Origin of the sequence: Flavobacterium sp. (assembly GCF_017744675.1) — a bacterium.
Classification (GTDB): domain Bacteria; phylum Bacteroidota; class Bacteroidia; order Flavobacteriales; family Flavobacteriaceae; genus Flavobacterium.
This window is the reverse complement of the sequence record NZ_JAGIAV010000004.1, coordinates 115,344-172,553: the sequence shown is the minus strand read 5'-3', so window position 1 is coordinate 172,553 and position 57,210 is coordinate 115,344. Positions and strand designations below refer to the sequence as shown.

61 protein-coding genes (1 of these 61 cut by a window edge) are annotated in these 57,210 nt (G+C 33.0%); 43 read left to right on the top strand and 18 right to left on the bottom strand.

Translation table 11 applies throughout. The features are described 5' to 3' along the window. Positions 1-25 precede the first annotated feature (25 nt). Positions 26-679, bottom strand: coding sequence for a carbohydrate-binding family 9-like protein (locus J7574_RS11085; protein ID WP_290968115.1), 654 nt, complete (start codon positions 677-679; stop codon positions 26-28). Positions 680-880: 201 nt separating this feature from the next. Between J7574_RS11085 and J7574_RS11080 the strand changes: the two genes are divergently transcribed. Next, positions 881-2,536, top strand: a complete 1,656-nt coding sequence (locus tag J7574_RS11080; RefSeq protein WP_290968114.1) for a M1 family metallopeptidase — start codon at positions 881-883, stop codon at positions 2,534-2,536. Positions 2,537-2,557: 21 nt separating this feature from the next. Continuing rightward, the gene (locus tag J7574_RS11075; RefSeq protein WP_290968113.1) at positions 2,558-3,415 is read left to right on the top strand and encodes a penicillin-binding transpeptidase domain-containing protein; all 858 of its coding nucleotides are present in this window, start codon (positions 2,558-2,560) and stop codon (positions 3,413-3,415) included. A gap of 161 nt (positions 3,416-3,576) precedes the next feature. Here J7574_RS11075 and J7574_RS11070 read toward each other — a convergent pair whose 3' ends face one another. Further along, entirely contained in the window at positions 3,577-5,121 is a 1,545-nt protein-coding gene (locus J7574_RS11070) for a hypothetical protein (RefSeq protein ID WP_290968112.1), read from the bottom strand. Between the two features lie 155 nt (positions 5,122-5,276). Between J7574_RS11070 and J7574_RS11065 the strand changes: the two genes are divergently transcribed. The 7 genes from J7574_RS11065 (at position 5,277) to acs (ending at position 15,963) form a co-directional block, all read left to right on the top strand. After that, positions 5,277-6,452: a 2-isopropylmalate synthase gene (locus J7574_RS11065; RefSeq protein WP_290968111.1), complete on the top strand. Its 1,176-nt coding sequence runs from the start codon at positions 5,277-5,279 to the stop codon at positions 6,450-6,452. Between the two features lie 59 nt (positions 6,453-6,511). Continuing rightward, positions 6,512-7,630, top strand: coding sequence for a 3-isopropylmalate dehydrogenase (gene leuB, locus J7574_RS11060; RefSeq protein WP_290968110.1), 1,119 nt, complete (start codon positions 6,512-6,514; stop codon positions 7,628-7,630). 272 nt (positions 7,631-7,902) lie between these two features. Next, on the top strand, positions 7,903-9,576 hold the full coding sequence (gene ilvD / locus J7574_RS11055) for a dihydroxy-acid dehydratase (protein WP_290968109.1): 1,674 nt from the start codon (positions 7,903-7,905) through the stop codon (positions 9,574-9,576). A 158-nt stretch (positions 9,577-9,734) separates the two neighbouring features. Then, positions 9,735-11,423 carry a biosynthetic-type acetolactate synthase large subunit gene (gene ilvB / locus J7574_RS11050; RefSeq protein ID WP_290968108.1) on the top strand — a complete coding sequence of 563 codons (1,689 nt, stop codon included), beginning with the start codon at positions 9,735-9,737 and terminating at the stop codon, positions 11,421-11,423. A gap of 84 nt (positions 11,424-11,507) precedes the next feature. Further along, positions 11,508-12,029, top strand: coding sequence for an acetolactate synthase small subunit (ilvN, locus tag J7574_RS11045; RefSeq protein WP_111291077.1), 522 nt, complete (start codon positions 11,508-11,510; stop codon positions 12,027-12,029). Positions 12,030-12,089: 60 nt separating this feature from the next. After that, a complete protein-coding gene (ilvC, locus tag J7574_RS11040; protein WP_111369156.1) occupies positions 12,090-13,559 on the top strand; it encodes a ketol-acid reductoisomerase in 1,470 nt (489 codons plus the stop codon). 493 nt (positions 13,560-14,052) lie between these two features. Then, entirely contained in the window at positions 14,053-15,963 is a 1,911-nt protein-coding gene (gene acs / locus J7574_RS11035) for an acetate--CoA ligase (RefSeq protein WP_290968107.1), read from the top strand. A gap of 46 nt (positions 15,964-16,009) precedes the next feature. On the opposite strand, the gene J7574_RS11030 is transcribed toward acs, so the two are convergent. The 3 genes from J7574_RS11030 to J7574_RS11020 all read right to left on the bottom strand — a co-directional run bounded on the left by J7574_RS11030 (position 16,010) and on the right by J7574_RS11020 (position 19,145). Continuing rightward, on the bottom strand, positions 16,010-16,411 hold the full coding sequence (locus J7574_RS11030; protein WP_290968106.1) for a hypothetical protein: 402 nt from the start codon (positions 16,409-16,411) through the stop codon (positions 16,010-16,012). 217 nt (positions 16,412-16,628) lie between these two features. Beyond that, positions 16,629-17,225, bottom strand: a complete 597-nt coding sequence (locus J7574_RS11025) for a 3'-5' exonuclease (protein ID WP_290968105.1) — start codon at positions 17,223-17,225, stop codon at positions 16,629-16,631. Between the two features lie 3 nt (positions 17,226-17,228). Continuing rightward, positions 17,229-19,145 (bottom strand): DUF294 nucleotidyltransferase-like domain-containing protein, encoded by a 1,917-nt coding sequence (locus tag J7574_RS11020; RefSeq protein ID WP_290968104.1) that lies wholly within the window; start codon positions 19,143-19,145, stop codon positions 17,229-17,231. 1,116 nt (positions 19,146-20,261) lie between these two features. Here J7574_RS11020 and J7574_RS11015 point away from each other — a divergent pair. The 9 genes from J7574_RS11015 (at position 20,262) to J7574_RS10975 (ending at position 26,381) form a co-directional block, all read left to right on the top strand. Further along, positions 20,262-20,588, top strand: a complete 327-nt coding sequence (locus J7574_RS11015; protein ID WP_290968103.1) for a hypothetical protein — start codon at positions 20,262-20,264, stop codon at positions 20,586-20,588. A 291-nt stretch (positions 20,589-20,879) separates the two neighbouring features. After that, positions 20,880-22,073, top strand: a complete 1,194-nt coding sequence (locus tag J7574_RS11010; protein WP_290968102.1) for a hypothetical protein — start codon at positions 20,880-20,882, stop codon at positions 22,071-22,073. Between the two features lie 276 nt (positions 22,074-22,349). Beyond that, the gene (locus J7574_RS11005; RefSeq protein ID WP_166924141.1) at positions 22,350-23,069 is read left to right on the top strand and encodes a hypothetical protein; all 720 of its coding nucleotides are present in this window, start codon (positions 22,350-22,352) and stop codon (positions 23,067-23,069) included. Positions 23,070-23,072: 3 nt separating this feature from the next. After that, positions 23,073-23,552: a hypothetical protein gene (locus tag J7574_RS11000; RefSeq protein ID WP_290968099.1), complete on the top strand. Its 480-nt coding sequence runs from the start codon at positions 23,073-23,075 to the stop codon at positions 23,550-23,552. 112 nt (positions 23,553-23,664) lie between these two features. Then, entirely contained in the window at positions 23,665-24,060 is a 396-nt protein-coding gene (locus J7574_RS10995; RefSeq protein WP_290968097.1) for a hypothetical protein, read from the top strand. A gap of 103 nt (positions 24,061-24,163) precedes the next feature. Continuing rightward, a complete protein-coding gene (locus tag J7574_RS10990) occupies positions 24,164-24,340 on the top strand; it encodes a hypothetical protein (protein ID WP_290968095.1) in 177 nt (58 codons plus the stop codon). After that, the gene (locus J7574_RS10985; RefSeq protein WP_290968094.1) at positions 24,333-24,878 is read left to right on the top strand and encodes a hypothetical protein; all 546 of its coding nucleotides are present in this window, start codon (positions 24,333-24,335) and stop codon (positions 24,876-24,878) included. Before J7574_RS10990 ends, J7574_RS10985 begins: the two co-directional genes overlap by 8 nt. 157 nt (positions 24,879-25,035) lie before the next feature. Beyond that, positions 25,036-25,557, top strand: coding sequence for a hypothetical protein (locus tag J7574_RS10980; RefSeq protein ID WP_135222595.1), 522 nt, complete (start codon positions 25,036-25,038; stop codon positions 25,555-25,557). Between the two features lie 2 nt (positions 25,558-25,559). Then, positions 25,560-26,381, top strand: a complete 822-nt coding sequence (locus tag J7574_RS10975; RefSeq protein ID WP_290968092.1) for a hypothetical protein — start codon at positions 25,560-25,562, stop codon at positions 26,379-26,381. Between the two features lie 225 nt (positions 26,382-26,606). Here J7574_RS10975 and J7574_RS10970 read toward each other — a convergent pair whose 3' ends face one another. Beyond that, complete coding sequence (locus J7574_RS10970) at positions 26,607-26,909, bottom strand: hypothetical protein (RefSeq protein ID WP_290968091.1); 303 nt, start codon at positions 26,907-26,909, stop codon at positions 26,607-26,609. Between the two features lie 160 nt (positions 26,910-27,069). On the opposite strand from J7574_RS10970, the gene J7574_RS10965 reads away from it, so the two are divergent. Beyond that, positions 27,070-27,513, top strand: a complete 444-nt coding sequence (locus J7574_RS10965; protein WP_290968090.1) for a hypothetical protein — start codon at positions 27,070-27,072, stop codon at positions 27,511-27,513. Positions 27,514-27,591: 78 nt separating this feature from the next. Next, positions 27,592-27,849, top strand: a complete 258-nt coding sequence (locus tag J7574_RS10960; protein ID WP_290968089.1) for a hypothetical protein — start codon at positions 27,592-27,594, stop codon at positions 27,847-27,849. Between the two features lie 195 nt (positions 27,850-28,044). Here the strand turns inward: J7574_RS10960 and J7574_RS10955 are convergent, their stop codons facing one another. Next, positions 28,045-28,428 carry a hypothetical protein gene (locus tag J7574_RS10955; RefSeq protein ID WP_290968088.1) on the bottom strand — a complete coding sequence of 128 codons (384 nt, stop codon included), beginning with the start codon at positions 28,426-28,428 and terminating at the stop codon, positions 28,045-28,047. An 87-nt stretch (positions 28,429-28,515) separates the two neighbouring features. Continuing rightward, positions 28,516-28,932 (bottom strand): hypothetical protein, encoded by a 417-nt coding sequence (locus J7574_RS10950; protein ID WP_290968086.1) that lies wholly within the window; start codon positions 28,930-28,932, stop codon positions 28,516-28,518. A 148-nt stretch (positions 28,933-29,080) separates the two neighbouring features. Between J7574_RS10950 and J7574_RS10945 the strand changes: the two genes are divergently transcribed. Together J7574_RS10945 and J7574_RS10940 are read left to right on the top strand one after the other, a co-directional pair. Then, positions 29,081-30,310, top strand: a complete 1,230-nt coding sequence (locus J7574_RS10945) for a multidrug effflux MFS transporter (RefSeq protein ID WP_290968085.1) — start codon at positions 29,081-29,083, stop codon at positions 30,308-30,310. Between the two features lie 160 nt (positions 30,311-30,470). Continuing rightward, on the top strand, positions 30,471-30,743 hold the full coding sequence (locus J7574_RS10940) for a DUF4242 domain-containing protein (RefSeq protein ID WP_111369734.1): 273 nt from the start codon (positions 30,471-30,473) through the stop codon (positions 30,741-30,743). Between the two features lie 134 nt (positions 30,744-30,877). Here J7574_RS10940 and J7574_RS10935 read toward each other — a convergent pair whose 3' ends face one another. The 4 genes from J7574_RS10935 to J7574_RS10920 all read right to left on the bottom strand — a co-directional run bounded on the left by J7574_RS10935 (position 30,878) and on the right by J7574_RS10920 (position 35,934). Further along, a complete protein-coding gene (locus J7574_RS10935) occupies positions 30,878-32,143 on the bottom strand; it encodes an NAD(P)/FAD-dependent oxidoreductase (protein ID WP_290968080.1) in 1,266 nt (421 codons plus the stop codon). A gap of 80 nt (positions 32,144-32,223) precedes the next feature. Beyond that, the gene (locus J7574_RS10930) at positions 32,224-33,558 is read right to left on the bottom strand and encodes a DEAD/DEAH box helicase (RefSeq protein ID WP_290968077.1); all 1,335 of its coding nucleotides are present in this window, start codon (positions 33,556-33,558) and stop codon (positions 32,224-32,226) included. A 194-nt stretch (positions 33,559-33,752) separates the two neighbouring features. Beyond that, complete coding sequence (locus J7574_RS10925) at positions 33,753-35,291, bottom strand: DEAD/DEAH box helicase (RefSeq protein WP_290968074.1); 1,539 nt, start codon at positions 35,289-35,291, stop codon at positions 33,753-33,755. A 109-nt stretch (positions 35,292-35,400) separates the two neighbouring features. Further along, positions 35,401-35,934, bottom strand: coding sequence for a DUF6155 family protein (locus J7574_RS10920; protein ID WP_290968073.1), 534 nt, complete (start codon positions 35,932-35,934; stop codon positions 35,401-35,403). Positions 35,935-36,042: 108 nt separating this feature from the next. Between J7574_RS10920 and J7574_RS10915 the strand changes: the two genes are divergently transcribed. Together J7574_RS10915 and J7574_RS10910 are read left to right on the top strand one after the other, a co-directional pair. Next, positions 36,043-36,336: a DUF3817 domain-containing protein gene (locus tag J7574_RS10915; protein ID WP_290968070.1), complete on the top strand. Its 294-nt coding sequence runs from the start codon at positions 36,043-36,045 to the stop codon at positions 36,334-36,336. Further along, positions 36,329-37,576 carry a mechanosensitive ion channel domain-containing protein gene (locus J7574_RS10910; RefSeq protein ID WP_290968068.1) on the top strand — a complete coding sequence of 416 codons (1,248 nt, stop codon included), beginning with the start codon at positions 36,329-36,331 and terminating at the stop codon, positions 37,574-37,576. Before J7574_RS10915 ends, J7574_RS10910 begins: the two co-directional genes overlap by 8 nt. A gap of 344 nt (positions 37,577-37,920) precedes the next feature. Here the strand turns inward: J7574_RS10910 and J7574_RS10905 are convergent, their stop codons facing one another. Beyond that, positions 37,921-38,340: a hypothetical protein gene (locus J7574_RS10905; protein ID WP_290968066.1), complete on the bottom strand. Its 420-nt coding sequence runs from the start codon at positions 38,338-38,340 to the stop codon at positions 37,921-37,923. Positions 38,341-38,420: 80 nt separating this feature from the next. On the opposite strand from J7574_RS10905, the gene J7574_RS10900 reads away from it, so the two are divergent. From J7574_RS10900 to J7574_RS10890, 3 genes are all read left to right on the top strand, one after another. Continuing rightward, positions 38,421-38,822, top strand: coding sequence for a glyoxalase (locus J7574_RS10900; protein ID WP_290968063.1), 402 nt, complete (start codon positions 38,421-38,423; stop codon positions 38,820-38,822). 8 nt (positions 38,823-38,830) lie between these two features. Then, a complete protein-coding gene (locus tag J7574_RS10895) occupies positions 38,831-39,406 on the top strand; it encodes a Crp/Fnr family transcriptional regulator (protein ID WP_290968061.1) in 576 nt (191 codons plus the stop codon). Positions 39,407-39,528: 122 nt separating this feature from the next. Further along, complete coding sequence (locus tag J7574_RS10890) at positions 39,529-40,500, top strand: zinc-binding alcohol dehydrogenase family protein (RefSeq protein ID WP_290968059.1); 972 nt, start codon at positions 39,529-39,531, stop codon at positions 40,498-40,500. Between the two features lie 73 nt (positions 40,501-40,573). On the opposite strand, the gene J7574_RS10885 is transcribed toward J7574_RS10890, so the two are convergent. Beyond that, positions 40,574-42,550, bottom strand: a complete 1,977-nt coding sequence (locus J7574_RS10885) for a dehydrogenase E1 component subunit alpha/beta (protein WP_290968056.1) — start codon at positions 42,548-42,550, stop codon at positions 40,574-40,576. A gap of 190 nt (positions 42,551-42,740) precedes the next feature. Between J7574_RS10885 and J7574_RS10880 the strand changes: the two genes are divergently transcribed. From J7574_RS10880 to J7574_RS10810, 15 genes are all read left to right on the top strand, one after another. Further along, positions 42,741-43,691 (top strand): 2-oxoglutarate and iron-dependent oxygenase domain-containing protein, encoded by a 951-nt coding sequence (locus J7574_RS10880; RefSeq protein ID WP_290968052.1) that lies wholly within the window; start codon positions 42,741-42,743, stop codon positions 43,689-43,691. 106 nt (positions 43,692-43,797) lie between these two features. Further along, entirely contained in the window at positions 43,798-44,130 is a 333-nt protein-coding gene (locus tag J7574_RS10875) for a translation initiation factor (RefSeq protein ID WP_290968049.1), read from the top strand. 135 nt (positions 44,131-44,265) lie between these two features. Next, on the top strand, positions 44,266-45,135 hold the full coding sequence (locus J7574_RS10870) for a nucleoside phosphorylase (protein ID WP_290968047.1): 870 nt from the start codon (positions 44,266-44,268) through the stop codon (positions 45,133-45,135). 15 nt (positions 45,136-45,150) lie between these two features. Continuing rightward, positions 45,151-45,591 carry a DinB family protein gene (locus J7574_RS10865; protein WP_290968045.1) on the top strand — a complete coding sequence of 147 codons (441 nt, stop codon included), beginning with the start codon at positions 45,151-45,153 and terminating at the stop codon, positions 45,589-45,591. Between the two features lie 4 nt (positions 45,592-45,595). Continuing rightward, positions 45,596-45,988 carry a VOC family protein gene (locus J7574_RS10860; protein ID WP_290968043.1) on the top strand — a complete coding sequence of 131 codons (393 nt, stop codon included), beginning with the start codon at positions 45,596-45,598 and terminating at the stop codon, positions 45,986-45,988. After that, positions 45,988-46,464, top strand: coding sequence for a DUF4265 domain-containing protein (locus J7574_RS10855; protein WP_290968040.1), 477 nt, complete (start codon positions 45,988-45,990; stop codon positions 46,462-46,464). The genes J7574_RS10860 and J7574_RS10855 overlap by 1 nt, the downstream gene beginning before the upstream one ends. Before the next feature lie 94 nt (positions 46,465-46,558). Beyond that, the gene (locus J7574_RS10850; protein ID WP_290968037.1) at positions 46,559-47,410 is read left to right on the top strand and encodes a substrate-binding domain-containing protein; all 852 of its coding nucleotides are present in this window, start codon (positions 46,559-46,561) and stop codon (positions 47,408-47,410) included. Between the two features lie 19 nt (positions 47,411-47,429). After that, positions 47,430-48,362: a transglutaminase gene (locus J7574_RS10845; protein WP_290968034.1), complete on the top strand. Its 933-nt coding sequence runs from the start codon at positions 47,430-47,432 to the stop codon at positions 48,360-48,362. A gap of 217 nt (positions 48,363-48,579) precedes the next feature. Beyond that, positions 48,580-48,945 (top strand): hypothetical protein, encoded by a 366-nt coding sequence (locus J7574_RS10840; RefSeq protein ID WP_290968033.1) that lies wholly within the window; start codon positions 48,580-48,582, stop codon positions 48,943-48,945. Between the two features lie 206 nt (positions 48,946-49,151). Beyond that, positions 49,152-50,738: a ribosomal protection-like ABC-F family protein gene (abc-f, locus tag J7574_RS10835; protein ID WP_290968030.1), complete on the top strand. Its 1,587-nt coding sequence runs from the start codon at positions 49,152-49,154 to the stop codon at positions 50,736-50,738. Positions 50,739-50,882: 144 nt separating this feature from the next. After that, entirely contained in the window at positions 50,883-51,935 is a 1,053-nt protein-coding gene (locus J7574_RS10830) for a linear amide C-N hydrolase (RefSeq protein WP_290968027.1), read from the top strand. A gap of 318 nt (positions 51,936-52,253) precedes the next feature. Next, positions 52,254-52,571, top strand: a complete 318-nt coding sequence (locus J7574_RS10825; RefSeq protein ID WP_008464153.1) for a helix-turn-helix transcriptional regulator — start codon at positions 52,254-52,256, stop codon at positions 52,569-52,571. A 3-nt stretch (positions 52,572-52,574) separates the two neighbouring features. After that, positions 52,575-53,042 (top strand): SRPBCC domain-containing protein, encoded by a 468-nt coding sequence (locus J7574_RS10820; protein ID WP_290968019.1) that lies wholly within the window; start codon positions 52,575-52,577, stop codon positions 53,040-53,042. Between the two features lie 7 nt (positions 53,043-53,049). After that, a complete protein-coding gene (locus tag J7574_RS10815) occupies positions 53,050-53,427 on the top strand; it encodes a DoxX family protein (RefSeq protein ID WP_290968017.1) in 378 nt (125 codons plus the stop codon). A gap of 11 nt (positions 53,428-53,438) precedes the next feature. After that, positions 53,439-53,996: a DUF4256 domain-containing protein gene (locus J7574_RS10810; protein ID WP_290968015.1), complete on the top strand. Its 558-nt coding sequence runs from the start codon at positions 53,439-53,441 to the stop codon at positions 53,994-53,996. Between the two features lie 34 nt (positions 53,997-54,030). Here J7574_RS10810 and J7574_RS10805 read toward each other — a convergent pair whose 3' ends face one another. Both J7574_RS10805 and J7574_RS10800 read right to left on the bottom strand, forming a co-directional pair. Beyond that, positions 54,031-54,381, bottom strand: a complete 351-nt coding sequence (locus J7574_RS10805; RefSeq protein ID WP_290968013.1) for a DUF2200 domain-containing protein — start codon at positions 54,379-54,381, stop codon at positions 54,031-54,033. 34 nt (positions 54,382-54,415) lie between these two features. Further along, positions 54,416-55,159 (bottom strand): hypothetical protein, encoded by a 744-nt coding sequence (locus tag J7574_RS10800; protein WP_290968010.1) that lies wholly within the window; start codon positions 55,157-55,159, stop codon positions 54,416-54,418. Positions 55,160-55,256: 97 nt separating this feature from the next. Here J7574_RS10800 and J7574_RS10795 point away from each other — a divergent pair, with 97 nt between their 5' ends. After that, a complete protein-coding gene (locus tag J7574_RS10795; protein ID WP_290968008.1) occupies positions 55,257-55,673 on the top strand; it encodes a VOC family protein in 417 nt (138 codons plus the stop codon). 90 nt (positions 55,674-55,763) lie between these two features. On the opposite strand, the gene map is transcribed toward J7574_RS10795, so the two are convergent. Then, on the bottom strand, positions 55,764-56,528 hold the full coding sequence (map, locus tag J7574_RS10790; protein ID WP_290968005.1) for a type I methionyl aminopeptidase: 765 nt from the start codon (positions 56,526-56,528) through the stop codon (positions 55,764-55,766). A 114-nt stretch (positions 56,529-56,642) separates the two neighbouring features. Beyond that, positions 56,643-57,210: the 3' portion of an SDR family oxidoreductase gene (locus tag J7574_RS10785; RefSeq protein WP_290968001.1), read on the bottom strand. Its footprint extends 170 nt past the window's final position; only the last 568 of its 738 coding nucleotides appear in the window; the start codon falls outside the window, past its right edge — the gene reads right to left on this strand; its stop codon occupies positions 56,643-56,645.

Here is a 57,210-nt window from a genome sequence, read left to right as displayed (position 1 = left end):
AAACTTGAAACCTGAAACAAAATTATTACTTCACAAACTCAAAAACAGCAAATTCTTTGGGCTGATGAAAACCAAAGTTTAAACTCTTATAAGGTTGTAAGGCAAGATATTCTGTTGTGTTACCGTAATCAATTCTAAAGGCGTTTCCTTTCCATTTTGTTCCTATTTTAGGCTTAGTAAAACCACCATTTTTAACTTTTTCAAGACTCGAAAAAGGAATTTTAATTTCTACAATATAGCCGTCTTTGTTAATTTTGCTTACAGATTCTAAACCTGTAAAATCAAAATCCATTGATGTTTTCCAGCCTCCGCATTCTTCCGAAATGCATTTTAAAAGCAAATCGTAATTTGTAGAAAATGCATTTACTCCAATTTCAATATAATTCTGACTATCTCCGTCAGGATCAAGGAAAATTTCAGCTAAATCATCGGTATTAAAAATCTGCGAATCTTTTATCTGCGCCGTCCCAATTATTTTAGTATCAGAGCATTTATAAGCTAAGTATAAGTTTTTATTATCCCAAGCAAGCGAAACAAACGTATTTTGTGTGGCCTTTTCTCCTGTGTTATGAACTACAAACGGACCAAGAAAAGGTGTTTTCCAATCGGTTAGATCGCCATCAATTTTTATTTTTTCATTTGTTTTATGAATAAGAAATGGTTGCGAATAAATTGACATTTGACAGATTAAAAACGAAACAATGAGAATGTAATGCGATTTCATAAAACAGTAAATAGAATTAAAAGCTAAAATAGAGAAGAATATATTTGGGTATTCTTTTTGGTTGTTAAAAGTATAAAAAAATGAAAAACTTGATTCGAATGTTTACATTTGTTGCAGATTAAGTTCGAATACTTTATTATTTTATAATTCTAACCAATGAAAAATTACTTTGGAAGCATTTTTACTGCTTTTCTAATTGGTTTTACTGCCAATGCTCAAGGACTTTTAAATAAGTCAGAAACAGTTTTTACACATCAAGACACTTTGCGCGGAAGCATTACAAAAGAAAGAGCTTGGTGGGATCTAAAATATTATCACCTTGATGTAAAGGTTAAACCTGCCGAAAAATTTATTTCTGGTTCAAATACCGTGCGTTATACTGTTTTAACAGAAAACAATCGTATGCAGATCGATTTGCAGGAACCGATGAAAATTACCAAAGTGACTCAGAATGGAAAAGAGTTAAAGTTTGAAAGAGACGGAAATGCTTTTTTTATCACTTTAAAAGAAAAACAGAAAGTTGGTGATACTAAAGAAATTGTAGTTTTCTTTGAAGGAAAGCCAAAAGAAGCTGTGAGAGCTCCGTGGGACGGTGGGTTTTCTTGGAAAAAAGATAAAAACGGAAAAGATTTTATTGCTACGTCTTGCCAAGGCCTAGGTGCAAGCGTTTGGTGGCCGTGCAAAGATCATATGTATGATGAAGTAGAAAATATGCTGATCAGTGTGAATGTTCCTGGAGACTTAACTGAGGTTTCAAATGGAAGGCTGAAAAGCGTTAAAAAAGAAAAAGACGGAACAAAAACTTTTAATTGGTATGTTTCAAATCCAATTAATAATTATGGTGTAAACATCAATATTGGAGATTATGTTAATTTTTCTGAGGTTTTTAAAGGCGAAAAAGGGGATTTAGATTGTAATTATTATGTTTTACGAGATAATTTAGCTTTGGCGAAAGAGCAGTTTAAAGATGCGCCAAAAATGTTGAAAGCTTTTGAAAACTGGTTCGGACCCTATCCTTTCTACGAAGACAGCTATAAATTGGTTGAAGTTCCGTATTTAGGAATGGAGCACCAAAGTTCTGTAACTTACGGAAACCAATATAAAAACGGTTACTTAGGACGTGATTTAAGCGGTACTGGCTGGGGATTAAAATTTGATTTCATTATTATTCACGAATCTGGCCACGAGTGGTATGCAAACAACATTACCTACAAGGATATTGCTGATATGTGGGTTCACGAGAGTTTTACTAACTATTCTGAAAGTCTTTTTGTTGAATATTATTACGGTAAAGAAGCTGGTGCAGAATACGTAATTGGATGCAGAAAGGGCATTCAAAATGATAAGCCAATTATTGGCCATTATGATGTAAACAACGAAGGGTCTGGAGATATGTACCCAAAAGGCGCTTCAATGCTACATATGATTCGTCAGGTTATTAATGATGATGCAAAATGGAAATCGATTTTAAGAGGTATGAATAAGACTTTCTATCATCAGACCGTTACAGGAAAACAGATTCAAGATTATATAAATGAGCAATCTGGAATAAATTTCAACAGAGTTTTTGCTCAATATCTAACTACAACTCAGATTCCAGTTTTTGAATATATGTTTAAAAATGGAACTTTCGGATATCATTGGACAAACTGCGTATCTAAATTTGATATGCCAGTAAGAGTGAAATTAAACGGAGTGGAGACTTGGTTGAAACCAACTACAGAATGGCAGTCGGTTAAAACAACAAACGAAGATAGAAAACTGGAAGTAGATAAAGATTTTTATGTAACGATTTCTAACGTTGTGGAATAAATTCAATAATCTATTTTAAGAATGACATATAAAGTATTTTTAATTGTAACAGGTGTAATTCTAACTTCTTGTCTACCTAATGGTAAGAAAGAAAAAAGTACTTTGTTGGAGACTAAAGATACTGTTATAGTGCGTCAGGATTTAAAAAAATATTTTAATTCTTGCAATGTCACGGGGTCTATTGTTATTTATGATAATGCTAAGCATAGATGGATTTTGTCTGATACTTCAGATGTGAATGTTCAGACATTACCCGCATCTACATTCAAAATAGCTAACCTTCTTATTGCACTTGAAACAAAAACAATTAGCAGTGAGAATGATATTGTTAAATGGATTGGGACAACAGATACACTTAAGTACGGTTACAGGCCTGAAATTTACCATGACATGAGCATAAAAGAAGCCTTTGAAGTTTCTGCAGGTTGGGTATTTGTAGAATTGGCAAAGAAAATTGGCAAGAAGAATTACGAAAAATATCTGCAGTTGTGCAATTATGGGAATGTTAATCTGTCTCAAAAAGATAGCGATTTTTGGAATTTTGGCGATTTTGGAATTTCTCCGATTAATCAAGTTGAATTTCTGAAAAAGTTGTATGATGAGAAATTGCCTTTTTCCAAAAGAAACATGCAGATTGTGAAAAAAGTAATGCTAAGCGAAAAAAATCAAGAATACGAGATTCACTCAAAAACAGGATGGACTCGAGAAAATGGTTTAAATATCGGTTGGTGGGTAGGTTACATTGAAAAAGAAGACGGAACGTATTTTTTTGCTACCAGACTTTTGCAAAATAGAAACAATAATACATCTAATTTTGGAAGTTGCCGAAAAGACATCACTAAAGCAGTATTAAAGGATTTACAGATTTCTAATTTTTAGAATTTAGTTGTAATAGTAAATAGCAAACCCGAAAGATTTTTAGAACCTGTCGGGTTTGTTTTTTTTAATATAATTTGTCATTTCTGACAAAAAAGGCGTTAAGAATAAAATCTTAACGCCTTTTTTATTGGAATTTGGATTTTCAAAATTGGAATTTAAATCTAACGATTATTAAGCTTTGCTTTCTCCTTAATAATATCAGCAATTTTTCTGTTTTCGATTTTGCTTTCCAACCACGAAATAATGTCTAAATAAAGGAAAGCTCTTTTTTCGTAGGTGTTTTTTTCAAGTTCTACGAAACGAGTGTGCATTTTTTTGAATTCCTTTTTAATATCGGCAGGGTAGAAGTTATTTAAGTTTCTTAAGAATTTGATAATCTCTTTTTGAACTTCATGCAGATCGTTCATTTTCAATAAAAACTTATACGTGCTCTTTAAGTGATTTTCTAAATAATAATCTTTTCCAAGCTCATAATGTGCAATGAGAGACAATAATCTCGCAAAACACATTAAATCTTCACGCATCGTCAAGTTTTTGTTGTTGATGATTTTATCTAAATAATTAATGCATTCATTGTATTTTTCGTTACCAAAATAAATAGAAGCAATTTTATAGAAAAACAACATTTCGTGATGTTCATCAAGATGTTCGCTGTGTAATTTCAGTTTATCTAAAATCTCAGGAATCAAATATTCGCTTTCCGCAAAAGTTCCTTCTAAAATATGTAAGTTTAATTTATTGTTGTAAACATATAAGAAAGACAGGGAAGCAAGATTGTCATTTACAGGAAATTTTGGATCTGCAATCGTTTCTTCCAGAAGATTCAAGTACTTCTTGAAATTCGATTTATACTTTAACATATATAAAGATTCCAAGAAATAATGATTTCCTTTTAAGAAAAACACAGGATTTAGATAAATCATATTCGGATTATCGTAGAAAAGCTGCACCCATTTATACGCAAATTTATAACTGGCTAAGAAATCTTGAACCAGAAAGCTTCGCCATAAATTGGCATTGTAAAACCAGTACTTTTCGCGAAAGCCAAATTTGCTTTCGTCAAGTTTAGAAATATGTCGGTTGAAATAATCGTCTATATATTTGTATTCGGCATCGCTTTTTACATATCCTGTTTTAAGCATGATTCCGTACAACTGAAGCGATAAGTTCGAAAGTTTGCTAGAAATGGTGTTTCTATAGTTTAATTCTTTCGCTTGAACCACCAATTCGTCGGCTCGGCCTTGAATACTACGAGTAATATATTGCGATTCGATTAGTTTTTCGAACTCCACAATTTCGTACGCCATATATTTTTCGTCATTTTCAAGAGCCTGCTGTTTGGTTTTATCCAAAATTTTTAAACTCTGCTTATATAAACCTTTATTATAAAGAATAACAGCAAAATCCATTTGCTCTCGAAGCTGATAGCGAATGTTTTGGCTAGGAATGTTTAATCGTATACTTACCAATATCTGCTTGTATAAGTATGATTTTAAGTTAGATAACTGTACTTTTTGGATAACACCACTTTTCAAAATGAGTTTTTCATCATAAACTTCAGATTTATCTAAAATGTTGAATAATTCGATAAATTTTGTATTTGAACTGGTTTCTAATCGGCTTGCAAAAATTTTAAACTGCCTTTTTTCGGATTTCGAAAGTGATTTGATTAGAACAAATAAGAAATCTTTTTGATGGTTAGCCATTGTAAAAAATAATAATGTAACTTATTGATAATAAATTAGTTAATAGGTTATAAATCGTTTTATGAACAGTATAATTTCATTAAAATGAATTTCGTACTGCGATAGTACAATATATATTTGTTATCAAGATGTGAAATTACATTAAATAAATGAATATGAATAGAGAGAAAGTTCAAATTTTTGACACCACATTGCGAGATGGTGAACAAGTTCCAGGATGTAAGTTAGATACTAAGCAAAAATTAGTTATCGCAGAACGACTAGACAAAATGGGAGTTGACATTATCGAAGCAGGCTTCCCAGTGTCAAGTCCAGGCGATTTTTTATCGGTCTCTGAGATTTGTAAAATTGTAGAAAATGCAACCGTCTGCGGATTGACAAGAGCCGTAAAAAATGACATTGATGTTGCGGCAGCTGCTTTAAAGCACGCTAAGAAACCTAGAATCCATACTGGAATCGGAACCTCAGAATCTCATATACTCCACAAATTAAATACTACGCCTGAAGATATTATTGCAAGAGCAAAATATGCTGTAGCACATGCAAAATCGTATGTAGAAGATGTTGAATTCTACGCAGAAGATGCAGGTAGAACAGATAATGCGTTCTTGGCAAAAGTTTGTGAAGAGGTTATCAAATCTGGAGCAACTGTATTGAATATTCCTGATACTACTGGATATTGTCTTCCAGAAGAGTATGGAGCAAAAATTAAATACTTAAAGGAAAACGTAAAAGGAATCGAAAACGTAATCCTTTCATGCCACTGTCATAATGATTTAGGAATGGCAACTGCAAACTCAATCGCAGGAGCTATTAATGGAGCAAGACAAATCGAATGTACTATTAATGGTATTGGAGAAAGAGCAGGAAACACTGCACTTGAAGAAGTGGTAATGATTTTCAAACAACACCCTTACTTAAATTTAGATACAAACATCAATACAAGAGAATTAAACGAAATGAGCCGTTTGGTTTCTGAAAGTATGGGAATGATTGTACAGCCAAACAAAGCGATTGTTGGAGCAAATGCTTTTGCACATAGTTCCGGAATTCACCAAGATGGTGTTATTAAAAACAGAGCAACTTATGAGATCATGGATCCGTTAGATGTGGGTGTAAATGAATCTTCAATCATTTTGACAGCAAGAAGCGGAAGAGCAGCTTTGGCTTACCGTGCTAAAAAAGTAGGTTACGAATTAACAAAAACACAATTGGATATCGTTTACATCGAATTCTTGAAATTCGCTGATATTAAAAAGGAAGTTGTAGACGCAGATATTCACCAAATTATAGAGGCTTCTAAAATAGAAGGAGATTTAATTAGAAATTAAGATTTCAAAATAACAATTTAAGGAACATAAGGATTTAAAGACATAAAGAGCGAGAGATTATGAATTTAAAAATTGCAGTTTTACCAGGAGATGGAATTGGACCTGAAGTAATTTTACAAGCTAAGAAAGCTTTGTACGCCATTGGCGAAGTGTATAATCATGAATTTGTTTTTGAAGAAGCGCTGATGGGAGCGGTTGCTATCGATAAAACGGGAAATCCTTTACCGGAGCAAACTCTGAATCTGTGTTTAAATACAGATGCTGTTTTGCTTGGTGCAATTGGAGATCCTAAATACGATAACAATCCAAATGCAAAAGTTCGTCCAGAACAAGGACTATTAAAACTGCGAAAAGAATTAGGATTGTTTGCTAATATTCGTCCAATAAAACCTTATAAAGCCTTAATTGAAGCTTCTCCTTTAAAAAGAGAAATTATCGAAGGAGCAGATTTTACCATTTTTAGAGAACTAACAGGTGGCGCTTATTTTGGAACAAAAACACTTAATGAAGAAGGAACACATGCTTCAGATTTATGTGAATATTCAGAAGAAGAAATTACAAGAATTGCACATTTAGCTTTTAAAGCGGCACAAAAACGACGCAAAAAGCTAACGATGGTGGACAAAGCCAATGTTTTGGAAACTTCAAGATTATGGAGAAAAGTAGTTCAGAAAGTGAGCGAAGATTATCCAGATGTTAAACTTGATTTCTTATTTGTGGATAATGCAGCAATGCAGCTGATTTTAAATCCGAAACAATTTGATGTGATTTTAACAGAAAACTTGTTTGGAGATATTTTATCTGATGAAGCTAGCGTAATTACAGGTTCTATCGGTTTATTGCCTTCAGTATCGTTAGGAGAAAAAAATGCTTTGTTTGAACCAATTCATGGATCGTATCCGCAAGCAAAAGGTAAAAACATTGCCAATCCGATTGCTTCAATTTTAGCAGCGGCACTTTTGCTAGAGCATTTTGGATTAACTAAAGAAGCGAATGTAATTTATAAAGCGGTAGAAAAAGCAATTGAATACAAAGTAGTTACAGTTGATTTAAAACCAGATTCAAAATTTGGAACAAACGAAGTAGGAGAGTTCGTTTCTAATTTTATTTTCAGTAAAGACGATTTGCTGTATTTTAATAATGATAATGTTAGTATTGGACAATCTACAATTGTTTAATATTTTTTGTTAAAATGTGAATATAATAACAAGAAGTATTGTAAATGTTGAGATTTTATTTTTTTAGTTCCTGAAGTTTCTTTACTTTTGTCACACTAAAAAAATAAATGATGCAAATCTCAATTATTATTACTTCTGTCGTTGTTGTCAATGTGATTCACACATCTGCATCGGGAATGTTATAAATATAATTGAAAAACTATATTACAAACCTTCCAAATACTGGAAGGTTTTTTTTTTGAATAAAAATTAAAAATAAATAAAAAATAATAATGGAATTAAATAAGTACAGCAAGACCATCACACAAGATCAAACACAGCCTGCAGCGCAAGCGATGTTGTACGGAATTGGTTTAACTGAAGAAGATTTAAAGAAAGCACAAGTTGGTATTGTGAGCATGGGTTACGATGGTAACACTTGTAACATGCACCTGAATGATTTAGCACAAGATGTTAAAAAAGGTGTCTGGGATGCAGATCTTGTCGGACTTATTTTTAATACCATTGGTGTCAGTGACGGTATTTCTAACGGAACTGAAGGGATGCGTTACTCACTGGTTTCTCGTGATGTAATTGCAGATTCTATCGAAACTGTTGCCGGAGCGCAGTGGTACGACAGTATCATCGCAATTCCTGGTTGCGATAAAAATATGCCTGGTGCATTAATCGCAATGGGAAGATTAAACCGTCCGTCAATGATGATTTATGGAGGTTCTATCCACTCTGGAAAATGGAAAGGAGCATCTCTTAACATTGTTTCTGCTTTTGAAGCATTAGGAAAAAAGGTGAAAGGAGAAATCACTCCAGAAGATTTTAAAGGTGTTATTCAAAATGCTTGCCCAGGTGCTGGTGCTTGCGGTGGTATGTATACTGCAAATACAATGTCTTCTGCTATTGAAGCATTAGGAATGAGCTTACCTTATAGTTCTTCTAATCCAGCTTTAAGCCAAGAAAAAAGAGACGAATGTCTTGAGGCAGGAAAAGCAATCAAAATTTTATTAGAAAAAGATATTAAGCCAAGAGACATTATGACTCGTAAGGCTTTTGAAAATGCTATTACTATTGTAGCGGTTTTAGGTGGTTCTACAAATGCTGTTATGCACTTAATTGCAATGGCACATTCAGTTGGAATTACTATTACTTTGGATGATTTCCAAGCTATTAATGATAGAACGCCAGTATTGGCAGACATGAAGCCAAGTGGGAAGTACATGATGGAAGATATTCATGAAGTAGGAGGTATTCCTGCAGTTATGAAATACTTGCTGAAAGTTGGACTTATTCACGGAGATTGTTTGACTGTGACAGGAAAAACAGTTGCAGAAAACTTAGCTTCGACTCCAGATTTACAAGATGGACAAGAAGTTATTCACGAAATTCAAAAAGCGTTAAAACCAACCGGAAATATTCAGGTTTTATACGGAAATCTTGCTTCTGAAGGTGCTGTAGCAAAAATCAGCGGAAAAGAAGGGGAATATTTCGAAGGACCAGCTGTTGTGTTTGAAGGTGAGTTTGAAGTAATTCCAGGTCTTCAAGCTGGAAAAATTAAACCAGGTAATGTAGTCGTCATTAGAGGTTGTGGACCAAAAGGTGGTCCGGGAATGCCTGAAATGCTAAAGCCTACATCTGCCATTATCGGTGCTGGATTAGGAAGCAGCTGTGCACTAATTACAGACGGTAGATTCTCGGGCGGTTCGCACGGTTTCGTGGTAGGACACGTTACACCAGAAGCATATGACGGTGGAGGTATTGCACTAGTGAAAGATGGAGATTTAATTGCCATCGACGCGGTGAAAAATACAATTGACCTGAAGATATCTGACGAAGAATTTGCAGCTAGAAAAGCGGCTTGGGTTCAGCCGAAATTAAAAGTTGACAGAGGGGTTTTACTTAAATACGCTAAATCGGTTTCGAGTGCATCAACAGGATGTGTAACCGATAATTAATTTAAAAAATAACAATATCAAAAATCAATATCATTGACAATATCAAAAATCAAATAGCAATAAATAAAAAATCAATTTAAAATTTATAATTGAAATTGAGTTTTGCTATTGCCATTGAATTTTGAAATTGAATTTTGACATTGAAAAAACAATATACTATGAAAATATCAGGGGCAGAAGCCGTTATAAGATGTTTATTAGCAGAAGGAGTAGATTTAATTTATGGTTATCCAGGTGGAGCTATAATGCCTGTTTACGACGAATTATATAAATTTCAAGATCAGTTGCATCACGTTTTAGTACGTCACGAACAAGGTGCAACACATGCAGCTCAAGGTTATGCTAGAGCTACAGGAAAAGTAGGGGTGGCTATAGCTACTTCTGGTCCAGGAGCTACAAATTTAGTAACTGGTATCGCAGATGCTCAAATCGATTCAACTCCTTTAGTTTGTATTACAGGACAGGTAGGAAGACATTTGTTAGGATCTGATGCATTTCAGGAAACAGATATTATCGGAATTTCGACTCCGGTTACAAAATGGAATTTTCAGGTAACTGAAGCTTCTCAAATTCCAGAGATCATCGCAAAAGCGTTTTACATTGCTCGTTCTGGTCGTCCAGGGCCTGTTTTGGTAGATATTACTAAAAATGCTCAATTTGACGAGTTTGAATTTAGTTATGAGAAATGTACAGGAATTAGAAGTTATGTTCCAGTTCCAAAATTGAATCTAGATAAAGTGGCAGAAGCTGCGGCCTTAATTAATAGTGCAAAAAAACCGCTTATTGTTTTCGGGCAAGGAATTATCTTGGGTCAAGCCGAAGAGGAATTTAAAGCTGTAATTGAAAAATCTGGAATTCCAGCAGCTTGGACAATTTTAGGTTTGTCAGCTCTACCAACAGATCATCCTTTGAATGTTGGAATGCTTGGGATGCACGGGAATTATGCGCCAAACTTGTTAACAAACGAATGTGATGTTTTAATTGCTTTCGGAATGCGTTTTGACGACCGTGTTACAGGTAAATTAAGCACCTATGCAAAACAAGCAAAAGTAGTTCACTTCGAAATTGATCCTGCTGAAATAGATAAAAACGTAAAAACAGATATTGCTGTTTTAGGTGATGTAAAAGAATCTTTAGCTGCCTTATTGCCGTTATTGGATGCAAAATCTCACGATGCATGGCGTAATCAATTTACAGAATTAAGCAATATCGAATTTGAATCGGTTATAAAAGAAGAGTTGAATCCTACGAATGGTAAAGGGATTTCGATGGGAGAAACTATCGAAATGATCAATAAACATTCTAAAGGAGATGCTATTATCGTTTCAGATGTGGGTCAGCACCAAATGTTTGCTTGTCGTTATGCTAAATTCAATTCGACAAAAAGTAACATTACTTCAGGAGGTTTAGGAACTATGGGATTTGCATTGCCAGCTGCAATTGGAGCAAAAATGGGAAAACCAGAGCGTGAAGTAGTAGCGATTATTGGTGATGGAGGTTTTCAGATGACTATTCAAGAACTTGGAACCATCTTTCAAACAGAAGTTCCAGTAAAAATTGTGGTTTTAAACAACGAATTCTTAGGAATGGTTCGCCAATGGCAAGAATTATTCTTTGATAACAGATATGCTTCAACAAAAATGATAAATCCAAATTTCATTGCAATTGCAGAAGGATATTATATCAAATCTAAAAAAGTTACACAAAGAGAAGATCTAGATGCAGCGGTCGCAGAAATGCTGGCTTCAAAAGATTCTTATTTCTTAGAAGTTGTGGTCGAAAAAGAAAACAATGTTTTCCCAATGATTCCAACAGGAGCTTGTGTGTCAGAAATTAGATTAAGTTAAGAAGAAGTTTCATGTTTCAAGTTTCAGGTTCCAAGTTTAAAACTTGAAACGTGAAACTTGAAACAAAACAAACTAAAAAACAACATGGAAGATAAAACATTTACCATATCGGTATACTCAGAAAATAACGTGGGTTTATTAAATAGAATATCAGGAATATTCTTAAAGCGTCACATTAATATATTAAGTCTAAATGTTTCAGAATCAGAAATAGAGAACGTTTCAAGATTTATCATCGTAGTAAATACGACAGAGAAATGGGTTCAGAATATTGTTGGGCAAATTGAGAAACAAATTGAAGTTATAAAAGCATTTTATCACACAGATGAAGAAACAATTTTCTTAGAAAATGCTTTGTTCAAAATCGCTTCAAGTTTGTTATTCGACGAAAAGCAAATTCAGAATATCATCAAAGAAAGCCAGTCTACAATAGTAACGGTTTCTAGAGATTTCTTTGTGATTTCAAAATCAGGAAGACGTTCTGAAATTGAAGAATTATACCAAAAGTTCAAACCATACGGAATTATGCAGTTTGTACGTTCGGGAAGAATATCAGTTTCGAAACAAAAAATGGAAATTTCAGCTTTGTTAGAGACTTTCAAATAATAAAATCTTAGTTATATATAATCATTATTAAATTTCATTTCATTAAATATTAAAACAAAAATGGCAAATTATTTCAATACATTACCACTTAGATTACAATTAGAACAATTAGGAGTTTGCGAATTTATGGAGCAATCAGAATTTGCAGACGGAATTGCAGCATTGGCTGGGAAAAAAGTTGTAATTGTTGGTTGTGGAGCACAAGGTTTGAATCAAGGTTTAAACATGAGAGATTCTGGTTTAGACATTTCTTACGCATTGCGTGCAGATGCAATTGCAGAAAAAAGAGCTTCTTATAAAAATGCAACTGAAAATGGTTTCAAAGTAGGAACTTACGAAGAATTGATTCCAACTGCAGATTTAGTTTGTAACCTTACACCAGACAAACAACACACAGCGGTGGTAACTGCTATTATGCCATTAATGAAACAAGGTTCTACTTTGTCTTATTCTCACGGATTCAATATCGTTGAAGAAGGAATGCAGATTCGTAAAGACATCACTGTTATTATGTGTGCTCCTAAATGTCCAGGTTCTGAAGTGCGTGAAGAGTACAAAAGAGGATTTGGAGTTCCAACTCTTATCGCTGTTCACCCAGAAAACGATCCAAACGGATTTGGTTTAGATCAAGCAAAAGCTTACGCTGTTGCAACTGGAGGTCACAGAGCAGGAGTTTTAAGATCATCTTTCGTAGCTGAAGTAAAATCAGATTTAATGGGTGAGCAAACTATTCTTTGTGGTTTATTGCAAACAGGATCTATTTTATGTTTCGATAAAATGGTTGAAAAAGGAATTGATGCAGCTTACGCTTCTAAATTAATCCAATACGGATGGGAAACTATCACTGAGGCTTTGAAACACGGTGGTATTACAAATATGATGGATCGTTTAAACAATCCTTCAAAAATTGAAGCTTACGAATTGGCTGAAGAATTGAAAGATATCATGCGTCCGTTATTCCAAAAACACCAAGACGATATCATTTCTGGAGAATTCTCTAGAACTATGATGATTGACTGGGCTAATGACGATGTGAACTTATTGAAATGGAGAGCTGCTACAGGAGAAACTAACTTCGAAAAAACAGCTCCACAAGAAGCTCCAATCTCAGAGCAAGAGTATTTTGACAATGGAGTTTTAATGATTGCAATGGTAAAAGCTGGTGTTGAGTTGGCTTTTGAAACTATGACAGAGGCTGGAATCATTGAAGAATCTGCTTACTATGAGTCATTACACGAATTGCCGTTAATTGCAAATACAATTGCAAGAAAGAAATTGTTCGAAATGAACCGTGTAATTTCTGATACAGCGGAGTACGGATGTTATTTATTTGATCATGCATGTAAGCCATTATTGACTGAATTCATGAAAAAAGTGGAAACTAATATTATCGGAAAACCATTCTCAACTTCAAACGGAGTAGATAATGCAGTACTTATTGCTGTAAACAGAGAAATTCGCCAGCACCCTATTGAAGAAGTAGGAGCTTGGTTGAGAGAGTCTATGACAGCAATGAAGAAAATTGGATAATTAAAAAAATGGGAATTCCCGCAGAATTCGATTTTGCGGGATTTGCACTGTATCAATGATTTGTAATATTTTGAATTAGTAAGCACTTATTAAGATAATAGATATAGATGCATATTGCATTCACTTAACTTCAACAAGCGAGTTAAGTGAAGCGGATCCCTAAAATGGGGTATATTTTGTAAAAAATATACTTGTTGAAATTTCTGTTTTAATTAATAATGATGCTGCTATTTTCAAAATAGAGAAAAGTCTCAAATGCAGTTCGCAAAGAATTAATTGTTATTGAAATTTGTTAAATTAAAAAAGGCATAATATTTATTTATTATGCCTTTTTTGCCCTTTCTAAATTGTTTTAAAAATTAAAATTTTAAAACAAACGCAAATAATTATCATATTTTATTAAAGAAATGTTTTTTTTTGATAGAATTTATGGATTAAATTATTTCACGGATACGTTCAGATTTAATACATTTATAAAAAAATTCAACAAACGATGAGCTATTATAAAATTGAAAATTTAGAACAATATTTTAAACATTACAATAAGTCAATAAGAGAGCCAAGAAAATTTTGGGGAAAAATAGCTGAAGAAAATTTTACATGGTACCAGCAATGGGAAAAAGTTGTTGATTTTAATATGGCTGAGGCAGAAGTAAAATGGTTTACAGATGCTAAAGTTAACATTACCAAAAACTGTATTGATAGACATTTAAGTAAAAGAGGAGATAAAACTGCAATTATTTTTGAACCAAACGATCCTTCTGAAGAAGCTTTACATATAACATATAACGAATTATACGAAAGAGTTTCAAAAATGGCAAACGTTCTTCGCGAGCAAGGTGTTCGTAAAGGAGATAGAGTTTGCATTTATTTGCCAATGATTCCAGAATTGGCTGTTTCTGTTTTGGCTTGTGCTAGAATCGGAGCAATTCACTCTGTAGTTTTTGCTGGTTTTTCTGCTTCTGCAGTGGCTGCAAGAATCAACGATTGCGAATGTAAAATGGTAATAACATCAGACGGAGGTTATAGAGGAAATAAAACAATTGACCTTAAAGGAATTGTTGATGAAGCTCTAGAAACTTGCCCTTCTGTAACAAAAGTTTTAGTAGCAAAAAGAACTAATACTAATGTGAAAATGAAAGAAGGCCGTGATATTTGGTTACAGCCATTATTGGATGCGGCTCTAGATAATAGTGTTGCCGAAATTATGGATGCCGAAGATCCTTTGTTTATTTTATATACTTCAGGATCAACAGGAAAGCCAAAAGGAATGGTCCATACAACGGCAGGTTATATGGTTTATACTGCCTATACATTTAAAAATGTTTTTAATTACGAAGACAATGATATTTTCTGGTGTACGGCAGACATCGGATGGATTACAGGCCACTCGTACATTTTGTACGGACCATTGTTAAATGGAGCTACAACCGTAATTTTTGAAGGAGTTCCTTCTTATCCAGATTTTAGCCGTTTTTGGGATATTATCGAAAAACATAAAATCACACAATTCTATACTGCACCAACTGCAATTCGTTCATTAGCAAAAGAAAGTTTAGATTATATTCAAAAATATCCTCTTAAATCGCTTAAAGTTATTGGATCTGTTGGAGAGCCAATCAACGAAGAAGCATGGCACTGGTTTAATGACCACGTGGGAGATAAGAGATGTCCAGTTGTAGATACTTGGTGGCAGACTGAAACTGGTGGAATCATGATTTCGCCAATTGCCTTTGTTACGCCAACAAAACCAACTTATGCAACTTTGCCATTGCCTGGAATTCAGCCTGTTTTAATGGATGAAAAACGTAATGAAATTGAAGGAAATCAAGTAGTTGGAAGTTTATGTATTAAATTCCCTTGGCCTGGTATTGCTAGAACAATTTGGGGTGATCACGATCGTTACAAAGAAACTTATTTCTCTGCTTTCCCTGGTAAATATTTTACAGGAGACGGAGCTCTAAGAGACGAAGTAGGATATTACAGAATCACGGGTAGAGTAGATGATGTTGTGATTGTTTCTGGTCATAACTTAGGAACTGCACCAATTGAAGATGCAATCAACGAACATCCAGCTGTTGCAGAATCTGCTATTGTTGGATTCCCACATGATATTAAAGGAAACGCACTGTATGGATTTGTTATTCTTAAAGAAACAGGAGAAGTTAGAAATAAAGAAAACCTGGCTAAAGAGATTAATCAATACATTGCAGATCACATTGGACCAATCGCAAAATTAGATAAAATCCAGTTCGTTTCTGGTTTGCCAAAAACACGCTCAGGAAAAATTATGCGTAGAATTTTACGTAAAATTGCCGAAGGTGATTATTCTAATTTTGGTGATACTTCAACTTTGCTAAATCCAGAAGTGGTAGAGCAAATTATGAAAGAAAGAATTTCTTAAGTAAAAATGTAAAACTAAAAAGCCTCTTAATTTTAAGAGGTTTTTTTTATTGTATTGATTGTGTGTTTTTTAGACTTGCATCATTTACAAAAACAAGAGGCTGCATATTGCTTAAGTTGGTAAGTGACAAAATACCATTTTTGTTTTCGTTTATTCCGTTTATTTTAAAACAGAATTGATTGCCATCTTTGTCCATTAATGTTATAAATTCGGCTGTATAATCTGTGTAATTTTGACAAGTATGCGAAATGGTGTATTTATACATTACCGCCATTCTATCTTGGTTGTAATTGTAAACTCTTCCATCCATCGTAAAAGTCCATTTGATATTTGGATTTGTTTTAGAATACCAATTTCCTAGAATGCGTTTTGATGAAGGATCTTGATTTTGGGCAAAAATTGCTGAAACAAAAAACAGCAATGGCAACATAAATAAAAGCTTTTTCATAGATTTTTTTAATTAAAAAATGGACCGTGTTTTTGTTTGTTTTTTGGAAATATAATTTGATATAAAATTACAGTTTTACTTAATTTGAAAAATAAACGAGTTTATAATTTTCTGTTAAAAGCATCAGTAATAAAAAATGCCTCTTAAAATTATTTAAGAGGCATTTTTTATATCCACGGATTGGAATTTGGAATTTTAAAAATTGATTATTTAAAATTTATTTAATTCCCAACCTAGATTTTAGTTTCAAGAATAAAAGTCCGATTCTGTATGCATCTTCAGAAGAAGAATTTCGATCACTTTTTGGAATTTTATAAATTTCGCATAAATCGTCAAGTGAAAATTGTTTGTCGTTTATATCTGTAAGTTTTCTGTACATGACATCTACATCTAAAGCTTCATTTTTTAATCGGCCACAATCTAGGCGTTCTAGAGCTGCATTCAGCATCTCTATGTCAAAATTAATATGATGTCCGACTAAAATAGAATTTCCAATAAAATTTACAAAAGCTTCAAGCGCATCAGGTTCAGGCATTTTCATCATTTTGCTTTCAATGATAAATTCATTTGAAAGTCCGTTATCTTGAAGATACTTGTATTGCAATAAAACCGTTTCAAAGTTTTCTTTAATAACAATACTATCGTCGATAACCGAAAAGGCTCCAAGGGATAATATAACATCCTTATCCGGATTTAAGCCAGAAGTTTCAGTCGATAATACAACAAACTTATTAGGTTTGGTTTCGAATTTAGTTAAATAACCTTTCCAGAAATCTGGATAGTCTTTATTGATGTTTTTTAGCCAGTCTAGCATGTTTTATGAGAATTGTGTCAATTGAAATTTACTCTTAATAAGTTCCTCCAGATCTTTCATTGGGGACAGCGCATTTTTTAATTTCTCTTTGTCAGATTTTGACATTTCTCTTAAATTAATATATTGGCCAGAGTCGTCATTTTTTAATCCTTCAACAGTTCTAAACTTAGAAAGCGTTAAGAAAGCTTCTGCACAGCTTAAATAAATTTCAGCATTTTTAGAATCTGTAATTGCTAATTGTTTGAACCTTAAATAAGTGTTTTGAATTCCTTTAATATTGGCATTTAAAATTAATAAACGTGCTCCATCGATTAATGGCATTAAAGCACGAGTTTTAATATCAAATTTGTCTTTGTTCGGACCGTCTTCTTCAACAATGAATTTTTTGAAAAAGCTTAGAGGCGAATTTTTCTTTAAAGCATCGTTTCCTAAGAAGTCAAAGAATAAAGTATTGTTAACAGCATTCTTAAAAATTACATTTTCGATCGCTTCTTCTATTTTTGGTTCTCCGAAAACAATTTCATAATCAAAGAAAATACTACTCAAATCATTACTGTTTTCACCTGGAGTATTCATCCAGCTGTTGTATTGTTTTGTCCAATCACTCAATGATTTACACCAAAGCATATTGCTTCCCATATGACCATTCGGACAATAATCGTAACCCACTTTTTCTAAAATAGAAGTCGTGCGTTTGGCCAATCTTAAGAAGTAATCTTTAACTTCTCTGTATTTCTCAGGCGTAACATCTTCAAAAATTAAAATGCTATCTTGATCTGTAAGTAATAATTGCTCCTTACGCCCTTGACTACCAATGCTTAACCAAGCAAAACGTGCAGGAGGGGAGCCTAAATCTAAAATTGATAATTCGACAGCTCTTTTTATAATGGCTAGATTAATCTCACTTGCTATATTGCTAACATGTGAAATTGGAATATTTTTTTGGATCGAATTCTGAATCAAATCAGATAGACGATCGCGTATTTGTTTTAAATCTTTCGGAAGCTGAGAACGCTTAATCTCTTTAATTAATACACCTGGGTTACTGGCTTGAGCAACAATAAGATCGTGTTCAGAAATAATTCCTTTAACGACAGATTTACTCGTGCCATCTTTAGTAACGCATAAGTGAGTTACATTATGTTTAAGCATTAATAATTGCGCTTCCGCTAAAGATACATTTTCTAAAACTGTAACAACCGGAGACGACATAATTTTGTCTATTGTTTCAGTAATAGGATAACGTCCTGTAGCAATTTTTGATGACAGATCGGCGTTGGTTACAATTCCGATTGGATGATTTTTTTCGCCACAGATTATGATGTTATCCAGCATAGAATCTGTCATTAAATTCGCAACATCTTTAATTATAGAATCGGCCTTTGTTGTTAGAGGCGAATTATTATAATTAAGAGACTGAATATATTGCATTTCTGTCTGCTGATCTAAATAATCAGAATCTGAGACTAGTTTACCATTAGAATTCATGCTGTCTTTGGTATGGCGTGAATTTACGGCAAAACTTTCTAGCAAAAAGTTCAATACATCAGAATTATTAGCCACAAAAGGTCTAAAAACAGCGATCGGAATAGCATAAACAATACTTTCTTCACGCGCTTTGGCGGTCATCATGTAGTTGTTTTTTGCAAAAAACGGGCGTAAACCAAAAATATCGCCTTCATGACATTTATTTATAATAGTTTCTTCAGCGTCTGCAATAGTCGTAAGATTAATGACGCCAGAAGCTACTACATAAAAGTTTTCATGAAGCGGATCATTATTTTGAAATAATACCGCATGCTTTTCTAAATTTATGACACGAATATTCGTAGCAATATCTGATAATTCTTGGAAAGTTAAATTATCAAACGGTTTGTATTCTTTTAAAAAATCTGCAATATGCTCAGCGACTGTATTCATATATCTGATAATTTATTTTTAAAGTATCGAATGTAAAAATAGTAAAATAAACTCTTACAATGAAAGTTCTTTAGTAGAAACTAACTATTTTAAGGAAATGTTAAAAGTTAATAGCCGTAAGACTTTAAAAAGTTTTTCTCTTTTGAAAATTTCAAGATTTAGGATTCTAATCAATGAGATTTTATTTATTGAAATAAACTGTACAATATTGAGGTCCGCTGAATTTTTCATATTTGAAAAAAATAAATTTTAAAATCATACAGCGCCATTTATAGAACAATTCAATTTTAGATAAAAATCAAAAATATGTCTCAGTACATGATTGTCTAAATTTTCAATATTTGAAAAACTTTTAAAATAATTACCGTATAGCGCAATTATGAGCAATTAAAATTAAGTCTTAAATTTTCCATATTTGACAAGTTCTTGAAATAATAATTATACAGCGCAATTATAGACGATTCATTTTTTAATATTCAAGAAATTCTTAAGTTTAAAATTGTGTAGCGAATTACGAGCGATTCAAATTTGATTTTTCAATTAAATGTTAGTCAATCTAAATTTTTAATATTTGAAAATTTTTTAAAACAAAATTCAAATATCGAATCTATGGGAAGCTTAGAAATTTCAATTACAAAAAAGAAAGAAAATTAAGCTAGAAGTAAGAGATGCTCAATTTTTGATAGTTGAAAATATTCCTAACCAAAAGTCGTATAGCGCAATTGTAGGGAGGTTTTAAAATATTCTATTTTACATAATATAAATTATAGTTCATTTGTGGTATAACTAATTAACAAATACCACATGGCCTTAAAACGTACATCTTTAGAGAATTATACTCTATTACTTCTAGAATTAAACAAAATGCGTCACACAAATTTCAATGCTAAAACATTTTTGAAAAAGATGCGCCCTTTTTGTAAAACCTCACACTTAAAGTTTAAAACATTATTTCTAAGAATCCGTGGTTCAAATATAGGAATTACAATTAAAGTTTGTACGGATTGCTTTATAGTAACTCAATCTTTTTGTGTTCATGAATTTATTTTTTACTGCAATTCAATGAAAACTCTGATTTCAAAACTTCTTAAACATAATCTTCTAATACCTTAATATATGTCTGAAATTCTAAAATTAATTCAAAAACGAGAAAATTTAATCTTTGAATTAGCCAGTTTAAATTTTGATTTGAACGAATATTCAAAAAATCCTGTGGAAACTGTAGACCTAATTGGTTTAAAATATCAGCATGATTTTCTAATTAGAGAAATTCAACAGATTGCTCAGATAATAAATGTTTTGTCCAATTCTCAGATAACCCTTTACAAAGCTAAATTCTTAGAATTTGAAAAGAAAATTTCAGAAGCAATTTCCAAAAAGCAGTTTACAGTCAATGATTTACCAAAAAATCATTATTCGTTGTGGCAAAACGTAACCTCTTAAATAAATAAGTTATGGAAGTAAAAATTTATAGAAAGCTTCATTATGAAGTATTAAAAGATATAGCGACTGAGAATTTATGTTTTTTAAAATTCAAATACAAATCACATACTCAGGATGGTAAATTATTTTACTGCTATGAAATTAAAACTATAGGACTCCCCCAATACATTAAAGATACATTTTTCACCTTTCTAGATTGGGTCAAAAATGAATCAAAAAAATATTAGTTCAATCTTTTAGCGTTGCCGTTGGGTATAACGGCAACTAACTCACTCAAACCTACTAAAAACAATGATTTCATATAGAGAAAGGCATCAAGCCCAAACCAAATTCAAAAACAATAATTTAAAACCTACTCTTATAAATATAGATTATTTAATTATCAATTTAGAGGGTCAACCGTTTGGAGAATTTCCAGAACATTCCAAGTTTCGTTTAAAACCTTACGAATACGGAACTAAGATTTTTGAAATAAGAGCAGACCTATATTATGAAGATTTAAAAATCGGTATTTACACAGCGAAACCACGTTCTGCAATTATGAGCGAACAATTTGCACAGCTTCAATTTGAAAACAATCTATTTTATACATTATCTAACGATGCTTTAAAAGGTGTCATAAATGCTTTTTGCGATGAAACGAACTACTTATTTAAGTCTGTTAATAGACTGGATATATGCCTTGACAAGTCTGATATCAACAATTCTTACCGTAATTTATATAGTAATGTGGTTGCAGGTAACTACCTTATTTCGGGGCGTCCGAAAAATTTACAAAGCTATTTTGAAACGTACAAAGGAAAATCAATACTTAACGGTTTCCAAATAGGAAAAAGAACGTCAGACAAAATAATACGATGCTATAACAAAACGCTGTCTTTACAGTTAACCGAGAAACCATATATAAATGAGTATTATGCTAATAACGGTTTGAAAAATGACAATGTTTGGCGTTTTGAATATCAGTTAAATTCTGCGTTTTTTAGAGGTCTTAACGAACATTCTAAAGGAAATGTAAATATCAGTCAAGCAATGACTTGGGGTATTTTTGATAAAGCGAATCTTTATGAGTTGTTGAAAATTGCAAATAAAGGTTTTTTTGAACTTCGTGAGAATACTGGTAAAAGTCAAATCAATAAAGAAAAGCAAATAGTTTTGTTTGATTTTGATTTTTTACAATCCCAAATTACCAAGTTCAATCCTATAATTAAACGCTTGAAAAAGGTTATTCTTTCTTCTACAACCATTAAAAAACGTCTTGCAAAATCTCTATTTAGAGAATATTACGCAAACAATCAGGATATCTCTTATATCGTTGCTCTAAATCTTTTACTTGAAGATTTAGACATTATTACCGAAAAACCACTTGTAAATTGGTTTAGAAATAAATTACATTTCTATATGCATGAGTTTAGAACAAAGGAAAAATTAGTAAATGATTTTGATTTTGAATTATTCCACGAACACCAACTTTTATTTTTATAAGCCATGAAAACACAGAATACAAGCCAAAAAGTAACTAAAACCCAGTTAATGCATATTCTTGAATTAAGCTATAAAACGGCTTGCAAAGAATATCAAGTTATACTCGATTCTTTAGAATTAAAAAGGAGTTATTTAACTGTCCAAGACCTAATTAAGTACGGCATATTATAAGGAAAATTAGGGAAAATTGTGGAATTATAGGGAATTTTAGGGAACGTCAAATAATAGCTGCAATAACCTTTGTGAAAGAAATTAAACAAATAAAATTTATAACAAATGAAAATTGCAACTATTACAGGCGTTACAAAATCGCCAGAATTACAAGTAACAAAAGCAATCGGTGCTTTGATTCTTTCAAGTGATGTGGCTTTGTCAGCCCTTACAACTGAAAAAATTAGTATTTACATTGAACGTGGAAACGGTTCGAATGTCATTTTAGCAAACAAAGTGTTGCTTAAAGATTTCATTTTGGCAAGTACTTACGGAACTGAAAACACTCAATCCGATGCTGACAATGCTATGATTGCATTATGTGAATTGGCAGACGAAGGTTCAATTTATCTTGCAGACAAAGAGAGTATTAAAATTACTCTTGAGGATTTAATTGCAGGTAAACGTTACGATTTGCACGGTATTGAAGAACCACAGCAAACAAACAATTTATATTTCTTCGAACAAAAATCCGTTGCTTCTGAGGAGTTCAACAAAAAGATTGATGTTCAAGGTTTTGATTTGGCTGTTATGACTGTAGATAATTCAGTAAGTGATTTGTCTTACCAGTACTCAAACGGTCAAGTTGTTAAATATCTGCCTTTCGAATTACAGACTTTAAGCCGTGATATTGACCCAATCCAAGCTGTGCTTTCAGACGGAAAAGTTGTTCAGGGTTTAACAGATAGATTAACCTTGCCTTTAGTGGCTGTTGTTGGTATTGAAATCAATAAGTCGCAAGGCTCAATTATTAATTTCGTCGTAAGATGTTTAAAAACTGTTTAAACTATGGGATTTTTCAAAAAAATTGGAACTGCGATTAAGAAAAATGTTTCGTTCAAAAATTTGGTAAAGGTCGCTACTCCTATTATGGGTGCAATTCCTTTCGTTGGCGGAACTGTTCAAAATATATCGCAGAATTTGCAAGATGCTCACGAAGCAAAAAAGGCAAACAAACAAGCTGAGGAAGAATACAACAAACAACTGGCTTTAAATTCCGCAAGTAATGCAGTTGGTGCTGTAGCAAATGCAGGTTCTCAAATTTTCGCAAAAGCCATAACAACGGGTGTTAATGATGGATTAAGTGCTGGATTTGTAGAGGGAACTGGTCAAGTTGGTGCTACTGTGGTAAGCTCAACAATTAAAGTTTGGTTTCAGAGAAACTGGAAAATTGTTGTTGGTGCTGTTGCTGGTCTTATTGCTTTGATTTGGTTATTAAGAAGTGATCGCAATAATTCAGGTAAAAGAGTTGCGAGAAAAAGATCATAAGCCGAAAAATTACTATCGAATCTATCTTATTGTATTTCTGATAGATTCGGCGGTAATCATAATAAAAAAACTGGCTGAAATCATATTATTAATTAAACATATTATAAAGTAAATGGCACAAAATAGAAAAAGTTATAATTACAATAATCAGAGTTATAACAATAATAAGCAAAAAGTAAAGCATTCAGGCGCAAAGTACACTACTTACACTCCTGTTTCTGGTCCAAATAAAGGTGTTGAACAACATTTAACAACTGGTTGGAGATTAGCTAAAGGAGAATTGATTGCAATCAAATGTGTGACAACAACAAAGTCAAATCTTTCAGACAAAGGTTGGTTTGGTTCGGTGGCATGCACTTTTACTAACACTAAAACTGGTGTTCAATCTTTTCACTGGGGAACAATGCAAAAAAACGGCGGTAAGGTCGTAATTGACAGTATGGCGTTTGTAATTAATCCACGTGCAAAAAACGGTGGGTATGCAGGAACATTTATTCGTTCGAACTAATGTTAAGGTTTATATTAAAGTTCCTCCCTCTTATACTTCATGAGGGGGTGGATTTACTCAAAGAGCATTTAGAAAAAAGAAAACAATTAAAACAAAATAAGTAATGAAAAATTTGAAAGGAATTGTTTCGATAATTGGTATTATCGTAAAATATGGTGCGGTTGTAACTGCTATTTTAAAAGGTATTCAAGTTGTATCTGATGAATTGAGTAAGCTTGATTTTGCAAAAGACGAACCTGAAACGCCTGTTAAACCTTTAATTACAGAACAAAATGAGTAATTTTTTAGGTAGAAAGGATTTAACAAGAGGTATTCGGAATAATAATCCGGGTAACTTGGTTTTGACAAATATTGCTTGGCTAGGAAAAATACCAAATGCTCAAAATACCGATAAACATTTTGAGCAATTTACAGAAGTAAAATATGGTATTCGTGCCATGTTGCGAGATTTGACAAACGATATTGATAAAGGCAAAAATACTGTTAGAAAGCTTATAACTGAATATGCCCCGCCATTTGAAAATGATACGCAAAAGTATATTGAGGTTATTTCAAAAGCTGTTGGCTTAGACCCTGACCAAACAATCAAAATTGTAGATGCAAAGTTTTACTTAGTTATTGCAAGAGCCATTATTAAGTATGAATGTGCTCCTAATCATGATTTAATATATGATTCGGATATTCAGGATGCTATTGACATTATGGGAGATTATAATCTTGCAAATGTCACGGTAACGGCTAAGAAGAAATTCAGATTCAATTATTTGATTATTCCCGTACTGCTTTTTTTTTATACTGTTTACAGCGTTACAGTCTAAACAAACGATCAAAACGATAAAAATTATTAATTCAAAATTTAAACAAGATGTTAGATAAAATCAAACTTTTTTACGCAAACAATAAAACTATTGCAAATGTTGTATTAGTTGCTGTAGCAGGACTTTTGGCTTATAAATTATTCAAGAAAAAATAATTATGGCTCAGAGAGAGATAGTTAATAGAACAAAGAGCCAAGCCAATACTGTTTGGCTCTTTGATTTTCTGCAAAAATACTGGCTTTTGTGTGTTGGTATTATTGTGTGTTATCCGTTATTAAAAAAATGGTATGCTAAATTCACGCAAGATGCTGAGGAAAAAGCTTTGGAAGATGCAGAAAAAGATTTAAAAATTGCTGTTTCTAACCCAATGACCAAAGAAATTGAATTGAACAAAATTACACCTCGTAAGGAAGTTCATAATATAGCAGAATCTTTGGCGGTTTGGTTAGGAACAAATAAGCAGACAAAAGACGCTCCTTGGTACACTTGGATAACTGAACCAATGTCTAATTTCGAAAATGAAAAAGAGACAATTAACGAGTTATTGAAAGTAAAACAAGTTACAACTGTTCCTTTAGTAATCGGCTGTTATTATGTTATTACAAGACGTGATTTAAAAGCTGATTTGAAAAAATATTTATCAACTTCGGACTTAAAGAAAGTTCCATTATTTAATTAATTATGAGTACCAAAAAAGATTACATTCAGTATATTGATGACACATATACTGTTAAAACGAAATCTGTAGAATCCACTTATATTGATGAAGTTGGAACTGTATATGTTATTGATGAGATAAATAGTCAATTTTTTCCTGTCGCCTTGTATTTGGATAATAAAAGAGTTCAAGGTGTTGAGTTGTTTAATGTAGATAATATTGCTGTAGCTTCTGTTATTAATGATTTAGCAATGACGGATTTAAATGTAATTCCTTTAAATGATTTTTTTACTGCATTTACGATTGTGCATTTGAAAGTTGCTAATCAATCTACGGGAATACAGGAAGTCTATGTTAATAATTTTCCTGTACAAACTCAGAAATTTTTTAAAGTCTATGATAGTCCGCAGTATAGAGGAAATGTGTATAATTTGACTTCAAATACAAATTCAAAACCTTATATTGTTCAGACTGTGCTAAAAATATCAAGTTCCGCAAATATGGAAGTTTGGAACGCTAACCATTTTGATAATGAAAATGGTGTTGGTACAATGCCTACAGATTTTGATGAACAAAGAGTTGTATTGACGGCAGATACATTGCAGGTTAATGGTATGTTTGTTAAAGTTACTTCAACTTATTCCTATACTGGTGGTCGCTATCACTTACTTAGGATATATCAGGATGTGAGAACTAATGAAGTTTATTTAATGGCTAATGACAGTATTTCTACTGGCACTTACATTCCTTTTGTATTCACAACTTTAAAGGCTGTTGATGGGGGTTTTAAAATTGAACTTACTTCTTTTAGTTTAACAATTGAATTTAGAAATAAATTTTTCTAATGGCTAATACCACTCCCACTCCTTACAGTTGTACGGTTTTTAATAAAGATAAATCTATTAGACCTATAAAGGTTGAGTTTTGTAAATCTATATTTTACCTGCATAATTGGTGTAAGCATGTCGGATTTGATTATCACTACATCAACATATACAATCGAAAAACTGGTAAATATATTTCCCGACAATATTTCAATGATTATATAGTAGATAAGCCTTTGTATTAAATTACAAAGGCTTATCGCATTGAAAGTCACGTCTTGAAACCGATGGATTGTGTGTGAAGTATGCATTAACCCAAAAGCTAATATCAGATGGTATATTTGGTGCTATCATGATCAGTTCTTCTGTATTTTCTTTAACCCCAGATTTATATTCTTCTAAGTTGATAATTACGTCAATAGTTACCTTTTCTAAGTGATTACCTATAAAACAAAATGATTTAGGTCTTTTATTCTTAACGTTTCCAAGAAATTTTTCTCCATTATAACTAAATTCGAAAAAACCATTTGCGTCTACTAATTTCATCATATCTTATTTATTTTATTTTTAATATGTAAATATATAATAAACAGAAATTTTTTAAGGTTAAATTATTTATTCTTTTATAGCAATTGACAAAGTGAAATTAAAATTATTGGCACTATATTTGGAAATCTTTAGTAATTATAAACTCACAAAACAAAACCACATGAAAAAAATTACTTTATTGCTTTTTATTGTACTCTCTATTCCTTCTTTTGCTCAGGATTCAGATATGAAAATCTTTTTAGAGAAAAAAGAACCTATTAATATCGATCAATATGATTTGATTAAGCAAGTAAATATATTTTATCCTGACATTCTGATTTCGAAAGAAGTTAAATCAAATTACAAGAATAATTTAAAGGTTAATGAATTTCTATCTGCTGAATTACTTTATCCGAGTAGCAGTAAGTTTAAACTTTATAATGTTACAATTATGGATAAAAGACATTTAACTTATACCTTTTTATCAAATGACGATATTTTGACTTATGGAGATGTCAGAATATTTGATGGAAAAACGGTTCGAACATTGTACCGTTTATCAGGTGCAAATTCTTTAATGCAATATTTTGTTGATGGAAAATTAATTAATGAGGTAAAAGGGTAAAACTACTTGCAGAATTTTAGAAAAAATACTGTACCATTGTTCTTATAATAAATTAATAATAACTCAAAAATTAAATTTATGACGGAAGAACAAGCTTATCAAATTATCGATTTGTTAACTGATATTAAATCGAACACAGATTTAAATTCATTTTTAGATACCATAAGTTCAAATACTGGATATATAGATACTAATACTGAAAATCTTGATTCTAAAATAAGAAATCTCGATTCTACAATGAGTAGCGTACTGACAGAATTACAAAATGTTGTTTCTGAACTTGAAAGAGTAAATAATAAACTTCAAAATTTAGAGTATCTACTTGATAGAGATTAAAGAAGACATCTAAAATATCAATAAATAAGCCCCAATAAAACGGGGCTTTTTTTATGTTCCAAAATTTTCTATATTTAGATTTCTTCAAAAATAGGGCTTTATATTACTGTTGATAAAGTTGTTAACATCTTCTTGGACATACTGCGATTCATACTATAAATTATAGTTCAAAATGGAATAGCCCTGAGAAAGAGCTTATTCATATAATTTATTCAAAATCATCTCTTTTGGGATCAAATCACCTCCGCCATTCTTGGTGAACTGTATGACAGAATCTTCTACGTATAAAACAGCACTCGATGTGACTCCGCTTTTGTCTTTAAACTTTATTTGAGCTTTATCGCCATGTGGATACACATGTCCGGTTACTTCTAAAATGCCAGAATTTAGTTCTTTATGTTCGCTGGTAACTTCAGCAGTTCCAAAAATCTTATAATTAGATTGTGCAATTGTAATTCTGAAAATATATTCCTTTTTGCAACTTTTGCATTTTTCGTTTCCCCAAGTTCCTGAGAATTTATTTTGCTGTGCAAATGTTTGTAAGGAAATAAAAAATGCCAGGAAAAGAAATTTTTTCATTGTAGTTTGTTTTAATAAAATCTGAACCAAATATAAATCAAAAAAGCATCACATGATTGCGATGCTTTTTCTAAAGTTTTCTTAAATCTATAGTTTTTTCAAATAAACTGATTTTCCGTTTAATGAGACGTCAATTTGGTTTGTTTTTTCATTAAAAGTGGTTCGCAAAGCATTTCCGTTAAAAATCGTAACATCGCCATATACATGGCCAGCTTCAGTAGAATTATAATCAAACTTTACTTTTTTGTTTCCTGGCTCGATTCCTAGTTTATAACTTGAAAATTTTGTTCCTCTTAAATCAAAATCCTGTTGCGAATCAATGATATTTCCATCGGCATAAAAATTCGTGACCGATTTGCTTAAGGTAATGTCAGGATAAAATTGGTTTACTTTTTTCAGAAGTTCATACTGTTCTGTATTGGCTTCTTCTTGTTTGGATGTAATGGTTTGCGCAAATGAAATTGATGTGCATAAGACTGCTAATAATAAAAGGTACTTTTTCATAATTTTTCTAATTTAAAGATTAATAAATAGTTACACTAAATAATTTTGGCAATTACTTTAATTTATTTGTGATAAACTTCTTCAAGTTATACAACAAGGTATGAAATCTTTACCTTTACAAAAAATTATAAGCCCCCTTTTTAACAAAATGACAAGAAAAAAATATATAAAATTAATCCTGATTTTAGGTTCTTTAACGGCTCTTGGCCCTTTTTCGATAGATATGTATTTGCCTGGTTTCTCAGGAATTGCAAAAGATTTGCATACAACTGTTGCAAAAGTTTCGATGAGTTTATCCAGTTATTTTATCGGAATTTCAGCTGGACAGTTGCTTTATGGACCTTTATTAGACCGTTTTGGACGCAAAAAACCTTTATTTATTGGTTTGCTAGTTTACATTTTGGCATCTTTAGGATGTGTTTTTGTAACTGATATTGATCAATTTATTCTATTGCGATTTATTCAGGCTATTGGTAGCTGCGCTGCCACAGTTGCTTCAATAGCCATGGTTCGTGATTTATTTCCTGTAAAAGAGATACCTAAAGTATTCTCTCTTTTAATGCTTGTGCTTGGTCTTTCTCCAATGCTAGCGCCTACAATTGGCGGTTATGTAACAGAAGATTATGGCTGGCATACTGTGTTTTTTATATTGATGTGTATGGGAATCGCTGTTTTATTAGCGTCACAAATAGGTCTTCCTGATAGTTATAAGCCAGACACCTCTATATCTTTAAAACCAAAACCTATCATTTCTAACTTTTTAAAAGTGCTTAAAGAACCTCAATTCTACACTTATGCCTTTACTGGTGCAATCGCTTTTTCTGGACTATTTACTTATGTAGCGGCTTCGCCTATTGTTTTTATGGATATTTACCATGTTGACGCCAAAACTTACGGTTGGATTTTTGCTTTTATGTCTGTAAGTTTTATTGGTTCAAGCCAGTTAAATTCGGTTTTATTGAAGAAATTTTCAAGCGAGCAACTGATTTTTGGTGCATTAATTTTACAGTCTATAGTTAGTATTGTTTTTCTTGTGCTTTCTCTGAATAACCTTTTAGGATTGTATGAAACCATAGCGATACTTTTTGTGTTTTTAGGTTGTTTAGGAATTTCAAATCCGAATACGGCGGGACTTACAATGGCGCCATTTTCGAAAAACGCTGGAAGTGCTTCTGCTTTAATGGGCGCTATTCAATTAGGATTAGGGTCTTTGGCTTCTTTTGCCGTTGGAATTTTTGTAAAAGATTCTGTTGCACCAATGGTTTTCATTATGACTGTTACGACAATTATAGCCTTTATTGTTTTAAATATTGGAAAACGTTTTATTACACAAAAAGTAGAATTATCTGCAGAAGATAATTTCACTTCTGGACATTAGGCTGTTTTCGTAAGTGTTTAATAATCAGTTTTCAGTAATTGTTTTTGCGCTTTTATTTCATTAATTTTATATAGCATAAAATGGAATGGAATCCAGATACCATTTGAAAAACGGGGCGAAACCGAAAAGCCATACGAGTAGGAATAAATTTCGAAATGCTATGCCGAAATATGTTATTGAAAGAGAAATCCCAAATGCTGGTAAACTTACATCCGATCAATTAAAAAGTATTTCACAGGCTTCTTGTGGCGTGCTTAATCAACTAGGAACACAAATTCAGTGGGTAAACAGTTATATTACAAACGATAAACTTTATTGCATTTATATCGCACCAAATGAAGAAATGGTCTATGAACACGCTAAATTAGGAGGTTTTCCAGCTAATTCTGTAAATCAAGTCACAGGAATAATTGATCCTACAACGGCCGAATAAATTTTTAATTGAAATCCCAATTTTTAAATTCCAAATTCCAATAAAAAAGCCTAAATCTTTGATTTAGGCTTTATAGTATTTTAAAACATTTCAATTTTGGAATTTGGAATTTAAAAAATTGAGATTTAATTTCTTTAGCTTTGCTGTCTTTTCTCAGGTCTAATGATCATTCTAAGTGATTGATCTTTTGCAAAATACGCAACCATCCAATTCCAGAATGTGTTTAATCTGTTACGGTATGTGATTAATGAGATTAAGTGAACAAACAGCCAGATAAACCAAGCAAAGAATCCTTTAAAATGCCATTTCGGACTTGGTAAATCTACCACAGCTTTATTTTTTCCGATAATCGCCATAGAACCTTTGTCATTGTAAGCAAAAGGTTTAAGCGGTTTATTGGCTACCATAGCTTTAAAGTTTTTAGCCAAATTTAATCCTTGCTGAATTGCAACTTGAGCTACTTGCGGATGTCCGTCAGGGAAATTCTGATCTCCTGCTAAAATTGCCGTATCTCCAATCGCATAAATATAATCTACCGCATTTACTTTATTGTAAACATCTGTAGCCATTCGGCGTCCTCGTCCGTAACTTTCTTTTGGCATTCCTTCAAAAATCTTTGCAGTAACACCGGCAGCCCAGATAAGGTTTTTGGTTTTTATCGTTTCACCATTTTCAAAATGAACAGTATCGTCAATATAATCGGTTACACGGCTGTTTAATTTTACAACAACACCCAATTTGGTCAAAGCTTCTAAAGTGTCTTTTTGAGATTCTTTACTCATAGGAGCTAATAGCGCATCTCCTCCATCAACCAAATAAACGTTACTTGCAGAAGTATCCAATTCTGGGTATTCTTTTAGAAGAATATTTTTTCGCATTTCGGCAAACATTCCAGAAACTTCTACTCCTGTTGGTCCGCCTCCAGCAACTACAATGGTCAACAATTTACGTCGTTTGCGCATATCCTTGCAAATCGCAGCTTTTTCTAGATTTTTAAGAAGCGCATTACGCATTTCGATGGCATCATTTAAGGTTTTCATCGGAATAGCGTTTTTCATCACGTTTTCCATGCCAAAATAACTGGTTTCGGCTCCAGTTGCAAAAACCAGATAATCATAATCTAATTCTCCGTTGCTTAATGTAATCTTTTTTTCGGCAGGAGAAACAGATAAAAGCTCGCCTAAACGAAACTGCAGGTTTTTCTTTCCAGCAAAAAATTTTCTAAACGGATAACTAATGCTCGATGGTTCTAAAAATGCCGTAGCAACTTGATATATAAGTGGAGGGAAAAAGTTATAATTATTCTTGTCGACAAGCGTTACTTGTATTTGAGGGTGATTTACAAGCTCTTTTGCAAGATTGATTCCTGCAAATCCACCTCCAATAATGACTATTTTCATATATATTGTATTAAGTAGGATTATAAAATAATTCCTTATAAATATACAACTTTAATATGCAATGACAATTGTCATATTTATTACTTTTTGAATTTTTTAACAGGTTTTTCAACTATATCGATTTTGTTTTGCAAAACATAATTGGCCATCAATTTCTCGATTAGTTCGTCTTTTGTTAAATGATGAAAGACTGTTTTTACGCGTGTTTTCAGATCTTGCGAAAGCTCATGATTTGGCTTCGTTTTGAAGATTTGTTTGGCCCATAAAAGCATGTTGTTTTCTTCCAAACTTGCTGCCGACGGTTTTTTGAATTCAGAAAATTTGATGCCCAACTCTCTCTCAAAATCAGCAATTTCAAAAACTTCTTCTTGCTGTAAAACAGTCAAAGAAAGTCCTTTTGCCCCTGCCCTTGCGGTTCTTCCGCTTCTGTGAACGTAGTTTTCGTAAGTGTCAGGAAGATGATAATTAATAACATACGAAATCTCCTTAACATCTATTCCTCTCGCTGCCAGATCGGTTGCAACTAAAATATTGATATGGCCTTCGCGAAATTGTTCCATAATCCTGTCACGAATTCCTTGTGTTAAACTTCCGTGAAGTGCTCCAGAAGAAAACTTGTTTATGGCTAGATTCTTGGCTAATTTATTTACAGCAGCTTTCGTTTTACAGAAAATAATTCCTCTTTCGCCTTCTCTCGAGTTCAAGAAATGCATTAAAACTTCTAGTTTTTCAATTGGATCAACCACAATATATTCATGATCAATTCCTTCGTTTCCAACTGTTTCCATGCTGGCACTTATTTGAACTACATTTTTATTCAAATAATTCTGAATCAGTTGTTTTACCGTTCCAGGAAGCGTTGCCGAAAACAATAAAGTACGATGTTTTTTAGGCAGTTCTGCTACAATTTCGTCTAAACTTTCTTTAAGAATCGCGACCATTTCATCGGCTTCATCCAAAACTAAATATTCAGCTTTTTTAATGTCGATTGCTTTTCGCTGGATCAAATCAATTAAACGTCCAGGAGTTGCGACAACGATTTGAGCGCCTTCTTTCAACCTTTCGATTTGCGGTTTTATCGGAGTTCCTCCGCAAATTGAGGCAATAGATATATTCGGAATATATCTTGAAAAACTTTCTATATTTCTAAAAATCTGCTGTCCCAATTCTCTTGTCGGAACCAAAATTACAGCTTGAACTTCAGTAGATTCAGAATTGACCAATTGCAATAATGGTAATCCAAAAGCGGCAGTTTTTCCTGTTCCCGTTTTGGCTAAACCAACAATATCGTGAGTTTCGCTCAAAAATAGCGGAATTGTTTTTTGTTGAATTTCTGTTGGTTCAACAATATTTAATTCGCTTAAAGCTTTTAAAATTGGAGCAGAAAGTCCTAATGTTGAGAATGGTTTAGACATGATTATTTTTGATTTTAGATTTTTGACTTTAGATTTTAGATTTGCCAAAATCTTTTAAAATTTTATTTCTCCTTAAAACTATTGAACCATTAATATATTAAGAAGTAGGTCTGAATATATTAATGGTTTATTTTATTTAAAGTTCTGTACAAGAACTTTATGACTTTTAAACTTTAGACTTTGAGACTAAATTATCAATCTGGCTCGTTCATGATTTTCTCACGATACTTTTTACCAATTAATAATGTCAATCTTTGTTTGTAATCATCCACTAGCCATTCGCGATAGTTTTTACTGCATTGGCTTAAACATTTTGAATAGCGTTTGATACGGTCTTCAATATCATCTTCTAATTCTCTAGCCAGCATTTTTGCCTCTTGAAGCGTTTCTGTATTGTCTACACACATAGAAGCATGCTGATCTAACGATTTATCCAAAACAACTTTCGAACGAAGATTTTGTTTGATAATTAATTTATGTTCTTCATCGACATCAAAAGTAACATCGGCAGTTTTGCTGAATTTTGCACGTAATTCTGGCGGCATGCTGTATTTAAAGAACATCTCGATTTCATGGTCATCACGTAAGTTTTCCAAATAAAACTCAGGCGATTTAAAGATGTGCTGCCAGTTTACAGGATCGCTCCATAAACCAAAACGAGCGGCATTGTTACCTAAATCGATAACTGTAAATTCATCTTTTCCAGGCAATTTACGAGAACCACGACCAATCATTTGGAAATATAGAGTCAACGATTTTGTTGCTCTGTTCAAAATAATCGTTTCTACCGTTGGCTCATCAAAACCAGTTGTTAAGATTCCGACAGAAGTCAAAATCGCATCTGGAGTCTTTTTAAACCATTGCAAAATGTCTTTACGCTCTTCAGAACTGCTTGTGTTATCTAAGTGTCTAATGTCGTAACCTGCCTCTCTAAACGTTTCATATACATATAAAGAAGTATGGATACCATTATTGAAAATTAAGGTTTTCTTTCCTAAAGAACGTTCTGTATACGCATGAAGCAATTTTTCTTGCATCAGTGTATTAGTATATAAATCGTCTGAAGATTTTACGGTATAATCTCCATTGATACCCACTTTTAGCGAAGTCAAACCAACATCGTAGCTGTAAGTTGTTGCTTTTGCCAAGAAACCTTTTTCGATTAGCGAACCAATAGTGTCACCTACAATAAGTTCGTGGTAACTCTGGTGCATTGGCAATTTTATGTTTGAACTCAAAGGTGTTGCTGTTACTCCAAGAATAAAAGCATTTTTAAATGAGTTTAACAATTTTCTAAAGGAGTTGTAATGTGCCTCATCAATAATAACCAAACCAATATTGTCTAGATGCAATTTTTCATCATTAATACGGTTTTTTAAAGTTTCAACCATTGCCACAAAACAAGAAAAATCATTCTGATCTGGCAATTCTTTTACTTTACTATTGATTATTTTGTTTGTAACGCCAAAACCAGTCAACATTTTTGAAGTTTGTTTACAAAGTTCGATACGGTGCGTTAAAACAACCACTTTTTTGTCATTATTAGACAAATAGCGGCGAACGATTTCAGAAAATATTACTGTTTTTCCTCCTCCTGTTGGAAGCTGGTACAGTAAGTGGTGTCTTGGAGGAGCGTTGTCTAAACGGTCAAAAATGGCGTCGATATCACCTTTTTGGTATGCGTAAAGTTCTTTCTTATCTTCTCTTTGTATTTCTAAAGTGTTTTGAGACATTGTTTATTTTTGGATTTTTGCAAAAATACACCGAAAAAACAGTTATTCATCTTCTTTTAACCTAAAATAAATATTTTTTTTAAATAAAGATTTTTTATGAGAAGGGCTTTTAGTAGTCGATTTTTTCCAAAATTGCTTCAAAATCGTACTTATTTTTCCATTTTTGCTCCAAAGTTTGGTTCATAATAGCGTTGATTCGTAATTTAAAATCATTAAAAATTCCGTTTGAGAAAATAAAATTTACTGCCTGCCCAAAAGAGTTTAACATGCTTTTGTAAAACAATTCCTGCTTGATGAAATTTTGAGAAGAAAACGTTTGCGCAATTTCGATATTGTAAAGCATAATATCGGCAACAATGTATGAGTCTACTCCGAGCATCATAAAATGTTTAATTAGCTTTTGAGCAACCGATCTTCGCATCTTGGCTTTTGGTCGCCATTTTGCTCCAGGTTTTTTGATAGGAAAATATTCGTGCGAGATTTTGACCTTTGCTTCTTGAAGCAATTTGTCTTCTTTTGGATTAAAAACAAAGTCATAATACACTTTTACAGGAGCAAATTTCTCATACAATTCTATCAATTGTTCTTCTAATTGCTCTTTTGTTAATTCGCCTAAATATTTTTTTAAATCTCTTTTGCTCATACAGTAAAGGTAATTTTCAAATTTTTAAATTCCAAATTCCCATTTTTAAATTCTAAAATCAATCCATAATCCTTAATTTTGCTGGCATAAAACTTAAAAAAGATATACATGCTCAAGATTTTCAAAGTTACTGCCATTTTAGAGGGAATCTCTTATTTAGTATTGTTTGCTAATATGTTAATTATCAAAAACAACAATCCTGAACTTTATCATACATTATTGCGTCCGTTAGGAATGACACACGGTGTTTTATTTATTGGATACATCATTTTAGCTTTTTTATTGAAAAAATCAATGAATTGGGATTTAAAAACTTTCGGAATCATTCTGGTTGCTTCTCTTATTCCGTTTGGAACTTTTTACATTGAGAAAAAATATTTAGAAACTAAAGCAAATGCATAAGCTTTTGGAGAAAATATTTAATTTTTTATATCCTGTTTTTAGAGATTGGGGCATGAGCCGTAACGTTGCGTCTTATACCAGCCTAATCTTTAATATTGCTATTTTAATAGCACTGGCTTACGTAATTTATTATGTAGCCAAATTCATTTTAGTCACTTTGACAGCAATTTTTGCACAAAAAACAAAAACAAAGTTTGACGATTATTTAATTCAAAACAAAACCACGAGATATACGGCCTATTTAATTCCGTTTTTCTTTATTTATAAAGCTGTTCCCGTTATTTTAGACAAATACGAATATTGGGAATCCATGTTCGGAAAAATTGTCGGCATCTATATCGTATTGTTGGGATTATGGATTGTGAGAACGGTTTTTAATTCGTTACGCGATTATTTAAAACAAAAACCCGAATACAGCGACAAGCCAATTGACAGCTTCGTTCAGGTTATTATGATTGTGCTCTGGATTTTTGGCGTTGCCATGATTATTTCGACTTTATTCGGAATCAAAAAAGGCGAATTGCTAACGATCTTAGGAACACTTTCAGCGATTATCATCTTAATTTTCAGAGATACGATTCTAGGATTTGTTTCGAGTGTTCAGGTTGCCATAAACGACATGGTTCGTATTGGAGATTGGATCACAATGGATAAATTTGGTGCTGATGGAGACGTTATCGAAATTAACTTGACCACTGTAAAAGTTCGAAATTTTGACAACACGATTACCACAATTCCGACTTATGCTTTAAGTTCCGATTCGTTTCAGAATTGGCGTGGTATGCAGAAATCTGAAGGAAGACGCATCAAGAGACATGTTTTGATAAAAAGCAGTACGATTCGTTTTTTAAATGATGAAGACTTGCGTCAATTGCGAAAAGTACAAATGATAACGTCTTATATTGATAGCCGTCAAGCGGAAATCGATAAATACAACGATCTGAGAGGAATTGATAAGACGCTTTCGCTAAATGGCCGAAATATGACCAATTTGGGATTGTTTAGAAAGTATATCATACAATATCTAACCGATCATCCCGGATTGAATAAAAATATGCATATCATTTGCAGGCAATTGCAATCGACAGCACACGGTGTTCCGTTGGAAATCTATGTTTTTTCTAGCGATAAACGCTGGGCAAACTACGAATATATCATGGCCGATATTTTTGACCATGTTATGGCTTCAGTTCGATATTTTGATCTTGAAATTTTCGAATTGCCATCTACGTTAAGTTAGGTTTTGTTTCAAGTTTCAGGTTTCAAGATGTAGAGCTTAACCGCAAAGGACGCAAAGATTTACGCAAGGTTCGCAAAGTTTTTTAGATAAAGCTTTGCGAACTTTGCGTTTATAGTAAGTTCACATATTAAAAAAAACTTGCGTGCTTTGCGGTAAAACATTGAGATTTTGACTTAACCACAAAGAGCACAAAGAATATGCAAGGTTCGCAAAGTTTTTTAGACAAAGCTTTGCGAACTTTGCGTTATTAGAGGTTTAGTATGTCAAAAAACCTTGCGTGCTTTGCGGTAAAATCTACGCAACCCACTTCAACATGAAACTTGAAACATGAAACTTGCCGCCCCTCACTCCTTCTCTATTCTTTCAAAAACAAACCCAGACTCTTCATAATCAATTGGGACTTCAGGCACGTAGCACGGAAGATTAAAGTAAGTGCCGATAACTCCCGTTCCTAAAAACAATTTTTGATCTTTCTTTAAAAGTGCCAGAGGAACTCTTTTCCAAGCTCCTCCAAAAGAAATATAGTGGTAATCTCCGCGTAATGTATCGCCTCTTAAATCCCCTCTCACATCGCCAGAATCTTTTCCGGTTCCGTAATGGTTAATTTCGTAACGGCCATAAAAACGTTTATCATTAATATGAATGTCCAAAACGGCTGTATCTTTTTTATTTACAGCACGATATAATTGATGATTGTATTTTTCTTTGTCTTCTTTAGAATTGCAAGAGACTATCAGCAGACAAAGGAAGAGAAAATATCGCATAATTTATTTTTATAAAAACAAAAATAAGTTTTACTGTTCGATTATTTCGTTAACTTTAAAGAAAACTTAAAACAAATACCATGGAAGATAGAGACACTTTTTTAAAAGAATTCAGAGGCGAAACTTTAGGAACCGTAAGTGCTCAATCTTCATCAGATGAGATCTTTCAAAACCAAACCATTAGACCAATTTTAAAACTCCAAAACGACTTGTTTGTAGCCGTTTTTATTAACTATGTAAACAAAAACAAACCTGATTTTTATTCCTACTCAGTTGAGAAGAAATTGCAAACTATAGAAAATTCCATTCAAAAAGATATAAAATTCCGAAATTCTCTTAAAGGAATTGTTATGGCGCTTTTTACTGTAGAGGAATACGAAACTTATATCAAGAATTCTTCCGATTTAAATAAACGCATGATGAATTTGTTGATTGATCGTTTAAAAAATCAGGTGCAATTGTTTGAAGTGGAATCGAATTAAGATAGAAAATGTTCAACCAACTCAAAAATAAAATTCCTTTAACCGATGAAAAATGGAACGAATACATTGGTTATTTCAATCAAATTGAAGTTCCTGCTAAAATGACGCTTTTAGAAGAAGGCGAAGTTTCGAAAAAGCTTTATATCATAGAAAAAGGCTGTATTCGAGTTTGGTTTAACAATAACGGAAAAGATCTCACTACGCAATTCTTTTTTGAAAATCAAAGCGTTGCTTCTATCGAAAGTTTTATGAAGAAACTTCCGAGTCCGACAACTATAGAAACGATTGAGCCTTCAGTTTTGTGGTGGATTCATAAAAATGATCTGGATAAAATTCTAGAAGAAATCAAAGAAGTTCCAGAATTGAGAGATAGATTAATTGATATGCTTTTTGAGCGTACTTTTGATTATATGAAATATTTTGTTTCATTTATAAAAGATTCTCCTTTACAGCGTTATGCTAATTTAATTAAAGAAAGGCCTCAAATCTTATTGCGTGTTCCGCAACATTATATTGCTTCTTATTTGGGGATAACCACTGTACATTTAAGCAGATTAAAAAGTAAACTAGTAAGTAAAAAATAGCGGATAAGCCAAACTTAAATTAACATATATAACTTATATGGTTTGACGAAAAATTTGATAACAAATGTTATCGTCTGCCTGTAAACGACTCTTTAATTTTGCTTCATAAAAATAAAACAATTATGAAAGCAGCAGTAGTTTATAAAAAAGGCGAATCGCCAAAATATGCAGATTTCCAAGAACCAGTTGTATCAAATGAAAACGAAGTTTTGGTTTCGGTAAAAGCAGTAGCCATTACAAATCTGGATAAAGGAATTGCAAGTGGAAAACACTATTCTTCAGAGGAAGAGGATCAAAACGGATTTATAGTTGGAAGTGACGGAATTGGCGTCTTAGAAAACGGAACAAGAGTTTACGCTCGCGGAATCTCTGGAACAATTGCAGAAAAAGCAATTGTAGAGAAAAACAGAATGGTAGCTTTGCCAGATGGGATTGATGATGCAACAGCCGCAGCAATGCCCAATGCGGTTGCAGGTTCGGCAATGGCACTTCGTTTTAGAGCAGGAATACAACAAGGAGAAACAGTTTTGATTAATGGAGCGACTGGTTTTACAGGTCAGATCGCAGTGCAAATTGCAAAATATTACGGAGCAAAGAATATTATTGTGACGGGAAGAAATGAAAAAGCACTTGAAAACCTTTTAGCATTAGGAGCTGATGAAATTGTTTCTCTAAAACAAAACGACGAATCTATTGTTTCTCAGCTAAGAGAAATTCATAAAGCCACTCCAATTGATATCGTAATTGATTATTTATGGGGACATTCAGCAGAACTTATTCTTTCGATTTTAAAAGGCAACGGAAACTTTACCCATAAAACCCGATATGTTTCTGTAGGTTCAATGTCTGGCGATACCATTCAGTTATCTGCACAGATTTTAAGAAGTGTAGATCTTCAATTATCAGGCTCAGGATTAGGAAGCTGGACAAAAGAAGAAGTAAAACTATTATTTTTAGAAATACTTCCTGAAATGTTTCATTTGGCTTCAAAAAATATACTAAAAGTAAATATTGAAACCGTTCGTCTATCAGATATAGAAAACATGTGGAACGCAGAAGTTTCTGATGGGAAAAGACTTGTGGTTGTTATTTAAAGCTTCTAAGGTTCTGAGTTGCTAAGATTCTAAGTTTTTCCTTAGCGTCTTAGCAACTCAGCATCTCAGAAACTTAGTATCTCAGCAACTCAAGCAAAGCTTCCTCAAATCTGTTTCTAGGTAAAAACTGATCTTCTAGTGCTTTTGAAAACGGAATTGGCAAATCTAAACTTGCTACACGTTTTACGGGAGCATCCAAATATTCGAAACAGTTTTCCATTATTAAAGCCGAAATATCACTTGCGATTCCGCCGAATAAAGTATCTTCTTGATAGATTATCGCTTTTCCTGTTTTTTTAACCGAGGCAAAAATTGTTTCGGTATCTAAAGGTTGTAAAGTTCTTAAATCGATTAGATCGGCATCGATTTCTGGATGTTTTGCTAAAGTTTCTAAAGCCCAGTGAACAGGTGCTCCAAAAGCAATAATCGTTACCGATTTTCCTTCTTTAATCAAAGCAGCTTTTCCTAAAGGAATAGTGTAATAGTCTGTTGGAACATCTTGATAAATACTTCGGTACAATAATTTATGTTCGAAGAATAAAACAGGATTCGGATCATTAATCGCCGTATTCAAAAGTCCTTTGGCATCATAAGGAAATGCGGGATAAACCACTTTTAAACCTGGTGTTTTAGTAAACCAAGCTTCGTTTGTCTGTGAGTGAAACGGTCCAGCTTGAGTTCCTCCGCCGCAAGGCATTCTAACCACAACATCGGCTTTTTCGCCCCAGCGGTAATGCGATTTTGCCAAAAGATTTACAATCGGATTAAAACCAGTAGAAACAAAATCAGCAAATTGCATTTCTACAATGGCTTTATAGCCATTTATAGATAATCCCATTCCGGTTGAAATAACAGCACTTTCGCAAATTGGCGTATTTCGTACTCTTTCTTTCCCAAAAGCATCAACAAAGTTTTCTGTAATTTTAAAGGCTCCTCCATATTCGGCAATATCTTGCCCCATAAGAACTAGGTTTTTATGGCGCCACATAGATTGCTCCAAACTATTACGGATAGCATCTATAAATCGGATATTTGTAGATTCATAATTATGAGTATACTCCTCATATTGAAATGGTTTGTAAACATCATCTAATTCTTGGCTATAACTTGGTTCAATCTCTGGTTCTGCATTTGCAATCGCCCAATTTTTGTCAATTTCTTGTTTAATTTGGGTGTGGAATTGTTCGTCAAGTTCAGCAGTTAGAATTCCGTTTTCGGTTAGATATTTTCTGAAGTTTGTAACGGGATCTCTCAATTCCCATTGATCCATCAAATCTTGAGGAACATATTTTGTGCCGCTCGCCTCTTCATGCCCGCGCATTCTGAAAGTTTTGAATTCCAATAAAACAGGATGCGGATCTTCTTGCATTTCTTTTTTTAGCTGAGACAATTTATTGTACACTTCAACAATATTATTTCCGTCAATAATCAAGCTTTCAATTCCGTAGCCAATTCCTTTATCTGCAAGGTTTTCACAAGCATATTGTTCGTTGGTTGGCGTTGAAAGTCCGTAACCATTATTTTCTATAATAAACATAACTGGCAATTTCCAGACTGCCGCAATATTTAAAGCTTCATGAAAATCTCCTTCGCTTGTAGCGCCTTCTCCTGTAAAAACAGCGGTAATTTTTTTATTGTCTTGAAGTTTATTTGCCAAAGCAATTCCGTCAGCAATTCCGAGTTGCGGACCCAAGTGCGAAATCATTCCTATTATATTGTATTCCTGAGTTCCAAAGTGAAAACTTCTGTCACGCCCTTTTGTAAAACCATTGGCTTTCCCTTGCCATTGAGAAAACAAACGATGAAGCGGAATTTCTCTGGTTGTAAAAACACCAAGATTTCGATGCATCGGAAGTATGTATTCAGATTGGTCTAAAACAGCCGTAACACCAACTGCAATAGCTTCTTGCCCTATTCCAGAAAACCATTTAGAAACTTTTCCTTGTCGAATTAAGATGAGCATCTTCTCCTCGATCAATCTTGGTTTTAGTATCTTTTTGTATAAATCCAATAATTGAGAATCTGTAAGGTTTTGTCGATAAAAAATCATGTAGTTTTAGTTTTTTAGAGTGTTTCAAATATAACAAATTGCGTTAATTTTATTGGATTCTGAAATAAAATTTAAATAGAAATCTGCTTTTAATGCCTGAACTTAAGATTATTTTCTAAAATATTTATCTACCTTTGTTAGCGAAAGGTGCTTATGACACCTTTCTTCTTTAAAATAAAAAATGTAAAGTATGCAAAACATTCCTAGTGTAGACTTACGTGATTTCCTTTCGGACGACCCGAAACGTAAACAAAAATTTGTAAATGAAATCGGCAGTGCATTTGAAAACATTGGCTTCGTTGCCTTAAAAGGTCATTTCCTTGATGATCAGTTGGTAAACGAACTTTATGGTGAAATTAGAAACTTTTTCGCCTTGCCAATAGAAACTAAGCATAAATATGAAATTCCTGGAATTGGCGGACAAAGAGGTTATGTTTCTTTTGGAAAAGAACATGCTAAAGGACGCAAAGAAGGAGATTTAAAAGAATTTTGGCACTTTGGCCAATATGTTGACAAAGATTCAAGATGGGCTTCTGAATATCCAGACAATGTTGAAGTTACCGAATTGCCACGTTTTAATATAGTGGGTAAAGAAGCGTATCAAAAACTAGAAAAAACAGGTGTTTATGTTTTAAGAGCTTTGGCTTTGCATTTAGGTCTTGATGAGTTTTATTTTGATAATTATGCAAAAGAAGGAAACTCAATTTTAAGGCCAATCCACTACCCTCCTATTACTTCTGAACCAGAAAATGCAATTCGTGCTGCAGCTCATGGCGATATCAACTTAATTACTTTGTTGATGGGAGCTCAAGGAAAAGGATTGCAAGTTCAAAATCATAATGGCGACTGGATTGATGCTATTGCTGAAGATGACGAATTAGTAATTAATGTTGGTGATATGCTTTCAAGACACACTAACAATAAATTAAAATCTACCATTCACCAAGTCGTAAATCCGCCAAGAGAATTGTGGGGAACTTCACGCTATTCAATTCCATTTTTCATGCATCCTGTAAGCGATATGCGCTTAGATTGCCTTGAAAATTGCATTGATGAAGAAAACCCAAAGAAATACGAAGATATTACTGCTGGTGAATTCTTATACGAACGTTTAGTAGAGCTAGGTTTAATTAAAAAATAACCTTTCTACTCTTCAATATTTAAAATTCCAAATTCCAAAACTATTTTTTTGGGATTTGGAATTTAATTTTTAAAAACTCACTATATTTAGAATTTAAAATAGTTTTATGGACTTAAAAGATCAATTAAAGAATCTATTTCCAGATCACGAGGAATCGAATGAACCTGAACAAGTTGAAGAACAGGAACATGTTCTTTATGTTCAGAAGGAACCTATGATTTGCAAATTCGAAAAAAGAAAAGGAAAACCAACCACTATAATTGAAGGTTATGAAGGCTCAGACGAGGATTTTAAAATCTTAGCCAAGGAAATCAAAACCAAATTAAGCGTTGGAGGAACTTTTAAAGACGATTCGATTATAATTCAAGGCGATTACCGAGATAAAATTATGACAATCTTAAAAGAAAAAGGATTCAAAACCAAACGTGTAGGTGGATAAAATTCAATGATATAAATTCCAAATCCCAATTTGTCAACTAAAAAGATATAAAGCTTCAATTAAATTCGATTTTTTGGAATTTGGAATTTAAATATTGGAATTTTATAAATTGAACCTTAGTAACTTAAAAAAAATATGATACAATCTTCAGAATTGATATTAAATCCAGACGGAAGCGTTTACCACTTAAACCTTCGTCCTGAACACATAGCACACGACATTATTTTTGTTGGTGACCAAAACAGAGTAGAAAAAATCACCCAATTTTTCGATTCAATTGAGTATTCTGCTCAAAAAAGAGAATTCAAAACCCAAACCGGTATTTACAAAGGCAAAAGAATTTCTGTTGTTTCTACAGGAATTGGCCCTGATAATATTGATATTGTATTAAACGAATTAGACGCTTTAGTTAATATTGATTTAGAAACGCGTCAGCCAAAAGAAAAACTGACTTCGTTGAATATTATCAGAATAGGAACTTCAGGCTCTTTGCAGGAAGATATTCCAGTTGATAGCTTTGTAATGTCAAAATTTGGCTTAGGATTAGACAATATGCTTCGCTCTTATTTAATTGACGATGTTTCTATTGCCGAAATTGAAGATGCATTTGTAAAACACACTAATTGGGATCCTAGAAAAGGGAAACCGTATGTAACTCAGTGCTCAGAAAAATTAGAGAAATTAATAGAGTCTGACCGAATTTTTAAAGGAATTACGGCAACTGCTGGTGGATTTTACGGTCCTCAAGGAAGAGTTTTGCGTTTGAATATTCAAGATGAAGAATTGAATAATAAAATGGATAATTTTAGTTTTAATGAAACTAAAATCACTAATTTAGAAATGGAAACAGCAGCAATCTACGGACTTTCTGCTCTTTTGGGACACAACGCATTATCGCTTAACGCGATTATCGCCAATCGTGCTTCTGGAACATTTAGTGCAGATCCATATAAAGCTGTTGATGAATTGATTGCCTATACTTTGAATAAATTAGCAGGAAACTAACGAGATATAATTTTTATGCAAAACGCTATTCTTAAATTTGAACAGTTGCTAAATGATAATGCACATTATATTCCGACAATCAAGAAGGAAGTTTTAGAAGCAAAAAATCCTGGAAAGTGGTCAAAAAAAGAGATTTTGGGGCATTTGATAGATTCTGCCATTCATAATCTAGTGCGTTTTACAGAAATTAATTATACAGAAAAGCCATATCGCCACCGGCCATATAATCAAATGGATTTGGTAAATTTAAATCAATATCAGCAAACAGAGATTCAAGAACTAACACAGCTATGGCTTTCAATAAACAGGCAGATTGTTAGGGTGATGAAAACTGTGGATGAAAAAGCTTTAGATTATAAAATTATTTTAAGTGACGAATCTGTAATTGATTTGAGGTTTTTAATGACAGATTATGTTGATCATTTAGAACATCATATTAATCAAATAAAATCATAAAAATATGTTTTTACGAGTTGCACGACATACAAACGATTTAGAGAAAATTGAGAATTTTTATGTAGATGTACTCGGGTTTGAACGATTGGGCGGATTTGAACATCATAACAATTATGATGGTGTCTTTGTCGGAAAACCGGGCTTAGACTGGCATTTTGAGTTTACTCAATCTGAAGTTTCGGCCAAACATACTTTTGATGAAGACGACGTAATGGTTTTATACCCAAAAACAATTGCAGATTACGATAAATTAGTAAACAAATTAACGCAGCACAATATTACAGTTATACCATCGCTGAATCCGTTTTGGAATGAAAATGGAAAAATGATTCAGGATCCAGATGGCTATAGAATCGTAATATCACCTTTGAAAGCTGTAATAAGTGAAATTGAATAATGGAACAGGAAACGCACAAGAAAATATTGTTTAAATATTATAGCGATTATCTAGACGAAGTAGTGTCTGAAACCATGTGGGCAGAAATTATAGATCTCGAAAAAGGGCTTTTTAAACTGGATAATATTCCGTTTTTCGGGCCTTTAATTGCTACAGATGACATTTTTTATGCAGAATACGACGAAACAGAAGAACGTTTTATGCATAGAAAAACCATTCAGAATTCTGGAAATTCAATTGTTCAGATTGCGATTTTAGAAAAAGGTTTTGATAAAGAAATCATTCGCGAAAAGCTAAAAGCGCTTAACTGTTTATCTGAAGGGTTAAACGAAACTTTTTTTGCAGCTGAAATAGCCAAAGATGTAGATTATTCTTTGGTGAGAAGTCTTTTGACCGAATACGAATCTCAAGACATTATTGAATTTGCAGAGCCTTGCCTTTCAGAAAAACACAGGGCTGATTTATTGAAAAATTAAGAATTAAAAATCAAAATTTAAAAGTAAACTAACCAAATTTAACCATAGGATTACGCATACGCATACCAAGCAACTTAACTTAAACTTAAAATAAATGAAAACTGTCAAAATTGCGGGTGTTCCGGAACACTTCAATTTGCCATGGCATCTATGCATTGAAAATGGCGAATTTGAAGAAGAGAACATCAGCTTAGAATGGACCGATGTACCCGAAGGAACGGGAAAAATGTGTCAAATGCTTCGTGATGGAGAAACAGATTTGGCTGTTATTTTGACCGAAGGAATTTTAAAAGATATTTCAGCTGGAAATCCGAGCAAGATTGTTCAGGTTTACGTGCAGTCTCCCTTAATTTGGGGAATTCATGTTGATGCTAAATCTGATTTTCAAACACTGAAAGACCTTAAAAATAAAAAAGCCGCTATCTCTAGATTGGGTTCGGGATCACAATTAATGGCTTATGTCAATGCAAACGAGCAAGGATGGGAAATGGATGATCTTGAATTTGAGATTGTAAACACCATAGATGGAGCTGTTGATGCATTGACCAACAAAAAAGCCGATTATTTTATGTGGGAACGTTTTATGACCAAACCTCTTGTAGACAAAGGCATTTTTAGAAGAATAGACGACTGCCCTACTCCTTGGCCTTCATTTGTCATTGTAGGACGCGATGAGTTCTTAAAAAAGAATGCCAAAACAGTAGAGACGATTCTTAGAATAATCAACAAAACAACAGTTGATTTTAAAGAAATTCCAGAAATCGACAAGAAATTATCTAAACTTTTCAATCAGAAAGCAGAAGATATTAAAGAGTGGTTGAAACTGACTCAGTGGTCGCAGAAAAATTTGACAGAAAAATCTTTTAATAAAATTCAAAATCAATTATTTGATCTGGGAATTATTGATAAAAAAAGTATTTTTGTAGAAACCGTAAAAGCATTGTAATTCTGCTTTTTTGATTCGTATGATGAAGTTCCCTAAAATTGACTTACCGTATTTAAAATCCAAACTTCAGGTGAAATCGCCGTGGGACAGGATTATTATTTCGCTGTTGAGTCTTTTGATTACTATACCGATTTTCATCATATTGCATCAAAATTTAATCGATTTAGAATGGCCATTCAATCTGGATCGCGTATTCATCTTTATTTTTGTTTTTGCCACAATTTTTTTCGTTCTGATGTACCTTAGAACTATAATTATTCTATGTGTTGCAGTTTATTTATTAATTCTGTTTTACGGGTCGGTAATTGGAAATTATGGCTTTAGCGAAATCTCAGAAGATTACAATTCTATGATTTATACCATGTCAGACAATCCGTATCCTCAAGATATTATTGTAGCCAAACTGCTTCCGTTTCCTAATAAGTCAAAGATTATAAATGCAATAGAATACCAAAATCCTAAAGTGCGAAACTTTGCTATTATGGCAACTACAAAACACTTTAAGGGCATTAGAGGTTATTCAGATTATCGTACAATAATTCAGTGTTTTGCTGTTTTTAAAGAAATAAATAGCAGATGGAATTACGTAAACGATCCAAAAGAAGGTGATTATATCGCAACCGCCAGCGAATCTCTTGAGTATTTCTCAGGCGATTGCGATGATCACTCTATTTTAATGGCAGCTGCCGTGCGCTCAATTGGCGGAACTCCCCGCCTTATTCATACCAAAGGCCATATTTATCCTGAAATTTTGATTGGTTCAATGATCGATCTGGAAAAAGTCAATTATTTGATTAAAAATGTTCTCTTTGTAAAAGAAAGCTACGGCAAAAAACTGCATTACCATATAGACGAACGTGGCCAAGTTTGGATGAATCTGGATTATACGGCAACTTATCCTGGAGGTCCGTTTATGTACGAAGAAATTTTAGGAGCTTTAACTCTAAATTAATCTAGTTTAGGAAGTCTGTTAGATGTGTTTTAATTACGTTTAACGTCAATTTTTAAACAACTGGTTATCAGTTGAAGTCCCAAAAACAAAGGCTTTCTGTATTAAAAGCAACACAATTTAAGAAGTAAAGAAAAATCTTTATAAATATTTGACTACGAGTATTTTAATGTCGTTTTTTTTTGTAACTTTTTACTGTTTAACTTTTAATCACAAAATCATGAAAAACTTTAAATTATTTACCCTCGTAATTGCAATTGCTGTCGTAATAGTTTCATGCCATCTTAAAAGAGACAAGCTTGTGAATTCATGGAAAGTTACTGCCGTAGAACCAAAAGAATCTGTTTCTGATTCTACAAAAAGCGCGATTTTGGCCAATGGAATGCTTACCTTTACAGAAGATGGGCATGTGACCGGATATCTACTTCGTGAAATTACAGACGGAACATACGCGTTAACGCAAAAAGGTAAAAAACTTGTTATTAAAGACGAAGTTGGAACACCTTATGTTTGTGAAAGTACCATCACAGACGATACATTAATTCTAGATACCAAAGAAGCCAAACTAACATTTAGTAAAATTTAAAATATAGAGTTACAACGTAATTCAATGTTAAAAAACCATTCTTAACAATCGTTAGAATGGTTTTTTGATTTTTAAAACTAAAATAAATATCTTTGCACTTCTTAAATAAGCATCGCTCTATGTGAAAAATAATTTCTTTCAGGAAAATTTAGTGGCAACCGCAAGTTTGTGGCTGCTAGAATATTTATCTATAAAAGAAAGGAATTATGCTTATTCTTCAAAATATCTCTTATCAGCATGAGAACAAAGACATGCTGTTTCAAAACATTAGCTTTACGCTAAACAATCACGACAAAACCGCTTTGGTCGGAAATAATGGTGTGGGGAAATCTACACTTTTAAAAATTATTGCTGGCGAACTGCAGCCTTTTTCAGGACAGATTATTCAGAATTCAAAACCTTATTTTGTTCCGCAATTATTTGGACAGTTTAATGGATTGACCATTGCTGAAGCTTTACGTATAAAGGAAAAAGTAGCATCACTTAAAGAAATACTTGAAGGTGTTGTAACCGAAGAAAATCTTCAATTGCTTGATGACGATTGGACAATAGAAGACCGTTGCAATGAAGCGTTGTCTTACTGGCAGTTGCACGATTTAGATCTAAACCAAAAAATGGAAACTCTAAGCGGCGGACAAAAAACGAAGGTCTTTCTAGCAGGAATCATGATTCACGAATCCGATTTGGTTTTGTTAGACGAACCTAGCAATCATCTGGATTTTGCTGGAAGAACTTTATTATACGATTTCATAAAATCTACATCGAGTACGCTTTTAGTTGTCAGCCATGACAGAACACTGCTTAATATTTTGAATAAGACTTTAGAAATGACTAAAAATGAAATTTCGGTCTATGGCGGCGGTTATGATTTTTACAACGTACAGAAAAAAGTAGAAAACAATGCTTTAGAACAAGATGTTCAGAGTAAAGAAAAAGCATTGAAAAAAGCCAAAGAAAAGGAACGAGAAAGTATAGAACGCCAGAATAAACTGGATTCGAGAGGCAAAAAGAAACAGGAGAAATCAGGTGTTGCTAGGATTATGATGAATACGCTGAGAAATAAAGCGGAGAACAGCAGCTCGAAACTTAAAGATGTTCATGCCGAAAAAATAAGCGGTATTTCAGAAGATTTAAGACAGTTGCGTTCGTCGCTTCCAGCAATAGATCAGATGAAATTTGGTTTTAATGCTACTTCTGTCCTTAAAGGCAAGGTTCTTTTTAAAGCTTTAGAAATCAATTATAATTATGGAGAGAAAGAGCTTTGGAGAGACGATCTTAGTTTTGAAGTTCTATCTGGCGATCGTCTGGTTATAAAGGGATTAAATGGTTCTGGAAAAACAACTTTAATCAAAATCATTCTCGGAGAGTTGAGTCCAACGAAAGGACAGATTACATCTCTAGCTAAAAAAGCAATTTATATCGATCAGGATTATTCTTTATTGAATCAAGATCTTAAAATTTACGAACAGGCTCAAGTTTTCAACGATTGCGGTTTAGAGGAGCATGACATAAAAATGAGATTGAATCGTTTTTTATTTTCTAAAAACGATTGGGATAAACCTTGCAGTGCGCTAAGCGGAGGTGAGAGAATGCGATTAATGCTGTGTTGTCTTACTATTAGCAACGAATCGCCTGAGATTATAATCTTAGACGAACCTACAAACAATCTGGATATTCAGAATATCGAAATCCTGACAGCGGCAATCAATGAATATCAAGGCACTTTAATTGTGATTTCGCACGATCAATCGTTTTTGGAACAAATTAATATCGAAAAAAGCATTTTGCTTTAAAACAGAAATAACTAGCGCTGAAATATTTTCGGGGCTTTTCTTTTAGTACAGGTTTGATATTCAGAATTTTAAATTAAAAATTTCGTAAATTGCAGTAAAAACTGATAAATTCGATTGTTACGTATAATTAAAATTTGAAATTTTATGAAACCACAAAACAGAATTCTTCCTGCCCTACTTGCTTTTACTTTATTAATAACCGAAACCGTTCTTCCTTGCACAAGAGTCGTTTACGAAGGTTTAAACGGAACCATAATTACTGCTCGCTCTATGGATTGGAAGGGTGAAATTCCTGCCAACTTGTGGATTTTTCCTCGCGGAATTGAAAGAGCTGGAGAAGTTGGAACCAGTTCGATTAAATGGAAATCCAAATACGGAAGCGTTATTACAAGTTCGTGGGACATTGCTTCTTCTGACGGAATGAACGAAAAAGGACTTGTGGGCAATCTTTTATGGCTCGTAGAATCTCAATACCCTGCTTTTGAAAAGAACGGAAAAGTGAAAGGTTTGGCTGTTTCTTTATGGCTTCAGTATGTTTTGGATAATTTTTCGACAGTTGCAGAAACGGTGTCAGCATTAGGAAAGAATGATTTTGTAATTACTTCTTCGCATATCCCGGGAACGAATATTTTTGCGACTGTTCATCTATCTATTTCTGATGCCAGTGGCGATAATGCCATTTTCGAATATATAAATGGCAAACTGGTTATTCATCACGACAGAAAATATGTTGCAATGACCAATTCTCCGATTTTTGACCAGCAATTAGCGATTAATGCCTATTGGAAAGGAATTCCGGGTACAATTATGCTTCCAGGAACCAATCGTGCAGCAGATCGCTTCGTACGAGCTTCTTATTATATTGACGCTATTCCAAAAACAGACAATACCAGAACAGCTTTGGCAAGTGTATTTGGAGTGATTAGAAATTGTTCTGTTCCTCTTGGAATTTCGTCTGAAACCGAACCAAACATCTCCTCTACTCGCTGGAGAACGGTTGCCGACCAAAAAAACTTAGTTTATTATTTTGATAATGTATTAAATCCGAATGTGATTTGGGTTGAATTCAGTAAAATTGATTTTAGCGAAAAAGGAAAAATCAAGAAATTGAGTTTGGCAAATAATGAAAATTATTCGGGTGAATCATTGATAAACTTCAAGGAAACTAAGCCATTTCAGTTTGCCGGATTGGATTAATTAAACCCGTTAAATGAGACCTTTTAACACATAGAAACATAGCTTTTAGGGGTTAATAAAGGCGTTTCACTTAAAATATCACACATAGAACTATGTGTTAAAGCTTGCTTTTTCTATACTCTTAAGCAGAGGTAATATAATCTATGATTCTATGTGTTTAAGCTAGTTTTTTTTATTCACGCAACGAGTTAATTAAATAAAACTAAACGTAAAACCTTCAAATTTAAAAGTTTGAAGGTTTTCTTTTTGAAAAAAAAATGAAAAAAAATATTGCGCAGTCAAATGACTTCGTTATATTTGCAGTCAAATAACTGCATAATGGAAATTAGAAGAGACGTTTTTCAAGCAATAGCCGATCCTACTCGAAGAGCTATTTTAAGTTTAGTTGCCATTCAGGCTATGACTCCCGGGGCAATTGCCGAGAATTTTAATTCGTCAAGACAGACGATTTCAAAACATATTCAAATTCTAAACGAATGCGAATTATTGCATCAAACACAGAACGGAAGAGAAATTTATTATCATTTAAACCCAGAAAAAATGAAAGAAATTGACAAATTCATCGAACCTTTTAGAAAAATGTGGGATGATCGTTTTAATAAGTTAGAATCAATTATGAAAAATTATAAAAAATAAACCATGGAAAAGAAAACCAAAATTCACGCTGAAGATAACAGGTACGACCTCATAATTACAAGAGAATTTGACCTACCCGTAGAACTTCTATTTAAGGCACACACCGAATCTGAAATTGTAGAACAATGGATGGGAACTAAAGTCTTGAAACTTGAAAGCAAAAAACATGGCGGTTGGGAATATGAAACCAGTGATCCTAACGGAAATGTGGTTTTTAGAGCCAATGGTGTTATTCATGATTTTGTTCCGAACCAAAAAATAGTGCGCACTTTTGAAATGGATAATGTCAATTTTGCTCCTCAATTGGAGTTTTTAGAGTTCGAAAAACTAACAGATGAAACCAGTAAATTAACGATGCAGATTATTTATAAATCAATTGAGCACAGAACTACGCAATTAAAACTTCCTTTTGCTCAAGGCTTAAATATGGCGCACAACAGACTAGAAGAAATTGCATCTAAACTAAAATAAAGAAATCATGACAAAACGCAACAAAATTATCTATTGGATTGCCACGCTTTGGCTGGCTTTAGGAATGACATCAACAGGAATTGTGCAGCTTATACCATTGAAAGAAGAAGCCGAAATGATACAGCATTTGGGTTATCCGCTTTATTTGCTAACACTTTTGGGAGTTTGGAAGCTTCTTGGTGTTATCGCCATTTTGATTCCTAAATTTGGTTTATTGAAAGAATGGGCTTATGCAGGTTTCTTTTTTGCCATGTCTGGTGCCGTAGTTTCTCATTTGGCTATGAAAGAAGATGCTTCTACGCTTTTCGGACCGATATTATTAATTGTTTTAACGATAGTTTCTTGGTATTTCAGACCAGAAAGCAGAAAATGCAGTTCAAATTAAACGACAAAATCATGAAAAAGCAACTGACAGCAAACGAGCAAGAAGAATTATTAAGCATTCTTGAAAAACGTTTTGAGAAAAACAAAAACCGACATGAAGATCTGGATTGGGCCAAAATTGAAGCTAAATTAAAGGCAAATCCAGAAAAATTATGGTCTCTAGAGCAAATGGAGCGAACTGAAGGCGAACCTGATGTTGTGGGCTATGACAAAAAAACGGACGAATATCTTTTTGTAGACTGCTCTACTGAAAGTCCAAAAGGGCGAAGAAGCATTTGCTACGATCATGAAGCGCTTGAAAAAAGAAAAGAACACAAACCAGCCGACAGTGCTATAAATATGGCGCAAGAAATGGGAATTGAGATCTTAAACGAAGAACAATATAAAGAGTTGCATAAGCTAGGAAAGTTTGATGCCAAAACTTCGAGCTGGATTTTAACTCCGCCAGAAATACGAAAATTAGGCGGTGCAATCTTCTCAGATTTCAGATATAATACCGTTTTTGTCTATCATAATGGTGCCGATTCTTATTATGCAGCACGAGGCTTTCGAGGTTTATTGAGAGTTTAAAAAGCAAGGTCTTCAAACAATTTGAAGGCCTTTTTTATTCTCTGAGAATTTTTTCCATCTTTTTTCCTTTGGCAATTTCATCAATTAGCTTGTCAAGATATCGCATTTTTTGAATTAATGGATCTTCAATCTCCTCTACTCTATAACCGCAGATAACTCCCGTAATTTTAGAAGCATTCGGATTTAGTTCTGGAGCTTCTGCAAAGAAAGTTTCAAAATCTACTTTTTTTTCAATTTGTTCTTTAAGCTGTTCGTTAGAATAACCTGTTAGCCATTTAATTACGATATCTAGTTCTTCTTTCGTTCGTCCCTTTTTTTCGACTTTTTGAATGTATAATGGATATACGCTAGAAAATAGTAGTTTATAAATTCTTTCCGTTTTCATTTTTTTACTTTTAATTCGCTAAACTATCTCTTTATTAATATTCTTCAAGCGGGTCGTAATTGGCAAATCTAATCATTTCATCATTTGTACCCGAATACGCTTCAGATCTAAGTTTTATTTCCTCGTTATTTTCAATTCTATAAACATCAATATTGCCATCCAAAATATCTACCCTCGCAAATTCAACCAATTGATCGTTTCTAAGCTTTAAAAAAGTTGTAGTTGTGCCTGCGTATACACTTAAGGCATCTATACAATTTAGCCTTTTATTATACTGAATATTAGGATATAGATCAGAGTTCTTTATTTCGATAAATTTATCTTGTTTCTTAGAAAAAACAAATAATTTTCTAAGATCATTTGCCCCTCGTCCTGCTGTAGAATAATGAATTGTAAAATCATTTAATCCATCATTATTAAAATCTTTGATCTCTGTAAGCAAAGGAATATCACTTTCTTTCTTTAAAGAATAATTTTGAATTTTGTTCCATTTGCCATTTTTTTTCAGAAAGAGACTGAATGAAACATTGGTGATAGAGTCTATTGTAGTCTGAGATATTTCAATTTTATACTTTTTTGCTTCTGCAATTTTAATACTGTCGACAAACGTTTCATTTTTTGTTACAGTTTCCATTTTTTGAGTTGGTTTAGATTCTAATGGACTTTTTATTTTTTCTGAATGTATAGATTTTGAAGAAATAGAGTTTCCGTTTTTAAGTGATTTATTGGTACAACTAATCAGTAAAACAAAAAATGCGAATAAAACATTGTATCTCATTTATTTGATTTTAAATTAATAAATATTTTGAGCAACGTAAAATTAGATAATGTAAAAAAATAATCTACCTTAGTTATAGAAAATAAAATGGGAAAATATGGAAAACTCAATAAATGAAAACAATTCAAGTGATACGACACCAAAAGTGACAGGAATCGGTGGTATTTTCTTTTTTCTAGACAATCCAAAAGAAACGAAAGACTGGTACGCAAAAAATCTAGGATTAGAAATTAATGATTGGGGTTCTGCTAGTTTTGAATCCAGAAATTTGGAAAAACCAGAACAGATTGAATCAACGCAATGGTGTCCTTTTAAGAAAGGAGATGAATATTTTTCTCCATCAAAAAAGGAGTTCATGATTAATTATCGCGTTCAAAATATTGAAGGTCTTTTAGAAAAACTAAAAGCTAATGGAGTTACCATTCTCGACGATATCGCAACCTACGATTACGGTAAGTTTGTTCATATTATGGACGCTGAAGGCAATAAAATAGAACTTTGGGAACCTGCTTAAGTAATTATTAATGGTTGATGGTTGATGGTTAGTGGGGCTGAAAATAAAAACTCCATTATTGCTAATGGAGTTTTCTTTTATTTAGATTTTTTAATTCCAAATTTCATTCATTTCCGTTAAAATAATTGGCTTTCCTTCTGTCACTACAATTGTGTGTTCGTGTTGCGCCATAAATCCTCCTTTGTTTCCAACCATTGTCCAGCCATCTTTTTGCGTTTCGGCATAAGTAGAAGTGGTTGAGATGAAAGTTTCAATTGCCACAACAGAATTCTTCTTAAATCTCGTCTGATTAAAACGATCTCTATAATTGGCAATTTCATGCGGTGCTTCATGAAGGCTTCTCCCTACTCCGTGTCCGGTTAGGTTTTTAATTACTTTATAACCACGTTTTTTTGCTTCAGTTTCAATTAAAAATCCAATATCAGAAATGCGAACTCCACCTTTTATACTGTGAATGGCTTTATGTAAAATATCCTTAGAAGCCTCAATCAGTTTTTGGTGTTCATTAACATCATTTCCAATTACAAAAGAACCTCCATTATCCGACCAGAATCCGTCCAGTTCAGCCGAAACGTCGATATTAATTAAATCGCCTTCTTTTAAAATTCTTTTTTCAGAAGGAATTCCGTGGCAAAATTCATTATCAACGCTGATACAAGTCCAACCAGGGAAGCCGTAAGTTAGATATGGCGCAGATTTCGCTCCCAAATCATTCAAAATTTGTCCGCCGTAATCGTCTAATTTTTTTGTAGACATTCCAGGTTGGGCAAATTTCCTCATTTCTTTTAAAGTAAAAGCGACTGCTTCACTCGCTTTTTTCATTCCTGCTAATTCTGCTTCCGTTGTTATGGACATGTATTTGCTCTTAAAATTAATAAAGGGCTAAATTTACCTTTTTTCTGCAAAATGAACTGTTATTTTAATGCCAAAACCTTCCAAAATATAAGATTTTAAAAGGTCTTTCTATTTTTACCAAGGGCTTTCCTCGCTTTTATCTTCAATATCATTACTAAAGAATTTTCCTGTTGGTCCGTTTTCATCAACTAAAGTATGCTTTATAATGAAACTTGCAGCGCTTTCGACACTTCCAGGGCCATTGTGGTTATTAAAATCGGTTGCAGTATAACCCGGATCGATTGAATTTATTTTGAATGGAAGATCCTTTAATTCATAAGCTAAAGTTACAGTAAAGGCGTTTAAAGCGGTTTTGGAAGAAACATACGAAATGGCTTTTATAGCATAATATTTCCAACTTGGGTCGCTGTGTAAAGTTAGTGAACCAAGTCCAGATGTAATATTGCTAATTCTCGGACTTTCAGATTTTTTTAATAAGTCAAGAAAAGTCTGCGTAACGGTAATCACTCCGAAGAAATTCGTATCAAAAACTTTCTGAATGTTTTCTATAGAAGTTGTAGAAGGATCTTGCGGAACATTGCCTAAAATCCCAGCGTTATTAATCAGAATATCGAGTTTGCCTTTTTCTTCTTCTACTTTATTTTTTGCTGCTAAAACACTTTCTGCATTTGTAACGTCAATT

Excerpts from the sequence above, each read along its gene's own strand:
- J7574_RS10910 (WP_290968068.1), top strand. The coding sequence starts at position 36,329 with ATGCATAAGCTTTTGGAGAAAATATTTAATTTTTTATATCCTGTTTTT.
- J7574_RS10800 (WP_290968010.1), bottom strand. The coding sequence starts at position 55,159 with ATGAGATACAATGTTTTATTCGCATTTTTTGTTTTACTGATTAGTTGT.
- J7574_RS11015 (WP_290968103.1), top strand. The coding sequence starts at position 20,262 with ATGTCTGAAATTCTAAAATTAATTCAAAAACGAGAAAATTTAATCTTT.
- J7574_RS10815 (WP_290968017.1), top strand. The coding sequence starts at position 53,050 with ATGACAAAACGCAACAAAATTATCTATTGGATTGCCACGCTTTGGCTG.
- J7574_RS10840 (WP_290968033.1), top strand. The coding sequence starts at position 48,580 with ATGAAAAACTTTAAATTATTTACCCTCGTAATTGCAATTGCTGTCGTA.
- J7574_RS11075 (WP_290968113.1), top strand. The coding sequence starts at position 2,558 with ATGACATATAAAGTATTTTTAATTGTAACAGGTGTAATTCTAACTTCT.
- J7574_RS10945 (WP_290968085.1), top strand. The coding sequence starts at position 29,081 with ATGACAAGAAAAAAATATATAAAATTAATCCTGATTTTAGGTTCTTTA.
- J7574_RS11080 (WP_290968114.1), top strand. The coding sequence starts at position 881 with ATGAAAAATTACTTTGGAAGCATTTTTACTGCTTTTCTAATTGGTTTT.
- ilvC (WP_111369156.1), top strand. The coding sequence starts at position 12,090 with ATGGCAAATTATTTCAATACATTACCACTTAGATTACAATTAGAACAA.
- J7574_RS10950 (WP_290968086.1), bottom strand. The coding sequence starts at position 28,932 with ATGAAAAAGTACCTTTTATTATTAGCAGTCTTATGCACATCAATTTCA.
- J7574_RS10865 (WP_290968045.1), top strand. The coding sequence starts at position 45,151 with ATGCAAAACGCTATTCTTAAATTTGAACAGTTGCTAAATGATAATGCA.
- J7574_RS10915 (WP_290968070.1), top strand. The coding sequence starts at position 36,043 with ATGCTCAAGATTTTCAAAGTTACTGCCATTTTAGAGGGAATCTCTTAT.
- J7574_RS10970 (WP_290968091.1), bottom strand. The coding sequence starts at position 26,909 with ATGATGAAATTAGTAGACGCAAATGGTTTTTTCGAATTTAGTTATAAT.
- J7574_RS10935 (WP_290968080.1), bottom strand. The coding sequence starts at position 32,143 with ATGAAAATAGTCATTATTGGAGGTGGATTTGCAGGAATCAATCTTGCA.
- J7574_RS10805 (WP_290968013.1), bottom strand. The coding sequence starts at position 54,381 with ATGAAAACGGAAAGAATTTATAAACTACTATTTTCTAGCGTATATCCA.
- J7574_RS10845 (WP_290968034.1), top strand. The coding sequence starts at position 47,430 with ATGATGAAGTTCCCTAAAATTGACTTACCGTATTTAAAATCCAAACTT.
- J7574_RS11020 (WP_290968104.1), bottom strand. The coding sequence starts at position 19,145 with ATGAATACAGTCGCTGAGCATATTGCAGATTTTTTAAAAGAATACAAA.
- J7574_RS10885 (WP_290968056.1), bottom strand. The coding sequence starts at position 42,550 with ATGATTTTTTATCGACAAAACCTTACAGATTCTCAATTATTGGATTTA.
- J7574_RS10850 (WP_290968037.1), top strand. The coding sequence starts at position 46,559 with ATGAAAACTGTCAAAATTGCGGGTGTTCCGGAACACTTCAATTTGCCA.
- J7574_RS10975 (WP_290968092.1), top strand. The coding sequence starts at position 25,560 with ATGAGTACCAAAAAAGATTACATTCAGTATATTGATGACACATATACT.
- J7574_RS10965 (WP_290968090.1), top strand. The coding sequence starts at position 27,070 with ATGAAAAAAATTACTTTATTGCTTTTTATTGTACTCTCTATTCCTTCT.
- J7574_RS10985 (WP_290968094.1), top strand. The coding sequence starts at position 24,333 with ATGAGTAATTTTTTAGGTAGAAAGGATTTAACAAGAGGTATTCGGAAT.
- map (WP_290968005.1), bottom strand. The coding sequence starts at position 56,528 with ATGTCCATAACAACGGAAGCAGAATTAGCAGGAATGAAAAAAGCGAGT.
- J7574_RS10980 (WP_135222595.1), top strand. The coding sequence starts at position 25,036 with ATGGCTCAGAGAGAGATAGTTAATAGAACAAAGAGCCAAGCCAATACT.
- J7574_RS10825 (WP_008464153.1), top strand. The coding sequence starts at position 52,254 with ATGGAAATTAGAAGAGACGTTTTTCAAGCAATAGCCGATCCTACTCGA.
- J7574_RS10855 (WP_290968040.1), top strand. The coding sequence starts at position 45,988 with ATGGAACAGGAAACGCACAAGAAAATATTGTTTAAATATTATAGCGAT.
- J7574_RS10880 (WP_290968052.1), top strand. The coding sequence starts at position 42,741 with ATGCAAAACATTCCTAGTGTAGACTTACGTGATTTCCTTTCGGACGAC.
- J7574_RS10890 (WP_290968059.1), top strand. The coding sequence starts at position 39,529 with ATGAAAGCAGCAGTAGTTTATAAAAAAGGCGAATCGCCAAAATATGCA.
- J7574_RS11085 (WP_290968115.1), bottom strand. The coding sequence starts at position 679 with ATGTCAATTTATTCGCAACCATTTCTTATTCATAAAACAAATGAAAAA.
- J7574_RS10955 (WP_290968088.1), bottom strand. The coding sequence starts at position 28,428 with ATGAAAAAATTTCTTTTCCTGGCATTTTTTATTTCCTTACAAACATTT.
- J7574_RS10810 (WP_290968015.1), top strand. The coding sequence starts at position 53,439 with ATGAAAAAGCAACTGACAGCAAACGAGCAAGAAGAATTATTAAGCATT.
- ilvB (WP_290968108.1), top strand. The coding sequence starts at position 9,735 with ATGAAAATATCAGGGGCAGAAGCCGTTATAAGATGTTTATTAGCAGAA.
- J7574_RS10960 (WP_290968089.1), top strand. The coding sequence starts at position 27,592 with ATGACGGAAGAACAAGCTTATCAAATTATCGATTTGTTAACTGATATT.
- J7574_RS11065 (WP_290968111.1), top strand. The coding sequence starts at position 5,277 with ATGAATAGAGAGAAAGTTCAAATTTTTGACACCACATTGCGAGATGGT.
- J7574_RS10900 (WP_290968063.1), top strand. The coding sequence starts at position 38,421 with ATGGAAGATAGAGACACTTTTTTAAAAGAATTCAGAGGCGAAACTTTA.
- J7574_RS11010 (WP_290968102.1), top strand. The coding sequence starts at position 20,880 with ATGATTTCATATAGAGAAAGGCATCAAGCCCAAACCAAATTCAAAAAC.
- J7574_RS10795 (WP_290968008.1), top strand. The coding sequence starts at position 55,257 with ATGGAAAACTCAATAAATGAAAACAATTCAAGTGATACGACACCAAAA.
- J7574_RS10870 (WP_290968047.1), top strand. The coding sequence starts at position 44,266 with ATGATACAATCTTCAGAATTGATATTAAATCCAGACGGAAGCGTTTAC.
- leuB (WP_290968110.1), top strand. The coding sequence starts at position 6,512 with ATGAATTTAAAAATTGCAGTTTTACCAGGAGATGGAATTGGACCTGAA.
- J7574_RS11000 (WP_290968099.1), top strand. The coding sequence starts at position 23,073 with ATGGGATTTTTCAAAAAAATTGGAACTGCGATTAAGAAAAATGTTTCG.
- J7574_RS10860 (WP_290968043.1), top strand. The coding sequence starts at position 45,596 with ATGTTTTTACGAGTTGCACGACATACAAACGATTTAGAGAAAATTGAG.
- J7574_RS10930 (WP_290968077.1), bottom strand. The coding sequence starts at position 33,558 with ATGTCTAAACCATTCTCAACATTAGGACTTTCTGCTCCAATTTTAAAA.
- J7574_RS10820 (WP_290968019.1), top strand. The coding sequence starts at position 52,575 with ATGGAAAAGAAAACCAAAATTCACGCTGAAGATAACAGGTACGACCTC.
- ilvD (WP_290968109.1), top strand. The coding sequence starts at position 7,903 with ATGGAATTAAATAAGTACAGCAAGACCATCACACAAGATCAAACACAG.
- J7574_RS10875 (WP_290968049.1), top strand. The coding sequence starts at position 43,798 with ATGGACTTAAAAGATCAATTAAAGAATCTATTTCCAGATCACGAGGAA.
- acs (WP_290968107.1), top strand. The coding sequence starts at position 14,053 with ATGAGCTATTATAAAATTGAAAATTTAGAACAATATTTTAAACATTAC.
- J7574_RS11030 (WP_290968106.1), bottom strand. The coding sequence starts at position 16,411 with ATGAAAAAGCTTTTATTTATGTTGCCATTGCTGTTTTTTGTTTCAGCA.
- J7574_RS10895 (WP_290968061.1), top strand. The coding sequence starts at position 38,831 with ATGTTCAACCAACTCAAAAATAAAATTCCTTTAACCGATGAAAAATGG.
- ilvN (WP_111291077.1), top strand. The coding sequence starts at position 11,508 with ATGGAAGATAAAACATTTACCATATCGGTATACTCAGAAAATAACGTG.
- J7574_RS10990 (WP_290968095.1), top strand. The coding sequence starts at position 24,164 with ATGAAAAATTTGAAAGGAATTGTTTCGATAATTGGTATTATCGTAAAA.
- J7574_RS11070 (WP_290968112.1), bottom strand. The coding sequence starts at position 5,121 with ATGGCTAACCATCAAAAAGATTTCTTATTTGTTCTAATCAAATCACTT.
- J7574_RS10995 (WP_290968097.1), top strand. The coding sequence starts at position 23,665 with ATGGCACAAAATAGAAAAAGTTATAATTACAATAATCAGAGTTATAAC.
- J7574_RS10920 (WP_290968073.1), bottom strand. The coding sequence starts at position 35,934 with ATGAGCAAAAGAGATTTAAAAAAATATTTAGGCGAATTAACAAAAGAG.
- abc-f (WP_290968030.1), top strand. The coding sequence starts at position 49,152 with ATGCTTATTCTTCAAAATATCTCTTATCAGCATGAGAACAAAGACATG.
- J7574_RS10940 (WP_111369734.1), top strand. The coding sequence starts at position 30,471 with ATGCCGAAATATGTTATTGAAAGAGAAATCCCAAATGCTGGTAAACTT.
- J7574_RS10830 (WP_290968027.1), top strand. The coding sequence starts at position 50,883 with ATGAAACCACAAAACAGAATTCTTCCTGCCCTACTTGCTTTTACTTTA.
- J7574_RS10905 (WP_290968066.1), bottom strand. The coding sequence starts at position 38,340 with ATGCGATATTTTCTCTTCCTTTGTCTGCTGATAGTCTCTTGCAATTCT.
- J7574_RS11005 (WP_166924141.1), top strand. The coding sequence starts at position 22,350 with ATGAAAATTGCAACTATTACAGGCGTTACAAAATCGCCAGAATTACAA.
- J7574_RS11025 (WP_290968105.1), bottom strand. The coding sequence starts at position 17,225 with ATGCTAGACTGGCTAAAAAACATCAATAAAGACTATCCAGATTTCTGG.
- J7574_RS10925 (WP_290968074.1), bottom strand. The coding sequence starts at position 35,291 with ATGTCTCAAAACACTTTAGAAATACAAAGAGAAGATAAGAAAGAACTT.